Here is a 55592-nt window from a genome sequence, read left to right as displayed (position 1 = left end):
CGCCGGCGGTGTCGCCATCACGGTCTGGCGCACCCGCGTCGACCGGTTGCTGGTGGGGCGCAAGCTCTGGCCCTTCACCGGTGTGGCCGCCGTCCAGGGCACCATCGACTCGATCATCTCCTTCGGTTCCCGCGTGGGCGGGCTCACGCGCTACGACGCGCCGGCCGGCCATCTGGCCATTCCCGCGGTGCTCGTCGGTGCCGGCGGGGCGATCTCCGCAGTGCTCTGGCGGGGTATCCCGGACACCGGGCCGGTGGACCCCATCGATGTGGGCCTGCTGGTGGCCATCACCTTCGGCGTGCTGCTCGTGGTGCGTTCCCGCGTGCGCTTGACCGCCCTCATCGCGGTGGGCGTCGTGGGCTTCGCCGTGGCCATCTGGTTCTACACCCTCGGCGCGGCCGACGTGGCCCTGACGCAGCTGCTGGTGGAGATCCTCACCGTCGTGATTATCGTTCTGGTGATCCGCCGGATGCGACAGCAGTTCCAGCCCACTCCCGGCCGCCGCATCCCGTGGGCCGCACTGGCTGCCGTGGCCGCTGGGGTCAGCGCCACACTCGCCGCCCTGGTGTTCACCGGGCACCGGGAGCTCTCCGCCGCGGGGGAGTACTTCCTGGAGAACGTCTACCCCGATACCGGCGGCAGCAACGTGGTGAACACGATCCTCGTGGACTACCGCGCACTGGACACCCTCGGCGAAGTCGTGGTGTTGGTCATTGCTGCTGTGTCCATGGCCGCCCTGATCTCCGCCCGCCCGGCCGTGGGCACCGTCGACGGCGCGATCACCGAAGCCGGAGGCTCGGGCCTGCGCGCCCCGGCGGAGGGGGCACCGCTGACGGACTCGGTCCGCAACGCCGTCTTCCTGAAGGTGGTCGAGCGTGCGCTGGTGCCCCTGCTGCTCGTGGGCTCGGCCTGGGTGCTGCTGCGCGGGCACAACGATCCTGGTGGAGGCTTCATCGGCGCGTTGGTGGGCGTGGCGGCCTTCGCCCTGCTCTACCTGGCGGCGCCCTCGGATCTGCGCGCTGGTCAGCGGCTGGATCTGTCCTACCTGCGGATCGCCGGGGCCGGTATCGCCATCGGTGTGATCTCCGGCCTGCTCGGGCTCTTCGACGGCTCCTTCCTGCGTCCGCTGCACGCCGATGTCCTGGGCATTCACCTCACCAGTGCGCTGATCTTCGACGTTGGTGTGTATCTCGGCGTCGTCGGCGTGATCCTCGCGGCGCTTGTGCTACTGGGCACCCCGCAGCCAGAGCTGCGCAACCGTGAGATGCGCACCGGCGAGGCGCCCCCGGATGACCCGCCGGCAACCGGGACGACCGCGGCCCCTGGCGCGGCGGAGAATGCCCCCCAGGTGACCACCAAGGAGGGCGCGCGATGATCCTGGCCCTGACGATCGGCGTGCTCACCGCCGGAGCCGTGTACCTGCTTCTCCAGCGGGACTTCCTGCGGGTGATCCTCGGCTTCGTCCTGCTCTCGCACGCGGTGAACCTGCTGCTCTTCTCCTCTGGCGGCATCCTGCGCCGCGAGGAACCGCTCGGCGTGGCCACCGACCCCACCGTCACCGCCGACCCACTGCCCCAGGCTTTCGTGCTGACCGCGATCGTCATCGCCTTCGGCATCACGATCTACCTCGTGGTGCTGTCCGTGACCGGACGGGCCGGCAAGGACGGGCTGGTGGCCGATGACGACGACCACGACCCCAACGAGCGGGAGGGAGCGCCATGATCGGCATGCTGATTCCGATGCTGGTCGCGGTTCCGCTCATGGGAGCGGCCCTGACCGCCTTCGGCCGGGACGGCACGCGCTGGCCGGTGCGCAGCGCCATGGTCCTGCTCGGCCTGAACCTGGCCGCGTCGGCGTACCTGGTGTTCCTCACCCAGGACGGCGAGGTCTACGCGCACGGCCTCGGTGGCTGGATCCCCGGCATCGCCATCCCGCTCGTGGTGGACATGTTCTCTGCGCTGGTGCTCACGGTGGCCGCGATCCTGGCGCTGGTGTGCTCCTGGTACGCCTTGGCCAGCGGCACCGGGCGCGTGCGCCTCTACGGCCCGCTGGTGCTGGCGATGACCGCCGGCGTGAACGGCGCGCTGATGACCGGAGACCTCTTCAACCTCTTCGTCTTCGTTGAGGTCATGCTGCTGCCCTCCTACGGCTTGCTGGTCCTGGCCCGGCGCGGCCAGGGCTCGCTGCGCGCAGTCACCGGTTCACGGCTGTATGTGACCTTCAATCTCTTCGTCTCCACCGTGCTGCTGGCCGGGGTGGGCCTGGTCTACGGCGCGGCCGGCACAGTGAATCTCGCCGAGCTCGCCGGGATGGCCAGCGAGGACTCGGTCGTGGCCGCCGGGGTGGGGCTGGTGATCGCGGCACTGTCCATGAAGGCCGCTGTGGTCCCGGTGCACGGTTGGCTCGCCCGCGTCTACCCCTCGACTTCGCCGGCGGTCACCGCGCTGTTCTCCGGGCTGCACACCAAGGTCGCGATCTACGCGATCTACCGGATCTACTCCGTGGCCTTCGACGGTGACGAGAGCTATCTGTGGATCGGTCTGGTGCTGTTCAGCGCCACGATGGCGATCGGCGTGATCGGCGCGGTGGGGGAGAGCACCGCACGCTCGATCCTCACCTTCCACATGGTCAGCCAGATCGGCTACGTGCTGGTGGGAGTGGCCCTGTTCACCGGCGCCGGTCTGACCGCAGGCATCTTCTACCTGCTGCACAACATGATTGTGAAGGCCTCACTGTTCCTCTCCGCCGGGGCGGTCGAGGAGCATTACGGCACGGGCAGGCTCGATGCGCTCCGCGGGTTGGTGCGTCGAGAACCGCTGCTCGCGGTGGCCTTCACCATGGCTGCGCTCTCCTTGGCCGGGTTGCCGCCCTTCTCTGGCTTCCTCGCGAAGCTGACCCTACTGGTGGCCAGCTTCGAGGCCGGCCAGATCGCGGTGGCGGTGGTCGCGATCGCGGTCAGTCTGATCACCTTGATGTCGATGCTGAAGATCATCAATGCCGTCTTCTTCGCCCCGCCCAAGCACTTCGACAGCCCCGATGAGGCGCTCTCCGGCGCCGAGGGAGCCGAGCGCGCCGAGCGAGTGGCCGTCCTCGAGGCGCGCAAGACCCGGGTGCCGGTGAAGCTGGCGCTGCCCGCCATGGCCCTGGCCGTGATCAGCCTCATCCTCGGACTCGGCGGCGAACTGCTGCTGGGTCTGTCGGCCACGGCCGCAGAGGGACTGCTCGACACCAGTTCCTACGTGGAGGCGGTGATGGGTTCATGAGCGTGCTGACCCTTCCCTTCCGCGTCGCGTGGTTCGCGCTCTGGTTCACCGGGCAGGTGGTGCTCTCCGCCGGCGCCGTCGTCAAGGATGTGTTCACCCGGGGGCAGGCGGCGACGCCGCGCGTGGTGCGCCTGCCGCTGACCTCCGAGCACGATGCTCACACCACCCTGCTCGGGATGTTCATCACCCTGACCCCGGGCACCTTGACGCTCGGCGTGGTCGAGGACGCCGGGCCGAGTGGCCAGGCCATGCTGGTGCACTGCATGTACGACGACGATGCCGAGACGGCGCTGGCGAGTCTGCGGGACATGGAGCGCCGGGTTCTGACCGCTTTCAGCGTGAGAGGAGGCGCACGATGATCGGTCTCGACATCGCGATCGCCTGCTGTGCGGTGGCCTTCGTGCTGGCCACCTACCGCGTGGGCGCGGGCCCGACCCCCGCCGACCGCACCGTGGCCGCTGATCTGCTCACCTTCTCGGTGATCGCGCTGATGGCGCTCATCGGCACCCGCATGGCCAGCCAGGGAACCTTCGACCTGGTGCTGGTGGCCACGGTGGTGGCCTTCCTCGCGGCGGTCTCCCTGGCCCGCGCTCTGACGGGAGGCCGGCGCTGATGGTTCTCGACATCCTGGGTCAGGTCTTCGTCGTCACCGGTGGCGTGGTCTTCCTCGCTGCGGCGGTGGGCTTGATCCGTCTCGATGATCCTTACACCCGCGCCTCCTCGGTGGCCACGGCCGCGGGGCTGGGCGTGACGCTCGTGGTGGCGGGCAGCGTGCTCCTCGATCCCTCCGTGCCTGCGGCGATCAAGGCGGTCATCGCGATCGTGTTGCAGCTGGTGACGGCGGCCATCGGCGGTATCGCTCTGGGGCGCGGAGCGGTGCTCTCCGGGCACCCCTTCAACCGCCGGACAGACGTGGGCGAACTGACGGAGAACGAGCACCCCGAGCGGTAGGGCCGAGCCAGGCCCGGCGTCCGGTGCGGGTGGGGCTCCCGAGCCGGAGCCACGTGCGGGTGGGCGCCGTAGCCGCCAGGAGTGCGCGCACCTACGATGGGGTCATGGCTTCTCTCCCGCGCCTACTGACCCTGTCCGCGGCGGCTGCCGGCGGTGCCGTTCTCGCCACGCAAGCCCTCAAGGCGCACCGTGCCCAGCAGGTCCGTGAGGTCCGCTCCCATGAGGACAGGCGGCGTCCTCGCGTCCTGCTCGCCGGAGGCGGGTACATCGGCCTGTACGCCGCGCTGAATGTGCGCAAGCAGCTCGGCCGCGACGACGTCGAACTCGTGGTGGTCGACACCAACCCCTACATGACCTACCAGCCGTTCCTTCCGGAGGCTGCGGCCGGCTCGATCGAGCCACGCCACGTGGTGACCTCGCTGCGCCACGAACTGCGGAATACCACCGTGCTGACCGGCACCATCACGGGGATCAACCACGCCGATCGGACGGCCACGGTCGATTCCGGCAGCGGTGAGAGCTACGAGCTCAGCTACGACGAACTCGTCGTCGGTCTGGGCTCGGTGGCTCGGACGTTGCCCATCCCGGGGCTGGCCGAGTTCGGGATCGGTTTCAAGTACATCGAAGAGGCGATCGCGCTGCGTAACCAGGTGCTCGGCAAGCTCGCCGAGGCCGCATCCACCTGGGACGCGGAGCGCCGGCGCCGGATGCTCACCTTCGTCTTCGTCGGCGGTGGTTTCGCCGGCATCGAGGCGCTCGGAGAGGTTGAGGACATGGCGCGGGCCGCCACCAAGGATTACGACTCCATCAACCCCGAGGACCTGCGGTTCGTGCTGGTCGAAGGTATGCACCGCATCCTTCCCGAGGTGGGCGAGGAGCTCGGGGGATACGCCCTGGAGCAGCTGCGCGAGCGCGGCGTGGAGATCGACCTCGGCACCTTCCTCGAATCCTGCGTGGACGGGCACATCAAGCTCTCGGACGGCCAGGAGTTCGAATCGGACACCGTGGTGTGGACGGCGGGCGTGAAACCCAATCCCGTCCTGCAGGACACCGACCTGCCACTGGACGAACGCGGCCGGGTCCGCGCGAATGCCTTTCTCCAGGTGGTCGATGACGAAGGCACCGTGGTGCACAACGCCTGGGCCGCCGGTGACTGTGCCGCTGTGCCGGATTTGTCCGGCACCAAGACTCCGGACGGCATGTGTGCGCCGACGGCCCAGCACTCCGTGCGCCAGGGCCGCCACCTGGGCCGGAACCTGGTGCGCGTCATGCGCGGAGATAGCCCGCAGGAGTACGTGCATGCCAATGTGGGGACGGTCGCCTCGCTGGGCCTCTACAAGGGCGTGGCGCAGATCGCCGGGCAGAAGTTCCGCGGACCGGTCGCCTGGTTCATGCACCGCAGCTACCACGTGTTCGCCATGCCCACCATGGAGCGGCGCGTGCGCATCCTGACGGACTGGACCACGGCGGTGTTCTTCCGGCGTGAGCTCGTGCCGCTCGGGGCGCTGCAGAATCCGCGAGCCGCGTGGGAACGTGCCGCGGGCAGGCACACCTCGGATCGCGACCCGGCCACGGCGCTGACCAAGCCGGGCGGAGTGGCCGTGGGCGGCGATTCCGCGGAGTAGGCACCGCGTGGGACGTGGCTCGTGGGGCCGCGGCCTTGCGGAACATCTCCGTCCGTTCCCACGTTCTGAGTAGTAGTGGCTAGGGCTGCAAGGCCTGGACGCCTAGGATGACGACCAGTACGGAACCGGGATGATCCCGGCAGGCTGCGACCAGGAGGCACAGTGAGCAACCCCGTGTTCGAGAGGACGCCCGCGTTCTCGTCGAAGCAGACCACCCCGAACGGGTACCGGGCCATGCCTGGCTACACGCCGGGCCAGCAGGGCGGTCACGCCGCGGGCCGGCAGTACGGCACCCAGCAGTATGCCGGGCAGCAGTACGGCCAGCAGGCGGGCCAGGACCCCCGCATGGACCAGATCGAGCAGAGCTATTACGGCCCCACCGCCGCTCCGGCCGACACCGGCCGGATGACCTACGACGACGTCATCATGCGCACCGGCATGGTGCTCGGAGTCATCATCACCCTCGCGGCGATTCACTGGGTGGTCATCGGCCCCAACATGCTGCTGACCTTCGGCGGGCTCGCCGTCGGCTTTGTGCTCGGCTTGGTCAACGCCTTCAAGCGTGAGCCCTCGCCGGCGCTCATCATGGCGTACGCCGTTGCCCAGGGACTGTTCCTCGGCGGCATCTCCGCAGTCTTCGACACCATGTTCGGTGACGGCATCGTCACCCAGGCCGTGATCGGGACGATGGCGACCTTCGCCGTCTCCTTGCTGCTGTTCAAGTCCGGCGCCGTCCGCGTGACGCCCAAGTTCACGCGCTGGCTGCTGATCGCCGTGGCCGGCTATGCGGTCTTCTCCCTGATCAACTTCGGCCTGATCATGCTCGGCTTCTTCGACGATGCCGGCCAGGCCTTCGGGCTACGCACCTCGGTGGAGATCATGGGTATCCCGCTGGGCGTGCTGCTCGGCGTCTTCGCCATCGGCCTCGCCGCGTTGTGCCTGATCATGGACTTCGACGCCATCAAGCGCGGCGTCGACGGTGGCGCACCGTCTCGCTACGCCTGGTCCGCGGCCTTCGGGATCGCCGTGACCCTGGTCTGGCTCTACATCGAGTTCCTCCGCCTACTCGCGATCCTGCGCGGCAGCAACTGAGCCTCCGGCGCAGCAGCAACTAAGCCTTCAGCGCGTCCTCGCACGGGATTCGTCGTAGCAAACCGATGGCCCGGCACCCCCTCAGGGGTGCCGGGCCACCGGCGTTCATGCGTGGTACTGCTCGATCACACGACGCCGATGATCACTCCACGCCCACGATGTCGACGACGAAGACGAGGGTGGCGTTCGGGCCGATACCGGCCTGGGGTACGCCGCGCGGGCCGTAACCGAGCTCCGGGGGGATGGAGAGCAGCACGCGGGAGCCGATCTGCTTGCCCGGAAGGCCTTCGTCCCAGCCGCCGATGACCATGCCGACCCCGATGGGGAAGGAGATGGTCTGGCCGCGGTCCCAGGAGTTGTCGAAAACGCCACCGCCCCAGGACTGGCCCAGGTAGTTCACCACGATGGTCTGGCCGACCTCGACCGTGTCTCCGGTGCCCTGCTCAAGGACCTCGACCTGCAGGCCCTCCGGGGCGTTCGGGGTGGGGAAGGAGATCTCCGGCTTGTCGCCGAAGCTTCCGGTGGCTGTGGGGAGCTGGACGCTCATGGATTCCTCTCGGTTGCGAGTGCGGCGGCGAGCACACCGGACTGGACTGGTGCGCGAGACGTCGTCGCGTTGCGGTCACTCCACCCTAAGCGGGGCGCCGTGGCTGATGTGCACGGGAAGGACCCACGGCACACGTCAACGCGGTCAGTGACGGCGTGCAGCGGGTTTCTCAGCGGCGGTTGCGGGGGTGTTGTACGGAGCCGTCGCGGCGCTCCTCGAAGTCGAAGCCCTCGGGCATAGCGTCACGCCGGCGGGGCGCCGTTGGTGGACCAGGCCTGGTGGGTCAGGGGCATGGCCTCAGCGAAGTGCTCCTCCATCTGGCGGGCGACGTCGCGGATCTCGTAGAGGGCATCCTCCGCGGCCCGGAGGCCAAGGAAGTGCATGAGGTTTCGAGGGTTGGCCGTCGCCCAGAAGGTGGTCATGGTGTTCACCGGGAGGACATCGCGGGCGACCTCCTTGGCCACTCCGGCGGCCAGCAGGCGCTCATAGGCGGCATGCGAGGAGAGCGTGTTCTCACGAATGGTCTCGCGCACCAGCGTCACCTGCTCGGGCGAGCCGGGCCCGAAGGTGTAGGCGCCGACCTTCCCGCTCTGCAACAGGGGGCGGTCATCGGCGGGCAGGTAGTAGCGGTTCGGCAGGATCGTGTACCGCCCCGAGATCTCGTTGTACGAGAAGGTGCGGTGGCGCATGAACTCCCGGGCGACGAACAGCGGGGTCTCGACCACGAAGGTGAACTGACCGTGCTCGAAGGGTGAAGTGTGCCGGTTCCGCCAGAGGAAGCGGATCAGTCCGCCGACGCGGCCTTCTTCGCGTTCCTTGCTGTGCGCCTCGGCATCCTGCGAGACCCAGGCCGCACGAGCGACATCGAGGTCGGAGGCAGCGGCGCGGTAGACGGTGACCGTCGACTGATCGACGAAGGTCGGGGGCACGGGAGTGGCATCGGCAGGCACGGCCTGAGCGTATCGGTTGATGGCTCAAAAAACGGAGGAGAGTCAGCGCGGGTCGAGGTCTTGCACCTCACGGGATGCGGGCGCGTCGAGAATCACCCGCTCGCGCGGGGTGACGATGCCTGGTGGACGGGCGCCTCCGGGCATCGCCGTGTGCCCCGGAGGATGAGCCAGAGCGGACCAGGCGGGAGGCAGGGCCGACGTGGATGGAGCCTCGGGCGGTGAGGTGGCCCGGTCAGCGGCCCGGCTCGCCACGGGCGGCGGTGCAGGTATGGGCGGCGCACCAGGTGGAGGCTCGCCGCGGTGGCGGTACTCGTGACCGGTCCGCGTGGATGTCCAGGTGAGGGTGCCATCGGCTTCTCGCCGCGTGGTCCACAGCCCGCGGGTCTTGAGATGGTGATGGGTTCGGCACAGGGGCTGGAGGTTTGCCAGTCGGGTCTGGTGCTCTCCCGCCTGGTCCTTTCCGGGTTGGGCACGCTGCGTGTCGTACGGCTCGATGTGATCGAGGTCGGCATAGCAGGCCGGCATGCCACAGCCAGGGAAGGTGCAGTACTGCTCCTGGCTGGTCACCGCTCGCGTGAGCTGGGCTCCGGGCCGGTACGCGTGCGTGCTGGGAGCGGTGAGCTGACCGTTCGGGTCGAGTGTGAGGTAGCGGATCTGCGGCCCCGGGGTGTCACGGACGGCATGCGCGGAGGCTGCCTCGGCAAGGATCTCGCGCGCCAGCGGGGCGGGAATGGCCCCGTATCCGGCCAGCTCGGCGGGGGAGTCGTCGAGCCCGGCCACAGTCGCGGCGGAGACTGTGAGGTTGATGGCCATGTGGCGAGCGCGGCGTCGCACCGGGCCGGCGCGCCCACCTCGGGCAGACGCAGCCGTGGACCCGCCGCTCGCCGAGACGCCGCACCCGGCGTCATCCCCGAGCCTCTCGAAGGCGGAGACGAAGGCATCCGCGCGTAGCTGGTCGAGGCTGCGTGCCGTGGTGGGATCCGGCGAGCCGGAGGGCCGGCGGCCGGCTCGCTCGACCCTCGAGGTCGTACCCGCGAGCCGATCCAGCGTGCGCCGGACGGCGATCGCGTCGTCGGCACGGAGGTAGGCGGTCAGCCAGGCCATACCGTCGCCGGCTGCTTCAAGCGAGACGCAGCGGTCGGTGTAGGCCTCGCGCTGCCTCTCATGAGCCGTCTCCGGCGCGAACTCGATCACCAGCTTGGCGATGCGCCGCTTCAGTGCGGGCACGGTGAGCCGAGGCGCCCACGGCAGCAGGGTGTCCACGATGTGCAGGTGATCTCCGCGCCCGAGGCCTGGTGGGCGCTGCGTGAGTACCTCGGCCTTGCGGGCATCGATCCGCCCACTGCCGAGAGCGTCATGGACCATGGGGAACTCATCGAGAGCGTCGGCCAGATCGATTCTGGCCCGTGCGGCCCGAGGGGTGATCGCCAAGCGCGAGCCCACCTCGGCGGCCTCGGCCTGATCGGCCCGGGAGTCCTCGGTCACGTCCAGCGCGCTGCTCATAGCCGCGCGGTCGCGGCGCCTGCGGCCGAGCTCCTGCAAGTAAGCCGCCTGTTTCGCCTGCGCCCAGGAAGCCACGCGCTCGCAGGCAGCGACCGCCTCGAGCAAGGAGGCCTCATGGCAGCGTGATTCGTGCGCAGCCTCCAGGACATATCCCAGATCAGGCCCGCCAGGGACGTCGGCAAGCTCGTCTGCGAACATCGCGTCGAGCCGGTCCGCTGCCACGGCACGCGCCCACTCCACCGAACCGCGCACGCGCTCGGGCAGCAAGGTGGTCCGCAGCGATGCCGGCACGCTGGGCCCGGGCTGAGGACTCTCCTCGCCCGGACTGTGATCTGCCTGCCCCGCCATACTCCTACGGTACCCGAACAGGCGTTCGATATCAAGACTTTCCCGCATATTTCCGCGGGAAAGTCGGCAAGACCCTACCGTGCAGACTGGTCCGGCGCCACCATATCGACGACCCCCGACACTGCCCGCCGGCCTTGCGAACCCCCTAGGCTCGTAGGTATGAGCAAGCTCCCCTACTTCGATGATGCGGACCTCAAACGGGTACTCTGCGTGGCGGCTCATCCCGACGACCTCGAGTACGGCGCCTCAGCGGCCGTCGCCCGATGGGTCGCGCGCGGCGTCGACGTCTCGTACCTGTTGCTGACCGCCGGCGAGGCGGGGATGCGCAGCCAGCCGCCAGAGGAGGTCGCGCCCCTGCGCGCGGCGGAACAGCGAGCCGCCTGCGCCGCCGTCGGGGTCGCGGATCTCAGCATCCTCGACCTCCCCGACGGCCTGCTTGAGGCTGACCTGCAGACCCGCCGGCTCATTGCGAAGAGGATCCGGGAGTTCCGCCCCGACACCGTGGTGGTGCCCACCTGGCAGCTGGAGGTCGAATGGGGCCTCAATCATGCCGATCACCGCGCCACCGGGGTGGCCACGATCGACGCCATCCGGGACGCGGACAACCCCTGGCTCTTCCGCGACCTGCACGACTCCGGCCTCCACGCATGGGGGGTCAGCAGGCTCGTCGTCGTCGGCGGGCCGGCCGCGGAACTCATCGACGTCACCGGCGAGTCACTGGAGCGTGCGATCGCGTCCTTGGAGGCGCATGAGGGCTATCTGGCAGAACTGGGCGAGGGTCACCCGCTGCCGCGCGAGATGCTCGAGGAGATCACCGGCGGTGCCGCCCAGCTCGGTGACGACCGGGCGGTGACCCACGCCCTCGGCGTGACGGTTTACCCCATGTAGTCGACGGGGAGGGCCTCGCCGTCGAGCGGGCTGCTCGCCTCAGCTCCCGCCGCCCAGCACACGCGGCCCCCGACCTCGCCCCCAGTTCCGGCGGCGCCGCCCTCAGCGCCCGCCCGCAGCACATGCGACCCCACCCGCAGGCGGCGCCGGCACTAGCTCCGCTGGGCGGCCTCCATGATTTCCTGCTGGCTGGGCAGCTGGTCCTGGCGCACCAGGCCCACCGGGCAGGTCATGCCCTTGAAGCCGTGGTTGCAGTAGCCGCCGGGGTTCTTGTGCAGGTACTGCTGGTGGTAATCCTCGGCGTAGTAGAAGGTGCCGTCTCCGGCCTCCGTGAGGGGGATGATCTCGGTGACGATCTCGCCGTGACCGTGTTTCTGCAACACCGCCTGGAAGGCCTCCCGGGTGAGTAGCGCGGCCCGCTCCTGCTCGGCGGAGGTCCAGTAGATCCCGGATCGGTACTGGGTGCCCACGTCGTTGCCCTGGCGGTTCGCGGTGGTGGGGTCGTGGTTCTCCCAGAAGGCCTTCAGGAGGAGTTCGGCAGAGGTCTCGCTGGGGTCGTAAACCACCTGGACGGCTTCGGTGTGCCCGGTGCGACCGGTGCACGTCTCCTCGTAGGTGGGGAAGGCGGTGTACCCACCGAGGTAACCGGCAGCGGTCGAGATGACGCCGGGCTGCTGCCAGAAGATGCGCTCGGCACCCCAGAAGCACCCCATGGCCACAAAGAGCACCTCGGCATCCTCGGGCCACGGGCCCTGCAATGGCGCCGGGAGCACCTCGTGGTGCTGTGGCACCAGGAAAGGGCTCGCGCTCCGGCCCGGCAGCGCCTCCTCGGGCGTCACCGGCGTGGTCTTTCGGGTGGCACGATCGGTCGCCATCTCATCCTCCTCATCTGTGGTGCCTCGTGGCACCGTCTGCGTTGTCGTGGGGCACCAGCGTTGTGGGTGGGGCACCGGTTTCCCGGGCTGCGCCTCCGAGGCGAACCTCACCATCAGGCGACCACCGCGCCATGCACTCAGTCCTCGCACAAGCGATAACACTGCGCCTAGCTTGACACTTCCCCGCTGGTCAGGGCGCAGCACAAGGCGTGCACACCTTATGGTGGGCACGCCGGGCATGCTCCGGCGCCCTGGGGCGGCTCACTCGGCCTCGGGTCGGCAGAACGAACATGGAGATGCGCCGAGGATGAGCACCATCAGTAAGTTCCGGCATCGCTTCCGCCGCGCCGGCGATCTGCGGGACAGCCGGGTCGCCACCGAAGAGGTGGTGCACGCGCCCCGCAGTGGACGGAGCATGGAGAACGGCATCCCGCGCACGCTGGAGGTCGCCGGGGGCTGGTCGTGGCGCATGATCGTGATCGCCGCGGTGCTGGCGCTGATCGGTTACCTCATCATCACCTTCTCCACGATTGTCTCAGCCTTCCTGGTGGCCATGCTGCTGGGTGTCCTCCTAGAACCGATCGCTGGCTGGATGCGCCGCGTGCTGCGATTTCCCGCGGCGCTGGCCTCCATCGTTGCCGTGCTCGGCATGCTCGTGGTCGTGGTGGGGCTCCTGACCATCGCCGGGCAGTCCATCATCCAAGGCTTCGGCCAGCTGGCCGACAACTTCTTGGTGGCGGTCAACGACGTCATCGCCTGGATCGACGAATTGCCCATCAACGTCGACGAAGAGATGATGCAGGGCTGGATCGACGAGGGCCTCGATCAGATCCAGGAGAACGCCGCCGCCATCGGCCGCGGTGCGGCCGGAGCAGCAGCCTCTGGCTTCTCGCTCATCACCGGCACCGTGCTGGCGCTGTTCACCCTGTTCTTCCTGCTCAAGGACGGGCGTTCGATCTGGCACTGGTTCGTTCGCCTGGCGCCGGCGCCCGCGCGGGATCGGATCAACGAGGCAGGTATCCGCGGCTGGGTGACCCTCGGGAAGTACACCCGGACCCAGATCATCGTCGCCGCGGTGGACGCGCTCGGCATCGGCCTGGCCGCCGTGCTCCTCGGCGTGCCCTTGGTGCTGCCCATCATGATCCTGGTGTTCCTGCTCTCCTTCATCCCCATCCTCGGCGCGGTCCTCTCCGGGGCCGTCGCGATCGCCGTCGCACTGGTGGACCAGGGGCCGTTGATCGCCTTGATCATGGCCGGAGCCGTGCTGCTGGTGCAGCAGGCGGAATCGAACATCCTCCAGCCGTGGCTGCAGGGCAGTGCCCTGGCCGTGCACCCACTGGCCATCGTGCTCGCCGTGACCGCCGGTACCGGCATCGCAGGCCTGCTCGGGGCCATCTTCGCGGTGCCGGTGGTGGCCACCATCAACACGGTGATGCTGTATCTCTACGGCCGGGACAAGTACCCGAATCTCGCCAAGGCCGACGTCAGGCCCGGCGGACCGCCCGGTAGCTATGAACTCTCGCCGGCCGGCGCCGGGCCCGCGGACGAGCACCTCGCGGAAGACGCCCCCTCCGACACTGCGAGTGTGGGCGCCTCCCAGTCCGTCGGGGTGGCGGGCTCCGGCCAGGCCACCGTGGTGCAGGACATGCCGCGCCGTGACCTGTCCTGGGACACCCCCGAGGAAGGCTCCCCGTCGCCGGGCACGCAGTCCGGCAAGCCCAGCGGACCCGACGCTGATGCTGACCCCCCGGAGCCGGGACGCTGATGCCCTACGCCTTCGACCATGCCACCTTCGCGGCGGCAGCTCAGCAGATCGATGGTGTGGTCCACCAGACCCCCATGGTGCGCAGCCCGCACCTGAGCGAGATCGCGGGGGTGCCGGTGCTGCTCAAGGCCGAGAACCTGCAGACGACGGGATCGTTCAAGCTGCGTGGTGCCTTCACCCGGCTGAGCCGATTGAGCGATGAGGAGAAGCAGCAGGGTGTGGTGGCGGCCTCCGCAGGCAATCACGCCCAGGGCGTGGCGTTCTCCGCCCAGCGGCTCGGGATCCCTGCTCGCATCGTGATGCCCGAGGACGCCGCCCTGCCCAAGGTGGAAGCCACTCGCAGGTACGGAGCGGAGGTGGTGCTCTCCGGGCCCGACGTCGCCGCAGCCCTCACGGTGGCCATGGCGGACGCCGAGCGGAGTGGCCGGACCTTCATCCACCCGTACGACCACGAGGACGTCGTGGCCGGCCAGGGCACACTCGGGTTGGAGATCCTCGACCAGGTGCCTGACGTCGGCACGATCCTGGTGCCCACTGGCGGCGGCGGACTTCTCGCCGGGGTGGCTGCCGCGGTGCACAGCGTGCGGCCGGAGGTCGCGGTCGTGGGCGTGCAGGCCGAATCGGCCGCAGCCTGGCCGGAGTCCCTGGCGGTCGGGCACCCGGTGCAGCTGGAACGGCTGCAGACCATGGCCGACGGCATCGCCGTCGCCCTGCCCGGTGAGGTCCCCTTCGGTCTGATCCGTGATCACGTCGCCTCGGTCGACACGGTGAGCGAGGAGCTCATCTCCCACGCCATGCTGCTGCTGGCTGAGCGGGCCAAGCTGGTGGTGGAGCCCTCCGGCGCCGCCGGCGTGGCCGCTCTGCTCGAGGAGCCCGGCATCTTCGAGGGCCCAGTGGTGGCGATCCTCTCCGGTGGGAACGTCGACCCCCTGGTGTTGCTGCGCAGCATCCGCCACGGCATGAGGGCGGTCCGGCGCTACCTCAAGGCGCGGGTGATCGTCACCGACACCCCCGGTTCGCTGGCCGCGCTGCTGGTCGAGCTGGCCGCCACCGGGGCCAACGTCATCGACATCACCCACTCGCGCACGACCACCAACCTCGCCGTCGGCGAGGTCGCGGTGACGGTGGACCTGGAGACCAAGGGTCCCGAGCACTGCGCCGACGTCATCACCCACCTGCGTGACCGCGGATACTCCGCAGCTGAGCACTGAGTTGCCCGCAACGTCGTGCGCCCACCCGGATATCCGGGTGGGCGCACGAGCCGTCGGCCGAGATGATGTTGATCAGCCCTGGAAGGGTTCGACCTTCTCCACGGTGACCTCGATGGTGGAGCCGTTGGGAGCCTCGTAGGACGACTTCTCCCCGGCCTTCTTGCCCAGAACGGCCGCACCGAGCGGTGAGGACTCGGAATAGACGTCGATGTCCAGGTCCCGGGCGGCCTCGCGCGAGCCGAGCAGGAAGGTCAGGTTGCGCCCGGCGATGGTGGCGGTGACGACGGTGCCGGACTCCACCACCTCGGTCTGCTTGGGCGCCTGGCCGACCTCGGCATCGCGCAGCAGCTCGGTGAGCTGGATGATGCGTGCCTCTTGTTTGGCCTGTTCCTCACGGGCGGCGTGGTATCCGCCGTTCTCCTTGAGGTCGCCCTCCTGGCGTGCATCTTCGATCTTCTGGGCGATCTCGTGCCGGCCCTCGGTGGTGAGGTGGTCGAGCTCCGCCTGGAGGCGGTCGAAAGCCTCCTGGGTCAGCCAGGTCGTTGACGCGCTCACGATTCCTCCATATCGACATCGATGCCTCGGCCGCCGAGTGCGACCGAGGCAAGGGCATCTGTGGGTGCGAAACGACTATTTTACTCCGCGGCCACCACGATGCAATTCTCCACGGATCCCGTCGTGGCGTGCTCGTTGGTGGTGAGCTGTGTCTCGTGCGCGCTCCGGCGCTCCGCCACGGGGCCGATGGTGACCTCGCGGAATCCCACCTGGGTGTGGGCTTCGTTGAAGGCGACCACGCTGCACCGGGCGGTGACGCCAGGCCGCGTGGTCAGGGCGAAGCGCACGGTTACGGTGGCATCGTCGATGACCTCGTAGCTCAGATGCTCAGCGTGGACGGTGGGGTTGCGATCTCCGAGCTGGGGGCCCACGGCGAGGGTGACCAGGAGGCCAGCCAGCACGCCGGCCACGGCAAAGGCGCGTGGTGTCCGCCGCTCACGTCCATATCGGGCCGACATGATCGCGGGGTCGGGCGTGGTCATGGGACCATTGTCCCGCAATGGCGCGGACGAGGGGGACCTCGGACCGCGCCTCACGCTTGAGCTTGTGCAGAAGGGATCCACGTGAGCGATCTGCGGTTGATGGCAGTCCATGCCCACCCGGACGACGAGTCCAGCAAGGGTGCCGCCACCATGGCCCGCTATGCGGCGTCAGGGAACCCCGTGCGTGTAGTGACCTGCACCGGTGGGGAGCGGGGCGACATCCTCAACCCGCGCCTCGCCGAGGACCCGCACATCCTCGCGGACCTCCCTGATTACCGCCGCAAGGAGATGGCTGCGGCTGCGTCCGCGCTGGGCATCGAGCAGGTGTGGCTCGGTTTCGTCGACTCCGGTCTGCCCGAGGGGGACCCGCTGCCGCCGCTGCCGGAGGGCTGCTTCGCCCTGCAGCCCCTGGAGACCACCGTCGGTGCCCTGGTGCGCCAGATCCGCGAGTTCCGCCCGCATGTGATGACCTGCTACAACGAGCTCGGCGGGTACCCCCACCCGGATCACATCATGGTGCACAAGGTCTCCATGGCCGCCTATGAGGCGGCCGCGGACCCCGAGGCCTACCCGGAGGCCGGGGAACCATGGGCGGTGCAGAAGCTGTACTACGACGTCTCCTTCTCTGCCGACCGGATCCGGGCACTGCACGAGGCGATGGACTCCCGCGGGCTCGTCTCTCCCTTCGCCGAGTGGCTCGATGGCCGCCCTGGCCGCCCGGAGCGCGTTCCGACGGCGCGGATCAGCTGCGCGGACTACTTCCCGCAGCGCGACGACGCCCTGCGGGCTCACGCCACCCAGATCGATCCAGATGGCTTCTTCTTCATGGTCCCGCGTGACATCGAGGCTGAGGTGTGGCCCTACGAGGAGTTCGAGGTCGCCCGCTCGCGGATTCCGGCGGAGGCTGGAGAAGGGCTGGAGCAGGATCTGTTCGCGGGCGTCGTTCCCGAGGGCCTGGATGTCACTGCGCTGGTCGAGTACGGCTCGGGCCCTGAACGCCCGGCCGGTGAGGATTCCGCGTGAACGCCCTCAGTGTCCTCGCGGCCGATGGTGAGCCCAGCCCGTCGCCCACCGCGCCGGACACGGTGCCGATCGAGCTGTGGGAGGCGAGCCCGGGGATCTACGGGTTCCTCTTCTTCTTCGCCATGGCGTGCGCTCTGATCGTCCTGGTGCGCTCGATGCTGCGGCACTCGCGCACGGTGGAACAGAACTCCCAGCGGCGTGAGGAGGCCGAGGCGCGCGCTGTCCAGGAAACGCCCGAGGCCGGTACGCAGTCTGATGCCGTCACTCCGCCGGAGGCCGGCACGCAGTCGGGAGCCGAGGACGCTGCCGCACACGACGGCGACGGACCCGGCTCTTAGGCCAGACGGGCCACCGCCACTGCTACGGCGGCGAAGTGGCAGCCCCACCCCACCACGGTGCCGACGTGGAAGATCTCGTGGAAGCCGAACCAGTCCGGGGAGGGGTTGGGGCGCTTGATGGCGTACGCCGTGGCTCCGAGCGTGTAAGCGAGTCCGCCCGCGGCGACCAGCAGCACGACGGCTGGTCCACCCACGGTCCAGAAGTCGGGCAAGAACCAGACCGCCACCCAGCCGAGCAGGATGTACAGCGGGACGTAGACCCAGCGCGGCGCACCGAGCCAGAGCATTCGCGAGACGATCCCGATGGCGGCTCCGCCCCAGATGACGCTCAGCAGCAGGGTGGCTGTGTTGCCCTCGAGCAGGATGACCGCGAGCGGGGTGTAGGTGCCGGCGATGAGCAAGAAGATGTTGGAGTGGTCCATCCGGCGCAGCATGGCGAAGAGCTGCGGAGACCAGGTGCCGCGGTGGTAGATCGCGGACGTGCCGAAGAGCACCACGGCAGCGAGCACGAAGACTGCGACACCGATGCGTGCGTGCACCGTGGGGGTCAGCACCAGGAGCACCAGGCCGCTGATCAGCGCCAGGGGTGTGGTGACCAGGTGGATCCATCCGCGCAGCATCGGCTTGACGGCGGCAGCCACCGCCTCGGGGACGGAGTGCTCGTTCTCGGCGGCCTGTTCGGCCACGGCGTTGGCTTCGTCAGGAGACATTACTGCGGGGGAGTGGCGGCGTTCTGGCATGTCGGTCGGCATCGGGACCTTCCGGTGTTCGGACCAGCGGATGGCGCGCGACTGGCGTGGATGCTGGGCCCGTCGGCGCGGGGCCAGGGTCGGACCATGGCCAGCGGGGCGGTTACCTACGGTAGCGTAGGTTAGCGGATCGCCCTGGCGGGGGTAGCCTTCCCGTGACCATCGCCACCGACGAGCCGGAGGAAGAATGCGCCGTCCCGGCCTCCTCTACCGCCTCTATGAGCGCCGGCTCCTGGCGCGACTCGACCTGAGCCGCGTACCCCGGCACATCGGAGTGATGCTCGACGGCAACCGCCGGTGGGCCCGGTCGGTGGGCAAGCCGGCTGCGCACGGGCACCGGCGCGGGGCGGACAAGATCTTCGACCTGCTCAGCTGGTGCGAGGAAGTGGGCGTGGAGGTTGCCACTCTCTGGATGCTCTCGACTGACAACCTCCGCCGCGATCCCGACGAGGTCGCCGATCTGCTGGACATCATCGTCGAGGCGGTCGAAACCCTTGCCTCGGCCGGTAAGTGGCGGATCGCGGTCGTGGGGTCCTTCGATCTGCTGCCCGAGTCGCTGGCCGATCGCCTCCGTGATGCTGAGGCCTCGACTGCCGAGGTGACCGGCCTGCACGTGAACGTCGCCATCGGCTATGGCGGGCGTGACGAGATCGCCGATGCCGTGCGGTCCTTACTGCGCAGCGCTGCCGCCCAGGGGCGCAGCCTGGACGAGGTGGCCGACTCGCTCACTGTGGCCGACATCGCCGACCACCTCTACACGAAGGGCCAGCCCGATCCCGATCTGGTGATCCGCACCTCGGGAGAGCAACGGGTGGGCGGGTTCCTGCTCTGGCAATCGGTGCACAGCGAGTATTACTTCTGTGAGGCCTTCTGGCCGGATTTCCGGCGCACCGACTTCCTGCGCGCACTGCGCGACTACTCCCAGCGCGAACGCCGCATGGGCCGCTGAGCGAACGGCGTGGTGTGGGGGCTTTCATCCGGGGGAGGCCCCGGATGAATGTGAACAGTGGATGACATCTGCGCCCCGCAGCGCGTGTCACGGTGGTGATCGAGACCGCCAGGCGTAACTTCCCCTGTGACGGACGGCATACCCGCCGTCCTCCGGGAGGTTCAGCCCATGCAGCTCTCCGCTGCGGATGGGAGGGGCCGCCGGCCCCACCCCAGGTGGCTGGTGACCTCTCCCACCGGATACCGCGTCCCTACCGGCACGCGGGCTGAGAATCGGCGTGCTAGGCGCGCCGAGAGGAGACATCGTGAGCACTGATCCCGTCACCAGCGCCACCGCCCAGCTCGGCACAGCAGCGATCGAGCCGGACACCGCACCGCCCGCGGGAACCGATGTCGCCGCAGCGCTAGGCGTCGCCGAACCGACCGGTACTGCCCTGCGCACCTATGTGCTGGACACCTCGGTTCTGCTCTCCGACCCGCGCGCTCTCCTGCGCTTCGCGGAACACGACGTCGTCCTGCCGGTTGTGGTGGTCACGGAACTCGAAGCCAAGCGTCACCACAGCGAACTGGGGTACTTCGCCCGTTCGGCCCTGCGCCTGCTGGACGACCTGCGGGTCAAGCACGGCAAGCTCGACCAACCAGTGCCGGTGGGAGATGACGGCGGCACGGTGCGCGTGGAACTCAATCACTCCGATGACCAGGTCCTCCCCTCGGGCCTGCGTCTGGGCGACAACGACACCCGGATCCTGGCTGTGGCGGCGAACCTCGCCAGTGAGGGGCACTCCGTCACGGTGGTCTCCAAGGACCTGCCCATGCGCGTCAAGGCCTCCGCGGTGGGCTTGCACGCCGAGGAGTACCGCGCGCAGCAGGTGATCGACTCGGGATGGACCGGCATGGCACACGCCGAGCTCACCGACTCGGAGATGAGCCAGCTCTGGGAGGCCGGCGAGGTCATCGTGGCCGAGCTCGCCACCCCGGGCCGGCTGAGCGAGGCTCCCGTCAACACCGGCGTGGTGCTGCACGCTCCGGGCGGCTCTGCACTCGGCAAGATCGTCACCGGCAGCGCCACCCCGGAACCGGTGGTGCGGCTGGTGCGCGGCGACCGGGAGGTCTTCGGGGTGCGGGGGCGCAGCGCCGAACAGCGCCTGGCCATCGAGCACCTCACCAACCCCGAGATCGGCATCGTCTCTCTCGGCGGACGGGCGGGAACCGGGAAGTCAGCACTCGCGCTGTGCGCCGGGCTGGAGGCGGTGCTCGAGCGCCAGGAGCATCGCAAGGTCATCGTCTTCCGCCCGCTGTACGCGGTGGGCGGCCAGGAACTCGGCTACCTGCCCGGCGATCAGAACGAGAAGATGAATCCTTGGACCGACGCCGTCTACGACACCCTCGGGGCGCTGGTGGCCCCGGAGGTACTCGACGAGGTGCTGGCCCGCGGCATGCTCGAGGTGCTGCCCCTGACCCACATCCGCGGGCGTTCCCTGCACGACGCCTGGGTGATCGTGGACGAGGGCCAGTCCCTGGAGCGCAACGTGCTGCTCACCGTGCTCTCGCGTATCGGCCAGAACTCCAAGGTCATCATCACCCATGACATCGCCCAGCGCGACAACCTCCGCGTCGGCCGCCACGACGGGGTGGCCGCGGTGGTGGAGGCGCTCAAGGGCCGCGACCTCTTCGCGCACGTGACCCTCACCCGCTCGGAGCGATCGCGGGTGGCCGCGCTCGTCACCGAACTGCTGGAGGGGATCGACGTCAGCTGACCTCGCCGAGCTCCTCCACGAGGTGGGCCGTGCCGTCCGCGAGGGTGTACTCCACACCCACGATGCCGACACGGCCCGTCTCGATGGACTCGGACAGAGAGGTGGAGTAGTCCCGCAGCATCTGCACCGTGGTGCGCACATGGCGGCGACGCAGCACGTCCTCATCGGGGAGGGAGAGCTCACGGCTGCGCTGTGCCGGCTCGCCGGGAACTGCGCCGGCGACGTCCTCGCCCTCGGCGGGACCGAGGCGCGGCTCGGTCAGCAGCGAGGGGATGACGCGGTCGACCACGGAGCGGATGAACCCGGTGGGCATCTGCCCGCTGAGCAGTGCCTCCGCGGCCGCGCCCACGGCGCCACAGCGGTCGTGCCCGAGCACCACCACCAGCGGAGCGCCGAGCACCTCCACGCCGTACTCCACGGAGCCGATCACCGAGGCGTCGAGCACGTGGCCGGCGGTCCGCACCACGAACAGATCCCCCAGCCCCTGGTCGAAGATGATCTCGGCCGCCACACGGGAGTCCGAGCAGCCGAGCAGCACTGCCTGCGGATGCTGAGCCGCAGCGACCTCGGTGCGCCGGGCCGCGCCCTGGGAGGGGTGGAGCATCTCGTCGGCCACGAAGCGGGCGTTGCCTTCTTGCAGGCGCTGCCAGGCCTGAGCCGGGGTGGGCGAGATAGTGGCGGTGGAGTTGGTCATGATCCGTTCCATTCTGCGAGCTCGGCGCGGCTGGGCGGGTCGGCACCCGGGCGTGAGCAGGTGATGGCCGCGACCGCGGCAGCGTGGTCGAGGATTCTGCGCAACAGTGGCGCGTCGACGGCGTGGAGCGCGTCCCGGTGCTCGGCGCCGAGTAGCTGAGCGTCCCAGAGTCCGTCGATGAGGGCACCCATCAGGGAGTCGCCGGCGCCGACGGTGTCGGCCACCTGCACCGGACGCGGGGGAGCGGCGGCTTCGACCCCGGCGGAGGTGCGCGCCCAGGATCCCTGGGCCCCTCGGGTGACCACGACCATGGCCGGGCCGCTCTCGAGCCAGGTGGCGGCACTGCGCAGGGGATCAATGCCGGGGTAGAGCCACTCCAGGTCCTCATCGGACGCCTTCACGACATCCGAACGCCCCACCTGCGCCTCGACGGCGGCAAGGGCGGCTGCGTGATCGGTCATGATCTGGGGGCGGGCATTGGGGTCATACGTGATGGTCGACGTCGCACGCTGCGCCTCGACCATGGTCGCGACGGCGCCTGCCCCGGGCTCCAGCACCGACGCGATCGAACCGGTGTGGACGACCCGGGGTGGAGAGCCCGGGTGCTGGACCGGCAGGGACCAGTCGAGGTCGAAGACGTAGTCGGCGGCGCCGTCGCCGCCGATCCGCGCCAGGGCGGTCGAGGTGCGGGCGGCGTCCGTCGATCGCGCCGAGAGCCGCACACCTGAGTCACGGAGGTGCTCCCGGATGGCTTCTCCCCGGGCGTCTGTTCCGATCCACGTGACCAGTTCGGTCTCGCGCCCGAGGCGAGCCAGGCCCAGCGCCACATTGGCGGGCGAGCCACCCGGGTGCTCGACCGGTTCGGCGCCGGCGTGCTGGACGATGTCGATGAGTGCCTCACCGATTACCCAGGCGCTCACTCGCGGCCTCCTGTGTCTGAGCCTGCGCCCTCGCCCTGCGCGGCGCTCTCACTGGAGGCACGGGCGGCTTCCAGGCGTGCTTGGGCGGTGTCGAGCCACTGCTGGCAGCGCGTGGCGAGCGCTTCGCCGCGCTCCCACAGCGCCAAGGACTGCTCCAGGGGTGCTTGGCCGGTCTCCAGTCTGCGCACGACCTCGACCAGTTCGTCCCGGGCCTGCTCGTAGGAGAGGTTCTCCACGGGTGGGCCCACGGGGGCCTCTGCTGAGTGCTGCGGATTGCTCACGCCTCACATCCTCCCATCGTGCACGGGCGCACCCAGGTGCGCGGTGAGCCTGATCATCGTTGACCGCCGGTGGTCTCGCACGCTCATGGCGCCTGCTCCTCGAGCCATTCGTCGTCCTCGTGCATCCCGACCTCCACGGCGATCCTGCCGTGGGCGAGCAGAGCTTCGAGCTGGTCGCCCGGCTCCACATCGCCCGGGGAGCGCACTACGGTGCCCTCATGGGTGCGCAGGACCGCGTAACCCCGTTCGAGCGTGGCGGCCGGTGAGAGCGCTCGCAGTCGGCCGCGGTGCCCCTCCAGCTCACCATCAGCGCGCTGCAACGCCCAGGCCATGCACCGCCGCGCCGAGACCTGTGCTGCCGAGATCTGCTCGCGATGGCGATCCAGAAGGACCTGGGGGTCAGCCATGGCCGGCCGTGAGCGCAGCGCGGCGAGCCGTTCTGACTCTGCCCGCAGGCGCGCCTCGACGGCCTGGCGGATCCGGCCTCGAGCCTGGGTGAGGCCACGCGTCTCCTCGGCCAGATCCGGCACGATGCGCTTGCCGGCATCGGTGGGGGTGGAGGCGCGGAAGTCCGCGACCTCGTCCAGCAGCGGGCGATCCTGTTCGTGACCGATCGCCGAGACCACCGGGGTGGGTGCGGCCGCGACGGCTCGCAGCAGGCGCTCGTCGGAGAAGGGCAGGAGATGTTCGACGTTCCCGCCGCCGCGGGCGATGACGATCACATCCACCTCGGGGTCGGCGTCCAGCTCCTGGAGCGCTGCGGTGACCGCTGCGGCCGCACCAGCGCCTTGCACGGCAGCGTGCCGGATGGCGAAACGTACCCCGGGCCAGCGGCGCCGTGCGTTGTTGACAACGTCGTGCTCGGCGTCGCCGCCTTGGCCGGTGACCAGACCGACCAGCTGCGGCACGAAGGGCAATGGCTTCTTGCGTTGCTCGTCGAAGAGCCCTTCGGACCGCAGGATGCCCTTGAGATGCTCGATGCGCGCGAGCAGCTCGCCGATGCCCACCGCCCGGATCTCCCGCGCGTCGAGTTGGAAGGACCCGGATTTGGGCCAGAAGCCCGGCTTGGCGTGCAGTACCACCCGGTCGCCCGGCTTCGGCTCCAGGCCGGCAGACCTCAAGTACGTGGTGCGCACGGTGACCGGCAGCGACATCTCCGCCTCGACATCGCGCAGCGTCAAGAAAGCCAGACCGATCCGGGCCACTTCCTTGAACTGGATGACCTGCCCCTCCACCCAGACCGGATCCATCTTGGCGATGTAGCCCTGGATCTTGGGGGAGAGCTCACGGACCGGCCACGGATTCTCCGCAGTGGTCTCTCGGGCGAGCGTGGGAAGCTGCGCGCCCGTGGTCGCCGGAGCGGTGCGCGGAGCCTGGCCCGGTGGCTGGGCACTCATGCGTGGGCCTGAGCGTTCATGCCAGTCCCATGACCTCGCGGGCGCTGGGGTCGCAGTCGTTCAGCAGCGTGGCGCAGCGTTCTTGTTCCGGTTCCTCACCGATGGCGCCCGCCGCCTCACCGAGGGCGTGGATGGCCAGGAGAACCCCCTGATTGGGCAGGTGAGAGGCCGGGACGGGGCCAGTGCCGCGCCAACCGGACTTGCGTAGCGCGTCCAGGCCGCGGTGATAGCCCGTGCGCGCAAAAGCATAGGCCGCCACCGGATCGCCGGCGTCGAGGGACTGCCGCGCCAGATGCGCCCAGGGCAGGGAGGCCGCTGGCTGGGCCGCGGCGACCTCACGCGGATCAGCACCGGCCTCGAGGGCCTGACGGCTCGGCGTGTCGAGCTCGGCGGGCAGAAGGGTGGGGTCTGGCTCGAGGAGGTTACGCATGGGGCACATCGTCCCACGGGGTACCGACAGGCGGCTATGGAGCCACAGACGTGCCCGATGGGCCCGTTGCGGTGCCGTGCACGTGCCCGATGGGCGTGTGGTGGTGCGCGAGCCCTCACACTGCCTCCCGCGACCGGCATGTCCCACGTAGGCTGGAGTCGATGAGTACCCAGGCGCTGGGGACGCAGATCCCCGTTCGTGACTCCGACGGTCCCGTCTCTCTCGCGGGCGCCGGAGCCTTCCCTGCCGCCTTGCAATCAGTGCCGGCGCAGGACGGCAAACGGATCCTGCTCGCCGCCCCGCGCGGATACTGCGCCGGCGTCGACCGCGCAGTGGATGCCGTGGAGAAGGCGCTCGAGCTCTACGGCGCGCCGATCTACGTGCGCAAGGAGATCGTGCACAACAAGCTCGTGGTCGAGACGTTGACCGAACGGGGCGCGATCTTCGTCAACGAGGCCGACGAGGTGCCCGAGGGTGCTCGCGTGGTCTTCTCCGCGCACGGCGTCTCCCCGGCGGTGCATGCCCAGGCCGCGGCCCGCAATCTCAGCGCCATCGACGCCACCTGCCCGCTGGTGACCAAAGTGCACAAGGAAGCGGTGCGCTTCGCCCGCGAGGATTACGACATCCTGCTCATCGGGCACGACGACCACGAAGAGGTCGAGGGCACCTACGGCGAGGCGCCCGACCACATCCAGGTGGTCAACGGCCCGCACGAGGTGGACCAGGTGCAGGTGCGCGACCCCGAGCGGGTCATCTGGCTCTCCCAGACCACGCTCTCGGTGGACGAGACGATGCAGACCGTGCGCCTGCTGCGCGAACGGTTCCCGCACTTGCAGGACCCCCCGAGCGACGACATCTGCTACGCGACGCAGAACCGCCAGGTGGCCGTGAAGCAGATGGCGCCCGAGTGCGACGTGGTTGTGGTGGTGGGATCAGCGAACTCCTCGAACTCGGTGCGCCTGGTGGAGGTGGCACTGGAGGCCGGTGCGCGCGCCTCCTACCGCGTGGACACCGCCGGTGAGATCGACAACTCCTGGTTCGATGACGCCACCACCGTGGGCGTCACCTCCGGGGCCTCGGTGCCCGAGCTGCTGGTGCGCAACGTGGTCGAGCACTTGCAGTCGCTGGGCTACACCGGCCTGGACGAGGTGCGCACCGCTACCGAGGACATCGGGTTCTCCTTGCCGAAGAACCTGCGTTCCGACCTCAAGGCCGCGGGGCAGGACGTCGACCACGGCCATCGCCGCCGCGCCGCAGCCGACGCGCGCTAGGCTCCGCAGCCCGCGCCAGCCCGGCGCCGCCGAGCTTGGGACCGCCGAGCCCGGGACAGGCGCCGCCGCCTCAGCACTCGTCTTGTGCGGTTGTGGTCACTTTGCGCCGCTTTGACGGCTGATTCTGGCACCGATTGCGGCGCAAGCTGACCACAATCGGAAGATGGGAGAGCAGCGGATGGACGAAGTGTCGAGCCAGACCCGATCGCGAGAACTGGCTGTCGCAGGATACGAGTCGGTCGACGGCGATGCTGCGGTGGCGGCGACTGGGCGCTGGTGGACCGAGACGAGCGCGGAGTATCTCGTCGAGCATGGTGACTTCCTGGGCGCGGCCGACTTCTGCTGGTGCCCCGAGGGGCTGCGTGAATCCGAGGCCCGGCTGCTGGGACCGGCGGCGGAGCTGCGCGGCGAAGAGGTGCTCGAAGTGGGCGCCGGCGCCGCGCAGTGCTCCCGCTGGCTTGCCCAGCAGGGCGCGACCGTGCTGGCCACGGATATCTCGCCGGGGATGCTGGAGCGATCGGCCGAGCTCGACGCCGCGACGGGCATCAGCGTTCCGACAGTCTGCGCCGATGCGCGCGACCTCCCGCTTGACGACGCAAGCTTCGATCACGCCTTCACGGCCTTCGGCGCCATCCCCTTCGTGCCCGACGCGGCCACCGTTCACGCCGAGGTGGCCCGGGTGCTGCGCCCAGGCGGTCGGTGGGTCTTCGCGGTCACCCACCCGATTCGCTGGGCCTTCCCCGATGATCCGACCTCGCGTGGCCTGACTGCGATCCGCGCTTATTTCGACCGCACGCCCTATGTGGAACGTGATGAGGCCGGCGAGCCCCTCTACGCCGAGTTCCACCGCACGCTCGGGGACCATGTGCGTGAGGTGACCGGTTCAGGCTTCGTGATCGAGGATCTGGTGGAACCGGAGTGGCCGCAGGGCAACGTGCAGGTGTGGGGCGGCTGGGGTCCCGAGCGGGGCCGAATCCTGCCTGGTACCGCGATCTTCGTATGCCGCAAGGTGTGAGCCGGAACCATCCGGCGTCCCATCGACGGGTCACGCTCACGGGCCCGATTGCGCTGACTGCCGCCTATGTCATTCGATGACGCACGCGCGCGAGGCATCGGCTCCACCAGGCGGCAGTCAGCGTGACGGTAGCGACCTACAGCTGGGCGAGCTCCCGCTCGAGGTCGTCCAGGCCGAGGGCGCCCAGGGACAACGCCGCCATGTGCCAGGACTTCAGGTCGAGCTCCTCGCCGCGCGCGGCGTGAGCCTGGCGGGCGGCTTCGCGCCCGGCCAGCCAGGAGCGTTCACCGAGCTTGTAACTGATGGCCTGCCCCGGCCAGCCGAGGTAGCGCACGATCTCGGAGTCGATGAAGTCGTGCGGGCGGCCGGAGTGCGCCTTGAAGAAGTCACCGGCCAGTTGCGGCGTCCACTGCTGACCGGGAGCAAGCGGTGAATCGTCCGGGATCTCGAACTGCAGGTGCATGCCGATGTCGATCACCACGCGCACGGCGCGCATCATCTGGGCGTCGAGGTAGCCCATGCGTTCTTCGTCGTCGAGGTAGCCGAGCTCGTCCATGAGGCGCTCGGCGTACAGCGCCCAGCCCTCAGTGGCGCCGGAGGAGGAACCCAGGGTGGTCTGGTAGATCGAGAGCTGCGGCGCCACGTAGGCCCACTGCGCGAGCTGCAGGTGATGGCCCGGGACGCCCTCGTGGTACCAGGTGGAGACCAGGTCGTAGACGGGGAAGCTGGTGCGGCCCAGCGTGGGGAGCCAGGTGCGGCCCGGCCGGGAGAAGTCGACCGAGGGGCGGGTGTAGTACGGCGCAGCGGCCGAGCCGGCCGGGGCGATCATCGCCTCGACCTGCTTGATCGGCTCGGCGATGTCGAAGTGGGTGCCGTCGAGTTCCTCGATGGCGCCGTCCATCATGTCCTGCAGCCAGCGCTGCACCTCCTGCTCGCCCTCGACGCTGCGGCCGTTCTCGTCCAGCCAGCGCATGACCTCCACGGGGGTGGAGCCCGGCCGGATCTTCTCGGCCAGCTGCTGCATCTCGGCGTTCAGGCGCTGGTATTCGGCCCAGCCCCAGGCGTAGACCTCCTCGGGGTCGATCGCTGAGCCCATCACGCGGCGTGCGCCGAGCAGGTAGCGCTCGCGGCCCACCGCGTCGGGGGTGCCGTGCGCGGCGGGAAGGTAGGTCTCGCGCAGGTAGGTCTGCATCCCGGCCACGGCTGCGGCCGCGGCGTCGGCGGCGGCGTGCAGGTCCTCGCGGAGCTCTGGGGCGATCTCGGCGCCCCGGGTGACGAAGTCGTGGAACCAGGAGGTGGCGCCCGCTTCACCCGAACCGATCCACTCGCCGATCTGTCCGGCCACCGTCTCCACCTGCAGCGGGGCGGAGAGCAGCCCGCGACGGCGGCCTTCTTCAAGGGCCTCGGTCAGGGAGGCGTATGCCTGCGGAAACTGCGCCATGCGGCGGGCGATGACGCCCCAGTCCTCGGCGGTGGCCGCGGGCATCATCAGGAAGATCGAGCGAGCGCCGTGGATGGGGGAGGCGATGTTGCGCAGCGGGCGCAGGTGCTCGCCGGCGTCGGCGGCCTCGAGCTGGACGCCCAGGCGGTCGCGCAGCAAGGTGGCGCAGCGCTGTTCCAGGGCGTCGAACTCGCCCGAGGCGGCTTCGAGCTCGTCCAGCTCCTGGAGCACCGTGCGGGCGAGCTCGTTGCGCGCTTCGTGGCCGGCGGGGGAGAAGTCCGGCATGCGGTCATCGGCGGGGTTCAGGCCGAGACCGGTGGCCACCGAAGGATCGAGTGCGGCGAGTTCATGAACGTAGGCGTCGGCCAGTTGGCGAGGCGTAGAGCGATCAGTCATAGGTGCATCATGCATGAAACGCCGGGTGGTGTGCGACGTCAGCGGGGCGGTATGCGATGGATGGCGGCAGCCTGCCCAGAACTCTGATGCGCTCGGCCGAAGAAATACGTTGACCGTGTGCCTTGCGGTGGAGACAGTCCATGGCATGGGAATCCAGCTCGCACCACCGCATGAAGACCTCACGTTCATGGCTCCGCTCTCCGAGCGGCGGGCCGACGTCCTGTCCGCTTTTCTCGCCTCGGGTGATCACCTCTCCGCTGCTGACGAACGGAGCTACTCGGTGGTCGATGCGGGTTGCGGGTGGGGTGAGCTGCTACTGCGCACGCTCGAAGCGGACCCGGCTGCGCGCGGTCTCGGGCTTGACCTCGATGAGGGTGCGATCGCGCACGGGCGGACGCTGGCGCGTGCTCGCGGCCTGCACGATCGGGTGGATCTGCGGGTCGCGGATGTGCGGACGGAACTTCCGGCCGAGGCCGCACATGCGATCTGCGTGGGCGCGAGCCACATCTGGAGTCAGACCTCCAGTTCGCCGCAGCCGCTGGACTATCGTTCCGCGCTCCGGGCGCTTCGTCAGGTGCTGCCGCCTGGTGGCCGGCTCGTCTATGGCGAGGCGATCTGGTCGGCTCCGCCGACCGAGGCGGCGATGGCGGCGCTCTCCGGGATCGCCGAGGAGTTCCAGACCCTCGCGGCGGTCCTGGAGGTCGCGGCCGAGGAGGGCTTCAGTCCGGTCCACGTCTTCGAGGCCACGTTGGGCGAGTGGGACGAGTTCGAATCGGGTTTTGCCGCGTGCTACGCCCGCTGGCTCAGTGACCATCCCGCGACCCATCCTGACTCGCCGGAAGTTCGCGAGATGGCCGCCCGTCAACGTCGCGCGTACTTCGAGGGGTACCGCGGGGTAATGGGTATGGGGTACTTCGGTCTGATCGCGGTCTAGCCGGCGCGGCGCGCTTCGGTCGAACCCTCGACCGAGTGCGCGCTGCCGCCTGGCGCGCCGGGGCGGCCCGTGTCCTTGCCGTACTCGGCCTGCCCTGGCAGCTCGACAGCGGTGAACTCGCGAAGTTGGGCATCGTCGGAGGAGATCGGATCCACCTGGATGTCCTCGCGCGCCACGGATTCGAGGCCGCGGGCGGTCACCAGAAGCCGGTTCTCCATGGAGGCCACCGCTTTGTTGTAGTGCTGCACGCTGGAGCGCAGCGACCGCCCGAGGGAGCCCAGATGTCCGGCCACCGACCCGAGCCGGTCGTAGAGCGTCCGGCCCAGTGCCAGCAGTTCCTCCGCCTCGACGCTGATCCGCTCGGTGGACCAGACCGCGGCGACCGTGCGGAGCAGCGCCAGCAGCGAGGCGGGAGACGTCGGCGCCACCCCGAGTCGCATGGCCCGCTCCAGGAGGGTGGGATCCGCCTCCAAAGCTGCCGCAAGCAGGCCCTCCGACGGCAGGAACATGACGACCAGCTCAGGGGAGTGCGTGAGCTGCTCGTGGTAGCCGCGAGAGGCGAGGGCATCCACATGCGCGCGCAACGCCTTGGCGTGCTCGGCGAGCAGGCGCTCCCGCCGCTCGGCGTCCTCACCGGTAGCGCGGTCGCCGATGGCTGCGGCCTCCAGGTAGGCGTCCATGGGCACTTTGGCGTCGATGGCCAGATAGCGCTCGCCGGGAAGCTGGACAACGACGTCGGGCCGTCCGCGCCCGGCGCCCTGCGCGCCCGGTAGTGCTCGCTGCTCGGTGAAGTCGACGTGCCGCATCATCCCCGCGGCCTCAAGCACCCGGCGCAGTTCCACCTCGCCCCACTGGCCGCGGGCTGAGGTCGAGCGCAGAGCGGATTCCAGTTGCGTCGTCGCCGCCTGGAGCTCGGCTTCGGAGCGCCGGGCGTGGTGGAGCTGCTCGTTGAGTACCGCGAACTGCTGGGAACGTTCTTTCTCCAACTGGGCCACGTGTTCGCCCACCTGCCCCAGAGCGGCCTGGACGGGGGCGAGAGCCTGGAGGACGTCGTGATCCTGCCGTGCTCGGGCATGCAGCTGCTCGACCTCCTCGGCGAGTCGCTCTGCACGCGCCTCAGCGGCCGCAGTGGCAGCGCCCAGCCGGGCCAGGTCGGCACCGTTGCCACGGCGCGCCACCGCCAGGGCATAGCCCAGCGTCACCCCCACGGCCAGAGCGAGAACAACGAGCACAACGGTCGGCAAGTCCATGCAGGCACCCTCTCAGGTACCACTGACATCCTCGGGAGGCGCGACCTCCCTCCGGTCGCCTAGTGCTGGTGCCCGCTCTCGGGGCTGTCCCCGTGGCTCTCGCCGCTCTGGCTCGTCACGGTGGTGAGCAGGAAGACCGAATCCTCCAGGGCCTCGACCCCGTGGCGCACGTGGGTGAGCGCCACGATCTGCCCCTGCGTCACCTCCGAGTCGTCCTGACCCGTCACCCGCACCCGGCCGCGCAACAGATACATGCTGGCGGCCGGAGGCGAGTTGTGTTCGGCGAGCACGTGGCCGGCCTGGAGCGCAATGATCGTCTGGCGCAGCGGACCGTCGTGGATCAGCAGATGGGCAGAGCGGCCCTTCTCATGGGCCGCAGCTTCTTCAGAGGCGCTCCTGAGCGCCGACTCGACGTGGGGCACATCCCCTCCTTGAGTTCGGGGCGGGACGCCGCCGTCAGGCGCTGTCCTCGCCCTTCTCGTCCACTTCCTCCACCCAGGACGGCGGCTCGTCCCGGCCCTGCTCCTCGTCCCGCTCGGCGTCGTCAGGGGTCTCCTGCACGATGCCCTTCGCGTGATGCGTGGGGGCGTAGATGGCGTAGAGGCGCAGCGGCTCGTCACCGGTGTTCTCCACGTCGTGCCACGTTCCGGCGGGCACCTGGATGCTCCAGCCGTCCTCAACGTCCTGCTGGAAGGAGAGGTCGTCCTTGGTGGGGCCCATCTTGGCGCGACCCTTGCCGGCGTCGACGCGCAGGAACTGGTCGGTGCCGTAGTGCACTTCCAGGCCGATCGCCGCGCCCGGCTCGATCGACATCAGGGTCACCTGGAGGTGCTTACCGGTCCAGGCGACCGTGCGGTAGTTGGGGTTCTCCCGCGTGGCCGTCTCCAGGTCGAAGGCGTTCGGGTGTGGTCCGTTGTCGGCGATGTCCATACTCGGATTCTGACCCATGCCCCGGGCTTGCGCATTGGCAGCGCGGACTCAGACGTCTGCCTGATCGCGGCGGAAGCGGGTAAGGATCGTGGCAGTGTCACCGCCGGCGCGGAAGTACTGTCGATCGATGAGCCGGGCGAGTTCGTCCACGGAGTTCTCCAGCACAGTGCCGCTGTGCTGGAGGTCGCCCGAGTCGCATTCCTTGGCCGCCAGGGCGAGTTCGTGAGCGTAGGGGAGCGTGGCACCCAGGGAGGTGGCCCGATCGGAGTCGCGGAAGTAGTAGGTCTCGACGTATTGCGTGTAGTCCACCCGGATCCCGCTGAGGCCATCGGAGATGGCCCGTAGCAGTGAGGCCGCAGTCACCGGGCTCAGCTGCCCCAACTGCTCATGGGTCTTGGCAGTGCGAAGCGCATCGAGCTGCAAGGAGAGCGTCCGGCGCCGGGTGAGAGCGGGGTAGACCTGCAGCACCCAAGAGACGGCCGCTGTCAGGAGTGCGAAGCCGATCAGGCTCTCCAGTGGCGCGACCATCCTGATCGGAACACCCGCCGGGACGACGTCCCCGAAACCGAGAGTGGAGAGCACCACGGCGGAGATGTAGAGCGCATCGAGGAAGGCGGGGTCCGCAGGCGTCGTCCCCGGGTCGAACGAAAAGCCTCCAGGCAGGTGCGGCCAGTAGATCAGTGCCCAGCCCACGAGGACCAGCCCGGCCCAGCTGATGACGACGACCATCATGCCGACGGGGCCGCACGCCCGGCGCCCTGGCTCGCCCAACGGTTGGCAGAGCCTCCAGACCAGCCGCAGTAGCAGCTTGCTCAACCGGCCCTGGCCACTCGGGTGCCACATCGTGTGGACGACGTCTGCGAGGGCGAGGAGCACGAGGGCGATCCCGAGCGCTGTGCTCACCCAGTCCGAGGCGCCGTTCACGGTGCATCCGCCGTGAGAATCGGCTGGATCGGCGTGGACGGCATCCCCACATGGTGCGGGACATGCGCTTGAGGCGCCAACGAGCGGTACGTGGGATCGGTACGCCCCGTACACTCAGGCCACGTGGCCCTCACCATCGGAATCGTCGGACTGCCCAACGTCGGTAAGTCGACCCTCTTCAACGCCCTGACCCGCGCGACTGTTCTCGCTGAGAACTACCCCTTCGCGACCATCGAACCCAATGTGGGCGTGGTCCCGCTGCCCGACAGCCGGCTGGGGAAGCTCGCCGAGGTGTTCGGTTCGGAGAAGATCACCCCGGCCACCGTGTCGTTCGTGGACATCGCCGGGATCGTCAAGGGCGCCTCCGAAGGGGAGGGGCTGGGGAACCAGTTCCTGGCCAACATCCGCGAGGCCGAGGCGATCTGCCAGGTGACTCGCGCCTTCGCTGACCCCGACATCATCCATGTCAACGGCAAGGTCGCCCCGGCCGACGACATCGAGACCATCGCCACCGAGCTGGTGCTGGCCGATATGCAGACGCTCGAGAAGGCCATCCCGCGCCTGGAGAAGGAGGTGCGTGGCCGCAAGGCCGAGCCCGAGGTCCTCGAGACGGCCAAGGGCGCGCTCGCCGTGCTGGAGGAAGGCACGCTGCTCTCCAAGGGCGCCGCGGCGGCCGGGCTGGACCCCGAGATCCTGGCGAGCTTCCAGTTGATGACGTCCAAGCCCTTCATCTACGTGTTCAACACCGACGACGCCGGGCTGGCCGATGAGGCCATGCAGGCCGAGCTGCGCGAGCTGGTCGCACCCGCCGAGGCGATCTTCCTGGACGCGAAGTTCGAGTCGGAGCTGGTGGAGCTCGAGGAGGACGAGGCTGCGGAGATGCTCGCCGAGTCCGGCCAGGAGGTCTCCGGCCTCGATCAGCTCGCCACCGTCGGCTTCCGCACGCTGGGACTGCAGACCTACCTGACGGCGGGGCCGAAGGAGTCACGGGCGTGGACCATCCCGCAGGGCGCGACGGCGCCCCAGGCGGCCGGCGTGATCCACACCGACTTCGAGAAGGGCTTCATCAAGGCCGAGGTCATCTCCTTCGACGAGCTCTTGGAGCAGGGCTCCATCGCCGAAGCGCGCAGCAAGGGCAAGATGCGCATGGAGGGTAAGGACTACGTCATGGCTGACGGTGACGTGGTGGAGTTCCGGTTCAACGTGTGATGGGTTCAGTCGAGTTGCCCGTGTAGGTCGGTGAGGCCTTCGGAGGCTGACGTCAGTGTCACGGGCAAACGTGGTGGTCGCTCGTCCCCGTAAGGCCTCGGGCTGGCCCAGCCTGGCACCCCGGCCTCGGGCTCGCAGCCACGTCGATGTGAAGTCCCGCAGGGCGGCCCCTACGCCCGCCGCACGCTCGTTGCGACGCGTGGCCGGTGCGGGCTCGCCTGGGCGGGCGTGTCGGATCTGTACCTGCACTGACATGCTCGGGCACGGATCGAGGTGGCTCAGTCGACGCATCCGTCTCCAGGAAGTCACCGTCGGCCTTATGGCCGGACCGACTGACGTTATGGTCGAGCCTGATCCGGGTTGAAACCCGCTTCCTTGAGCTCGACGCGCCAAGCGCGAGCGGTATTCATGATCTCTCGAACGAGCGGTTCCTTTGCGTCCGAATAGGCCAGTAGTCGGCCCGTACGCGAGGCGTTATGTTTGGCTTCGTCGTAGGCCGACGCGGCCTCGGGATGGGCGCGGAGATAATCACGGAAAACGAGATTGTCACTCCACAGAGACGAGGACGCGTCGATGAAGTGGACGTTGGTGGCCGGTGCGGACCGGCGAATCAAGTAGCGACGGCCTTCCGAGATCTCTCCGAAATCGGTAAACCCTGCTTCTGTGAGCCTCTGTGCTGCCGCGTCACGATCGGCGCCGCCAACGTCCGCCATGAGATCAATGATTGGCTTGGCGGATAGGCCGGGGACGGCCGTGCTTCCGATATGTTGAACGGTGCGTGCTCGGGTGATGCGGCTGACTTCGTCGATGAGGCGGGTGGCCTGTAGCTCCCAGCATTCATCGTGGCGAACCACGCTCACAGGCTCGTCAATGGGAGGCTCTGCACTCACCTCGTCGATCGTAGGCTGCGATGGCGGCGGGAGACAATGCGTTGACTCGAACGATGCAAGTCGCCCGGTGCGTTAAGCGCTGGTGGCGCAATCGGCGCCGTGCCTACCATCATCTGGTGTTCGTCACCGAACTGGACGGCCATCCGGTCCGCCTCGACGCGCCGCACGACCTGTCCTTCATCGCCCGCTGGGGAGCGGTGTTCGCAGTCTTCGACGAACAGGACTCCGGAAACCTCTGCTTCGGCGTGGAAGGTGCGCAGGGGCGGCTGTTCCTCAAGTACGCCGGAGCTTCGACCATGCGATACGACGGCGCGGTCGAGGACGCCGTCGTCCGCCTGCGGCATGCCGGACAGGTCCACCGCGATCTCGCACACCCGAACCTGGTCACCCTGCGTGAGGCCGTCGATGTCGGATCCGGACACGTGCTGATCTTCGAGTGGACCGACGCGGTGCCGATCGGCCGGCAGTACGGGAGGTCCGACGTGGTCCGGTCCTTGGCCCCGGCTGCTCGCGCTGCCGCTGTGCAGCAGATCTATGACTTCCACGTGCACGTCGCCGATCGTGGCTGGACGCCGATCGACCTCTACGACGGCAGCGTCATGCTCGACCCGGACACCGGCCGCGTCACACTGTGCGACCTCGACCTCTACCAGCGAGCGCCCGTGGTCAACGAGATGGGGCGCATGTGGGGCTCGACGCGTTTCATGTCGCCGGAGGAGTACGAGTTCGGTGCGCAGATCGACGAGGTCACCACCGTGCATACGCTCGGAGCGCTCGCCCATACGTTCCTGGGCGACGACCGCACCCGGTCTCGCGCGGAGTGGGTGGGAACGTCCGGGCAGTTCGCCGTCGCAGCACGAGCCCTCGAAGCGGAGCGAGGCCGACGCTGGAAGTCAGTGGCAGCTCTCGCGCACGCCTGGCCGCACCCCTGGATCCGCGGTACGCCCGTCGTCCCTGCGGTTGAATGAGCCGCATGGTGCAAGCCCACGACTCACTCACGGCGGATGCCCCTCGTGCGATCCGGCGCCGGCCCATCGGAGGTGGCGGTTGATGATCAGGAGTGTGGTCTGGTGGGAAGTCGAGACGGATGCGCCCGAGCGGTTCCAGCAGTTCCATGCTGACCTCTCTGGGTGGACCTTCCGGCCGGCATTCGGGGGGACCGAGCTGCAGGCGGACTACTGGGTGATCCAGGCCGGCGGTTCCGACGTGGGCGGCCTCCAGCGAGGGGCGATCGCGCGCAGCTCCGGGACCCGGGTCTATCTGCATACCGATGACCTCGAGGCAGCCCTGGCGCGCGTGCGAGATCTGGCCGGTGAGGTCGAGCGAGAACGAGTCGAGCTCGACGGCACGCAGTGGTTTGCCCTGTTCCGCGATTCCGCAGGCGTCCAGTGGGGCCTCTGGACGGATCGGCCGTGATCGGAATAAGCGGTACCGCACTGGGCGGATAGTCTCCCGAAGTGATTGTCGTCGGGATCGATCTCGCTGCTGAGGCCAGGCGGACCAGCGTGGCGGTGCTACGCGACGATCCCGCCCCAGTGCTGGAGCACGTCCTTGTGGGAGCGACTGACGAGGATCTGGTGGCGGCGATCGAGACCGCCGGCCGAACCGGGGTGGATGTGCCGCTGGGCTGGCCGGCGCGCTTCGTCGACCTGGTGAGCGCACACGCCACCGCGTCACTGCCCGCCCCGGCCTCGACGGGTTCCGACTGGCGGCGCAGCCTGGCCATGCGGGTCACGGACAGAGATGTGCACCGCCGCACGGGACTGACGCCGCTGAGCGTCTCCACCGATCGGATCGCCTATCCGGCCTTGCGGTGGGCCGGTATCGAAGCACGTCTGCGGGAGCAGGGGACTGATGTCTCGCGCGATGGTTCGGGAGCGGTGATCGAGGTGTACCCAGCGGCCGCGCTGCGCTGCTGGTCCCTGCCCCACCGCGGCTACAAGGAGACGAAGAACGCCGGCGCGCGTCTCGGCTTGGTGACCGAGCTTGAGGCGAGGACTCCATGGCTCGACTGGAACGGCCACCGAGACCTCTGCGCTGCCGACGACAACGCTCTCGACGCCGTGATCGCTGCGCTCATCACTCGCGAGGCCTCCCTGGGCGCCTGCGAGCCGCCCCCCGAGGACCTCAGGGAGATCGCACGCCAGGAAGGGTGGATCTGGCTGCCGAGCGCACCCGGCCCGACGGCGCCCTCCGCCCCGTGCTGTTGAATGAGCCGCATGGCGAATCGCTACGTGATCATCGGTGCTGGCGCGATCGGCGGAGGCATCGGCGGACTGCTCGCGGCCCAGGGCACCCCAGTGGTGTTGGCTGCCCGAGGTGAGCATCTCGAACGGATGCGTGAGCACGGCTTGCGTATCCGCATGCCCGACGCCGACGTGACCGTCCCGGTGGTGGCGATCGCGGGGCCGGAGGAGATCGAGCTGACGCCCGATGATGTGCTGGTCCTGGCCACCAAGAGCCACCAGGCGGAGTCGGCGTTGGCCGCCTGGGCAGATGCCCCGGTCGGTGATGGCACGGCCGGCAGCGAGCTGCCCCTGCTCACGGCACTGAACGGCGTCAGCGCTGAACTCCGCGCCCTGCGCTGGTTCCGGCGGGTCTACGGGGTGTGCGTGTGGATGCCCGCCGTGATGCTGAACCCGGGGGAGGTGATCCTCCGCTGCGTCCCGCCCCGCGGTCTGCTGCACACCGCACGCGTGCCCGCCGAGCTGACCACCGAGGAGGACCGTGTGCTGCTGGCCGAGATCGCCCAGGACTGGGCCAGGGCGGAGCTGGAGGTGCCGCTGCCCGAGGACGTGATGCCGTGGAAGTACCGCAAGCTGCTGGGCAATCTCGGCAACGCCGTCCAGGCGCTGCTCAGTAGCCCCGATGCGGGCATCGTCTCCGCGGTGCGGGCCGAGGCCGAGCAGATCTACGCGGCCGCGGGAGTTACGCTGAACTCCGAGGCCGACGAGAAGCGATTCCGTTCCACCCTCCAGACGCGACCCGTGCCCGGCGCGCCGGAGACACTCGGCGGCTCGACCTGGCAGTCCATCGCCCGGGGAAACGGAACCACCGAGGTCGACTTCCTGAACGGTGAGATCGCCGCCATGGCGCACCGCATAGGCAGGACGGCGCCGATCAACTCGGCCCTGGCCCGGCTGACCCGGCAGGCCGGCCGTGAGGGACTCTCACCCGGGGCGATCACGCCCGAGGAACTGGCGGCATCCCTTGGCGTGGAACGGGCGTAACGGCGGCCGCTACGGTCAACAGATCCGGCGGACCTCCTGCGGCCAACCGCAGGCCTCAGCGACCTTGCCCGCCCACAGCTTCGCGGCGTCGTCGTCCTCGACATCCACGACGGTCAGACCGCCGAGATCCACCTCGTGCCTCCGATAGGGACCGTCAGCGATGGTGAGCGTGCCGCTCGTGGCATCCGCGCTGAACGCACGGTCGAGATTCTCGTCGACGCCACCCGCGAAGACGTAGACACCAGCACGCCTCATGTCCTCCACCACGTCGTTAACCAGCCGGCCGCGCTCGGCGAACCACTCCGCATCGTGCTCGCCCACCCATTGCTGGTGGAAGTAAATGAGGTACTGCGGCATGCTCGCTCCTCACGTGAGTGAATGGACGTCGTCGTCCGCGTCGCCTCAGCGAAGGGTAGCGCTGACCGACATTGGACTGGCAGCGAATCGGTGCGGGCGCGAGGCTGGTCTCGTGACCGCCGACGAGACCAGCGCCATGCACCGCGCCGAGGAGATCTCCGCCCGATTCACCGATGCCTGGAACAGCGCGGACGCGGCGGCGCTGGCGGAGCTGTTCGCCGAGGATGCCGACTTCGTCAACGTGGTCGGACTGTGGTGGGAGGACCGCGAGCGGATCCGCCAGGCCCACGACTACGGCTTCCGCAAGATCTTCGGGAACTCGGCCATGACGCTGGAGCGCACCAAGCTGCGCCGGCTGGGGGAGTCGGCCGCCATCGTGCACGCCGAGTGGTCCCTGACGGGCCAGACCGCGCCGGGCGAGAAGCAGGCGCGGCCGCGGTGCGGAGTCTTCACGTTCGTGATGGAGCAGGGCGACTCCGGGTGGCTGGCGGTCGCCGCGCACAACACCGATCGTGTGCCGGGCTCGGAGACCCTGATCGCTGAGGATGACGGCCTGTCCCCGACCAGCTACCAGAACAGCTGAGCGCTCCAGCTGAGCGCCGTCGTCGGAGTCGACGTTCCCCACGCGGAGCACCTCTCCTCTGGGAGAACGCTCAGACGCGAGCCGCCCAGGCCAAGAACTCCTCCGCCGCGATCACCGGCTTCTCCCACCGTGCGGCGTTCTTCGCCTTGCCCGATTGGGACCCGGCCTCGGCGACCACCAGCACATCGGTCCGCGTTTTCGTGAGCGTGGGAACAGCGACGAGTCCGCTCGACTCGGCCATCCGGTGCAGCTGGTCCTTGTCGAGCGGCCCGTGCGTGGCCGAGACGACCGAGCCCGAGAAGCACACCCGCGCCCCGGGCACCAGCACCGTCTCGGCATCCACGGGGCCACCCACCGCGAACCCCTCTGGCAGCATGCGCACGCCATAGTGCTGCTCCACGGTGCGCAGTCGATCGACCACGTGCTGATCGGGGGAGAACACCCGCTCCCAGGTGGTGGCGAGCAGCTGGGCCAGGACATCGGCCGGGTCGTCCTCAGGACTGAGGTTCCCGCCCACGACGAAACCTGTGGGCGCGGTGGTGCCGGTGGCGCCAGTGGTGCGGGCGAGGAGGTAACCGTGACCGTGGACGAGCTGCCGGAACGCCGTACCCGTGTCCGGCAGTGCCGCGCCGGAGCGGCGTATCCGTTGCGCGGCGTCACGAATCGCGCGGGCCCGCTCCAGTGCCGTCGGCGCCTTCAGGCGCGCGGCTTCATCCGTGCTGAGCAGGCCGGCGGGCACGTCGAGACCCAGTGGCATGGGTTCCACGATCCCGTTGCGCTTGAGCTCGAAGTCGATCTGTGCGAGCTGCCGGTCCACGTTCACGCCCACCGGGACGCGCCCGGCGAGCAGTGAACTCAGCGCCGGCCAAGCTTCGGCGAGCAGAGGCGCGAGCTGCACGTCCCGCGTGGTGAGCCCGTAGTCGTCGCTGGCGTTGTAGAGGTCGCAGGTGGGGTTGACGACGGTGGTGGCCTCATCGCCGTCGTCGGTCACCACCGCGATCTCCACGGGGCGCGGCCGCCAGCGGTCCCCATCGGTGCCCACGGTGAGCACCGACAGATAGGCCTCGCCCAAGGTCTCCATCGAGGCGGCACCGCTGGAGAGATACCGGCGCACCCGCACATCCGACTTCAGATCCCGGGGGAGCACATCACGTTTGAGCACCAGGCCCTTGAGGCTGGTGCAGCGCGACAGCGCCACGTACAACTGCCCGTTCGCGAAGGTTCCGCCCGTGAGGTCCACGACCACACGATCGAGAGTCTGGCCCTGCGACTTATGGATCGTGATGGCCCACGCCAGCTTCATCGGCAGCTGCGTGAACGTGCCGATGACCTCGTGCACGAGCGATCCGCCGCTCACGCTCGGCCGGGTGATGTCCCAGGTGTGCTGACGCACCTGCTCGGTGCGGCCGTCGCGCAGAAGCACCGTGACCACAGGACCGTCGTCGTCGGCCCCGATCGCGGTGATCTTGCCGAGAGTCCCATTGACCCATCGGTCACCCGGATCGTTGTTCAGCAGCATCACTTGCGCGCCGACGGCGAGCGAGAGCCGGTCCTCCGTCGGGCGTTCGAAGCCGTCGGTGTCCCCGGAGGAGGTGGCGGCAAAGACCTGCACCGGACCCGGGAGACGCTCCAGCATCTGCCGATTGCGGGCGCCGACGATCCGGTTCGTGGTCGCGAGCGTCAACCAGAACTCGTCCAGATCCGGCTCGAAATCGGGGTTGGTGCGCCGGTTCAGCTCCGCACGCGCTTCGCCGAGCAGTTCCCCCTCCCGGACCGCGTTCAGCAGATGCACGAGCCGGTCCTCGCCGAGCTGACGGAACACGGTGGTCAGCTCGACCACGGGGAAGGTCGCCGGGTCGAAGGAGCGCGCGGAGAAGAAGAACGGGGTGCCGAAGCGCTGCTCGATCCACTCCGCTTCACGATCGGTGACCACCGGAGGCAACTGGTAGAGATCGCCGACGAGTACCAGCTGCACGCCACCGAACGGCGTGCCCGGCCTCGGACCGAAGCGTTCGAGCGCTGCGGTGAGCGCATCGAAGAGGTCGGCCCGCACCATCGAGGCCTCATCGATGATGAGGGTGTCGAGCTCCTTGAGGGCCGCCGCGAAACGCCCCGGGTAGTAGCGGCCATCACGCACCGTCTCCTCGGTCACGCCGAGAGGGAAGGAGAACAGTCGGTGGATGGTGTACCCGTCGACATTCAGTGCGGCGATCCCCGTCGGCGCGACGGTGAGCGTGCGCCGGTGTGAGTTCTCTACGTAGTGCCGGATCAGCGTGGATTTACCGGTTCCCGCCTTGCCGGTGAGGAACAGATGATGACCGGCATGGAGGTGATCGAGTGCGGAGCGGAACTCCTCCGTGATGGTGAGGCCGGCCTGTCGGGGCTCGAGTGGCTGTGGCTGAGCCTGGGGCGGCTCAGAGGCGGGGGCCCGCGTTGGCTCAGAGGCGCCGGGGGCCTGCGTGGTTGGAGCCCCGGGAGCTGGCATGGCCGGGGCACCAGGCCACAACGCCCGAGTCGCCGTCAGGGGCGCGTCGTAGCCGGTCTGCGCGTCCAGTGCGAGGTAGCGCTCGAGGAGTCCCACGGTGGAGTACGCGTCGCCGAGTGCCGAATGTGCCTGCGGATTCACGATGCCGAAGGCAGCGCAGCAGTCGCCGAGCTTCCGCCGCCGCAGGTGGGGGAGATACAGGGTGCTGCCCTGCAGCGTGCAATAGCTGGTGAACTGGGGCATCGGCATCGACGCCCGAGCAAACTCTGCCCGCAAGAAGCCGACATCGAACTCGGCGTTGTGCGCGACGACCACCACGCCGTGCAGGGCCTGTCCGATGGTCAGCGCGAGGTCCGCGAAGCGCGGAGCCTGGGCGACGTCGGCGTCGGTCAGACCGTGCACGTGGGTTGCGCCCACGGGCTTCTCGGGATGGAACCGTGTGACCCAATGGTCGATCGGCCGGCCGTGCTCGTCGGCGCGGACCATGGCGAACTCGATGATGCGCTCATCAGCTGGGTGGAGCCCGGTGGTCTCGACATCGATCACCGCGAACCGAGGACGGCCTGGTGCGCCGGCCCTGTGCTGCCGGCCTGGCGGCTCAGCCCTCTTCGTCTGGCCGGTGAGTCGATCGAACAGTCCCAACGAAGGCTCCGTCCCGGGCAGCAGTAGATGGTCGTTCCATCATCCCAAAGGAGGGGGACAATTCGGGACAGCGAGCACCACCCCGACGAGGAATCCGTGTTGATCAGAGACCAGCACCACCTACGCTGACTCCGATGACCGCACACCTCGTGGCCCATGGCCTGGCCGGCGGGTACGGCCACCGCACCCTCTTCGACTCCCTCGACCTGACCGTCGCCCCCGGCGACGTCGTCGGGGTGGTCGGCGCCAACGGTGCCGGGAAGTCCACGCTGCTCCGGCTGCTCGCCGGCGTCGACGAACCGCAGGGCGGCACCATCCAGCTCTCACCGCCCGATGCCTTCGTGGGCTGGTTGCCTCAGGAGCACGAACGCGTAGCCGGGGAGAGCGTGGCCGAGTACATCGCGCGCCGCACCGGCTGCGCCCAGGCGACCAGGGACATGGACGCCGCCGCCGAGGCCCTCGGCGAGCCGTCGCCGGCCAGCTCCGGAGCCGATCCGGCGGACATTTACTCCGCGGCGCTGGACCGCTGGCTGGCCAGCGGCGCCGCCGACCTTGAGGAGCGCCTTCCGGTCGCGCTCGCCGAACTCGGCCTCGAACTGGGCACGGCCCGCCCGGAGGACGCCCTGATGACCTCGCTCTCCGGAGGGCAGGCCGCTCGGGTGGGGCTCGCCGCGCTGCTGCTGTCCCGCTTCGACATCGTGCTGCTCGATGAACCCACGAACGACCTCGACCTCGATGGTCTCGAGCGCCTGGAAACCATCGTGCGTGGCCTGCGCGGGGGAGTGGTGCTCATCAGTCACGACCGTGAGTTCCTCGCCCGCTGTGTCACGCGAGTGCTGGAGCTCGACCTGGCACAGGGCTCCAACCGGGTGTACGGCGGCGGCTACGACTCCTACCTGGAGGAGCGGGAGACGCTCCGACGCCACCAGCGGGAGAAGTACGAGGAGTTCGCCGGCAAGAAAGCCGACCTCGTCTCGCGGGCCCGCACCCAGCGCGAATGGTCCAGCCAGGGCGTGCGGAACGCGATGAAGAAGGCGCCGGACAACGACAAGATCCGGCGCAAGGCCGCCAGCGAGTCCAGCGAGAAGCAGGCCCAGAAGGTCCGCCAGATGGAGAGCCGAATCGCCCGTCTGGACGAGGTGGAGGAACCGCGCAAGGAGTGGCAGCTCGAGTTCACCATTGGCTCCGCACCGCGCTCCGGCTCGGTGGTCTCCACGCTCAGCTCAGCGGTGTTCCGCCAGGGGACCTTCACGCTCGGGCCCGTGTCCCTCCAGGTCAACGCGGGCGAGCGGATCGGTATCACCGGCCCCAACGGTGCCGGGAAGTCGACGCTGCTGCGCGGCCTGCTCGGCCACCAGCGCCCGGACGAAGGCACAGCGAGCCTCGGGGCGAGCGTGCATGTCGGAGAGATCGACCAGGCACGCTCCCTGTTGGCCGGATCCGAGCTCCTCGCGGCGGCCTTCGAGGATCTCGTACCGGACCTCGCCTCGGCCGAGGTGCGCACCCTGCTGGCCAAGTTCGGCCTCAAGGCCGATCACGTCACCCGCCCCGTCGATGACCTCTCTCCCGGAGAGCGCACCCGTGCGGCCCTGGCGCTGTTGCAGGCGCGCGGCAGCAACCTGCTCGTGCTCGACGAGCCCACGAACCACCTCGATCTGCCGGCCATCGAACAGCTCGAGCAGGCGCTGCAGTCCTATGACGGGACACTGCTGCTGGTCACCCACGACCGGCGGATGCTCGCCGCCGTCCAGACCGACCGTCACTGGCGGGTCGAGGCCGGCCAGGTCAGCGAGCTGTAGCCGACACCACGGCGAAGCGGGACTCGCCAGTCCTGGTGCGCACTCGCCAGTGCTCTCGTGACTTCTCCAGCTGCCGACGGCGCGCGGAGCTCGCGCGAGTGACCTCTCCCAGGAGTCGGCGATAGAGTCCCGGTCGTGGCACGCAGGGAGAAGGAGTCGTTCGCGATGGCCAGTGAGGCGCCGGCGTGGCCTTCGATACGGTCAGTGACGCCGGAGGAGCTGGACGGCGCGGCACGCACGCTGGCCGCTGCCTTCGAGGAGTATCCCTGGACCCGCTGGTCCATACCTGAGGACTCCTATCGCGACCGACTGGAACAGCTGCAACGCCTGTACTTGGGTCACGCACTCGAGCACGGCGTGATCCTGGTGGAAGACGACCTCCACGGGGTGCTTGCACTGCTCCCGCCGCAGGCTCCTGAACCGTCGTCTTCCCTCCAGGAGCAGATTGCGGCACGGCACGGATCGAGGCTGGAAGCGCTGGCAGGCGCGGTCACCCCGCCACCTCCGGAGGCGGCGTGGAATCTCGCAACCCTCGGTGTGCATCCCGAGTGGCAGGGACGAGGCCTTGGCCGCGCCCTGGTCGAGGCGGCACTCGAGCACGTGAGCCGAGTCGACGGTGCCGCGGTGGCGCTGGAGACCTCGGATGAGCGGAACGTCCGGCTCTATGAAGGCGCGGGATTCCGGGTGACCTCGACATCCACCCTCGAGGGCGGGCCCGTGGTGGTCTCGATGCTGCGGTCCAGCTCAGGCCGCTCCGGCTAGCGCCTCACCCGGCTCGTACGAGCGCGAGGAAATGCTCGACCGTGTCATTGACGCGGTAGGCGAGGTCTTCGTGCCCATCCACAGCGGCGAGCAGGGCCGCACCTTCGACGGTCGTGAGCGCCAGTCTGGCGAGGGTTCGAGGAGCCGGCCCGCCACGTCGACCGCCGACCGTGGCGTCCCGTTCCGCCGCTTCGGCGAGTGACTCGAGGCGTGCCGCCAGAGCCGCCTGGACCGCTGGCCGGTTTCGTTCGGTGGCGGAAAGGAAAAAGCGGTAATAGGCGGTCATGTCGGCGTTCAGTGAGGACACGTGCGCCAGGCCGTCCGTCAAGGACATCGCGACCGCGCGGACTGCCACCTCGAACCCCTGATGTTCATGCTCCATCGGCTCACCCGGTGCGACGACGTCGAGAAAGTAGTGATCGATGGCGGCATCGAACAGCTCAGCCTTGGTGGCGAAGTGGTGGTACACGGCGCCCTTGGACATGCCACTCGCCTGGACGATGTCAGACATGCTCGTGGCCTCGAACCCGTGCGCGAGAAACAGCAGGAACGACTGTTCAAGGATGTGTGCCCGTGCGGTGCGATGCGTCGGCGTCATGATCACTCTCCGCTTGCCTGGCTAGCGGGGTCGCGCGCGAGGCGATGGTGTGTGACTGCGAACGCCAAGACGACCTTCACGATGAACATGGCGGCCGTCGCGACCAGGAATGGCGGTGCGATCGAGGGCAACCACAGGGTTACGCCCACGACGCCCACCGTCAGGAGGAGGCCACCGGCGGCGACTTGCAGCTGCCGCCCGTGCAGCAGGTTGACGACAGTCGCCGAGAGCAAGGCGAAGACCGTGACCACGATCAGCGGAACCACGGCGACGTCCAGCAGGAGGCCAGTCGCCACCAGATGCCAGTGAACGAGGATGAAGACCCAGCGACTGGTCGGGCGTTCCGCGTAGTACGTGTCGGTGCCCGAGGTGAAGTTGGCGACGCAGCCTGCGGCGATGTCCACGATCAGAAGAACGGCCAGGAGTGCCCGCCACAGCGGGGCCGCCGCGAGGACATCTGCCCCCGCAATGGCAATCATGGCAGCGATTCCGACACCTGCGATGGACACCAGAACGATCTCGGCTCGGGTCTGAGTCCGGCCTAGCACGTCGTGCATTGCTCTGGGAACAGGTACGCGTCGACTCATGCTCTGACCGTACATGACAAACCGACCGGCCGGTCGGTCCGGCTGCCTCGCTGCCCCTCAGGGCAGCCACACCACCGGGTCGAGGTAGTAGGGGTCCTCGCTGGGGCCGTCACTGCTGAGGACGTCGTCGGCGTAGTAGGCGGCTGCGACCACGTCGGTGCCGGGAAGGGCGAGTGCGACGGTGCAGCTCTCCTCGACGTCGCCCACACCGGCGCCCGTGACGAGGAAGTTCCCGGTGCAGTCCTCGGTGGCCGCCGGCACGCTGAAGATACCGGCCGTCAGGTACCCGTCGTCCTGGACACCGGTCACGGCGCCCCCCACGATCCCGCCGATCCCGGCACCGTAGAGCGCCACCACCTCGACCGTGCCGCGCACGTAGGACACGCTGCCACCGAGGTACTCCTCCGCGTTGTCGAGGTCGTCGATCAGGCTGTCGTCGCCAGGTTCGATGCCGGTGACGGTGTAGCGCACCACGGCCCAGGCTTCCTCCTCGTCGAGGATCCCCACCCTCTGGCGGACCGTGATGGTCTCTCCGAGAGCCACCTGTGCGCCCGGCCCGGTCAGTTCGGGCGGCGGGTCCGGGTTGGCGGGGTCCTCCTGCGGCTCCTCCTCGCCAGGCTCCTGGCCCTGCGCGGCCGGAGCCTCGCTCGGGTTCGGCGGCTTCGTGGCGGTTGCCGTGGGCTCGGCATCCGTTGGCTCGGACTCGGCGGTGGCAGGCGTGGGGGAGGTGGCGTCCTCAGGGTCGCTACCGGCGTCGGGCACGCAGGCCGTGAGCGCGGTCAGCCCGAGTGCCACTGTCGTGAGGCTCAGGCTGCCTCGAGCACGCGGGAGAGTGGCAAGGGTAAGGGCGCGGCTCATGGGCTCGGGGGTCGTCACGAAGAGGATCGTAGAGCCGCGGCGGGACGTGGTCCTACTGCTGTCAGCAAGGCCTGCCGCGAACGGGCGGGGCGGTGATGCCGTTCCGCCGGATGGGAATACGTCCCCGACGTCATCTGTTGAGCATTCCCCGCGCCACTTCTCGCCTTGGAGGCCACCTGTGCCCACATCCGCCGCAAGTCCGCAGGATCAGCTGCCGCCCGTACCGGGGGCGCCACCGCTCCCGGCATTGAGTGAGCAGGCACGCCGCCTCATTGCAGTGGGCCTCGTCTCCGACTCTGGTGAGGTGACCCCGGGCCGCCTGCGGGAGGCCGCGCGTCGATTGGAGGAGCAGGTTCCGGAGGGGGCGCTGCTCGTGGTGTCGGAGGCCGTCCTGCCGCCCAGCGTCCTCGTCCCGCACCTCCGCGCTCCTGCCCTGGGCCGCGACCGTGGCGAGCGGGAGGGCTTCGTCGTGGTCGACATGCCGGACGTGGATGACTTCGCCCCCACGGCGGCGGTCCAGCTCCCAGAAGCGGTCGTGTACGCGGTCACCGCGCCGGACCGCGGCGACCACCTGCGCAATGACTCGCCCGCCGAAGCCGACGCGGAGCTGGCCAGCCGAGGTCGGTCGCCGCTCACCCTCGCCGAAGGCGTCCATTGGGCACTGCAGACCCCCGGTGTGCTCGCGCGCAATGCGTGCTACATGACGATCGGTTCACGCCTGCGCAAGGGCGCGGGCTTCGATGCGCGCACGCCGGCACTGTGGATCTCCAACGGGACGGGACGGGACGGGCGGGAGCGCCGGGGGGCTCCGAAGGCCGGCTGGTGCTGGTGGAACAACCGTCACACGTGGCTGGGATTCGCCTCGGCAGAATCCCGGATCGGTTGAGGCAGGGCCGCTCACCTATGTCCTGCGGACCAGCGCACGCACAGACACCGCGACCCCGACGAGGCACCAGGCCACCAGGATGAGCAGGTCGCGGAGGCTGGCATCAAAGGTTGCCGAGTCCAGTCCTGCGCGCAGGAGATCGGCTCCCGGGCGGGCAGGCAGGACATCGTGCACGGACTGGAACCATGCGGGCAGCTGGTTCGCCGGGAAGGTGATCGGGGAGAACAGCAGAACGAAGAAGACCAGCACCTGGCTGACCAGCTGGGCCAGCATCGGCTGCAGGCTGACGGCGATCGCATAGCCCACTGCCGTCGCCATGAGCGTGACGAGCAGTGCCGCGGCGATCAGCACCGGCCAGTCGAAGGAGTAGGCGAGGTCGTAGCGCAGCCGCGCCACCAGCACTCCGACGGCCACGCTGGGCAGGGCGATCAGCAGCCACACGGTCATGTCCGCAGCCAGCAGGAGGGGCCGGGCCAGGGGCAGGGACCGCATGTAGGTGAACGTCCCGTCGATGCGGGCGCGCGCCACCCCCTGCGGCACGATGACCAGACCGATCGTCAGCAACAGGACGGTCGGCGCTCCGGTGGAGAGGAAGAGCGCTGTCGCCGGGTCGATGTCCGGGATGAGGAAGCCGAAACCGATGATGATCCCGGCCGCCAGGAGCGCCTGAACGACGATGACGAGTGGCAGCTGCGCCCCGATCTGGGCCACGTTCCACCGCAGCAGCGTGCGGTACGTCGTCCAGAGGCTGACCTGGACCGGTGCGGGACGGGCATCGGACGTGGTGAGCGTGTCAGACACGGGCGTGTTCCTCTCGGGAAGCAGAGTCATCGGATGAGGTGAGGGCGAGGTAGGCATCCTCGAGAGTGGCCGGCGCCAGGGCGTAACTGTCGATCTGCGCGGCATCGCGTAGGCCGGATGCCCAGGCGACGGCGGAAGCGGCCTGCTCGGCGGGAACGGTGATCAGGAGACGTCGTCCCACGCGCAGCTGGCGCAGCGGCTTCACGGTCACCGAGGTCAGGTCCGGTTCGCCGCCCTCGGCCGGCAGGTGCAACTCCATGCGGAGGTCGGTGTCCCGGGTACCTCGCAGCTCTGCGGGAGAGCCGGCGCCGACGACCTGGCCGCGATCGAGGACCACGAGCTGGTCGACGATGCGTTCCGCCTCGGTGACGTTGTGGGTGACGAGCAGGACTCCGGCGCCGGCGTCGGCGCGTCGGCGCAACGCCGTCCAGAGCAGCCGTCGTCGTGACGCATCGATGTCGTTGGTCGGCTCATCGAGGATGAGGAGCGGCGGAGAGGCGGCCACGGTCATGGCGAAGGCGGTCAGTCTCCGGATGCCGCCGGACAGGCCGCGGCCCTCCGGTTGGGCGCGTCGATCAAGCCATGGCCCGATATCCAGCTCCTCGGCCAGTTCTGCGGCCGTGGCGCGCGCTCGACGGCTGGACAGGCCCCGGATGCGTCCGGCGAGTTCGATCGCGGTGCGCGGGGTGAGGCCGTCCATAGGGGCTTGGGCTTGGGACTGCAGCGCCACGTAGCGGCGAGCGAGGGCCGGCTTGGCGACGGCGTCGATGCCGCAGACGTGGATGCTCCCAGCATCCGGACGGAGGAGTCCGACGACCTGGGAGGCCAGCGTCGTCTTGCCCGCGCCGTTGTGGCCGAGCAGGCCGACCACTTCTCCGGCCCGGACCTGCAGAGAGATGGCGTCGTTGGCGACCACTGTCCCGAACCGTCGGGTCAGTCCAGCGACGGCGAGCACGTTCTCGGCCATGAATCTCCTTCAAGTACCGTGGGTATTGGAATACTAACGGTATTCCGATACCCTCAGTATGTCAACGTCACGCGCACCGTAGGATCGCGTCATGACGTCCCTGCCTGACCCGTTGTCGCGCCGTGATCGGCAGCGACAGACTCGAGAGGCGCTGTGTTTCGCCGCCCGAGCCGTCTTCACCCGTGACGGCTACCACGGAGCGCGGCTGGACGTGATCGCGCGCGAGGCCGGTTTCTCCAAGGGGGCCGTCTACTCGAACTTCTCGGGCAAGGCAGCCCTGTTCCTCGCAGTCGTCGACCTCAACCTGGAGACGGCTCTTGCCGAGGGAGGGTGGGATGTCTTCGAGCGGGCGGCCTCGTCAGAGACCGTGGGCGAGGCCACCACCGAGGCGATGAGGGGGTTTGCCCTGGCCACGCTGGAGTTCATCGCGGTGGCCGCGCGCGACGAGCATCTCTCCGCGGAGATGGCGCGGCGGATGCAGGTCCTCACCGACGGCTACACCGCCATCGCGCAGGAGCACCTGGCGCCGGAGGAGCACTTCTCCGGCGAGGAGCTCGGCGCGCTGCTCAGCGCCCTCGACCAGGGCGCCGCACTGCTCACCCTTGCCGGCGGCGCCGAGATCGACCAGCGCACGCTCCAAGCCGGGATGCAACGCCTGCTCGACCCTACGGGGACCCGGGCGGAGGTGGGGGATCTCGGCGCGCGGCCGGGAGCGAGTGCCCTGCATCATGAGGTCATCCAGCGGCGAGTGGCTCAGGCGCTGCGGGGGCAGTCGTAGCTCCGCCTGGTATCTTTCCCCTGACCACGGGGCGAGGCCGGCGAGTCGATGGTCCAACCGGATGCCGGGCACGTCTGGCATGATCAAGCACTTGCCGTCGCTCGTGCTCCGGCACGCACACCGGGCCGGGTCAGCTCCGCGACGGTGGTGGCTGTTGGCACGACACTCGATTCTGGTGGTACGGCCGCAGTGGCAGGCCGACGTCCTGCACTTCGCTCAGCGGGGCGCTTCGAGATGATCCGGTGCCTGTTCCGGGCCTGTGGCCCCGGGCCGGAGCTCGGCGTCGTGAGGTGCCGGGCGTGTGGTGCACGCCTGTGCGGCACGAGTGGGCGTGAGAACGCTCGACCGGCGTCGTCACGCGGGAACAAAGAAGGGTAAGAGATGGCACGAGGAGACCAGCGTCGGACAGGTCGCGCTCGCACGGGCGCCGGATCGGGCGCGAACGGTCGAACCCGGTCGGGCTCCGGCGCTCGGCGCCGCCGCCCCGCCCGCCCTGCCGACGAGGAGATCACTGCAGTGCTCGCCCGGCTGGCGAGCGAGCTCGACAGCGTGGTGCGCCGGCCTCCCACGCGCCCGGCGCTGCGCACCAAGTTCCAGGTCGTGGGTCTCCTCGTGCGGGAGCAGCGGGCACAGGTCAAGGCCGACGCCACGCTGAGTGAGGCGCGGCGGACGCAGGAACTCAAGCGACTCGACGGTGTGGCGACGATGCTGGCCAAGATCGCCGCCCGGGATACGTCCTTGCTTGCGCTGGTCGACGAGAACGCCAAGCTGTCCGAGGCCGCGCGCACCCTGAAGGCGACCGTGATGCGCGCCGGCGGAATCGAGCCGCCCCCTGAGCCCGAGCCCTCGGCCCCCACGGCGCCGAGCGCCGGCGAACCGGCCGCCACCAAACGCGTGGTGCCGCAGTCCGTGATCTCCCGGCAGATGGCGAACCCGTTCCTGGCCCCGGATCACCAGGCCGCAGCCGAGCGCACGGCGACGCGCGCCCGCCGCCTCGCCGGCTGGGAGCTGCTCGAACCGTTGTTCCGCTCCTTCGAGAAGGCCGCCACCGGAGCACCCGCCTGCATGGACCTGCCCGAGGCGACCTCCTACTCCGCCCGCTCGGTGCCGGTGCCTCCAGGCGTGGACCTGATGCCCCATCAGTCCCGGGTGGTGGCCGCCGCGGCCGAAGGGCACCGCACCTTCCTGCTGGCGGACGAGCCCGGACTCGGCAAGACCGCCCAGGCGCTGCTGGCCGCGCAGGCGGCTGATGCCTTCCCGCTGCTCGTCGTGGTGCCCAACGTGGTCAAGACGAACTGGGCGCACGAGGTCACGATGTGGGTGCCGCAGCGCCGGGCCACCGTGGTCCACGGCGACGGTGACGACATCGATGGGTTTGCGGATGTCGTGATCGTGAACTACGAGCTCCTCGACCGGCACGTCGGCTGGCTGGCCGAGCTCGGCTTCCGCGGCATGGTGGTCGATGAGGCGCACTTCATCAAGAACAAGCGCTCCCAGCGATCCCAACACGTGCTCACCGTCGCGGACAGCATCCGCATCCGGGCTGGCCGGCCCCTGATGATGGCGTTGACCGGCACACCGCTGATCAACGACATCGAAGATTTCCGCGCCATCTGGCAGTTGCTCGGCTGGATCGATGACGACAAGCCGCTCGGGGCGCTGATGGCTGCCCTCGAGGCCAGTGAGCTCACCCCAGCAGACCCGGGCTTCTCTGCCGCTGCACGTGCCAGCGTCATCGACATGGGGATCGTCCGCCGACGCAAGGTCGACGTGATCGCCGACATCCCGGCGCGCCGCGTGGCGGACCTGCCCGTCGAGATCGACAACGCTGCCGGCCGCTCGATCCGTGCGGCCGAAGAGGTGCTCACCCGCCGGATGGTGCAGCGTTACCACGCGGCGCTCGAGGCGCGAACCGGCGACGACGTCGAGGGAATCGATCACGCGCTCGCCCGCCGCGTGGCGGCCGCCGAGCTCAAGGACTCGAGCTCCAAGACCAAGGGCGAGAACGTCTTCACGATGGTGCGGCGGATCGGCCAGGCCAAAGCGGGCCTGGCCGCCCAGTACGCGGCGCAGCTCGCCCGCAACGTCGGCAAGGTCGTGTTCTTCGCCAAGCACGTCGACGTCATGGACCAGGCGGAGCAGCTCTTCGCCGACCAGGGGATCGGTTTCGCCTCCATCCGCGGTGACCAGACGCCGAAGGCGCGCGAGAAGGCCATCACCGCCTTCACCGAGGATCCCGAGGTCGCCGTCGCCGTGTGCTCGCTGACCGCCGCCGGGGTGGGCCTGAACCTGCAGGTGGCCTCGAACCTGGTGCTGGCCGAGCTGTCGTGGACCGACGCCGAGCAGACCCAGGCGATCGACCGGATCCACCGGATCGGTCAGTCCGAACCGGTCACGGCGTGGCGGATCATCGCCGCACAGACCATGGACGCCACGATCGCCGCACTGATCGACAGCAAGTCGGGCCTGGCAGCCCGTGCCCTGGACGGCGCAGCCGAGGAGGATCTCCCCTCGTCCACCGACATTCAGCTCGAAGCCCTGGTCGCCTTGCTCACAGCAGCGCTCAAGAACGAGGACGCCGACTGACCCGCCAGTGGCGAGGCGATCAGCCCACTTCTACGCTCGAGAGATGCAGGTCATCGCCACGTACTCCACCAAGGGTGGTTCCGGTAAGACATCGACCGCGGTCAACCTGGCCTGGGAGGCCAGCAAGTCCGGCCCGGTTCTCCTCTGGGACCTGGACGCGCAGGGCGCCAGCACCTACCTCACGGGCGTGAAGCCCAAGCTCAAGGGCGGGGTGTCCAAGCTGGTCACCGGCGGCAAGAGCATCTCCGATGTGGTGCGTTCGGCTGACTTCTCTCGCCCCGAGGGGCAGCACCGGATCGACGTTCTCCCGGCTGATGACTCCTACCGCGAGCTCGAACTCCTGCTCGATGCGGCCAAAGGGTCGAAGCGACGGGTGGAGAAAGTCCTCAAGGACGCCTCGGGCACGTACGAGACCGTCATCCTGGACTGCCCGCCCGGGGCTTCCCTGGTGGCGGAGAACGCGGTGCGAGCCGCCGACGTGATCGTGAGCCCCTTGCCGCCTTCGCCGTTGTCCCTCCGCACCCTGGGGCAGGTGCGCGAGCTCGTGGCCGATTCGGCCAAGCCGGCGCCGATCCTGGCCTTCCTCTCCCTGGTGGACCGGCGCAAGCTCAGCCATCGCCGCGCTGCCGAAGAGCTGCCCGCCGAGCACCCGGAGATCCTCGACGTCGTCATCCCGGCCAGCGTGGTGGTGGAGCACATGGGTGACGAGCGTGCCCCGGTGGCGGCTTTCGCGGCGCGGCACCCGGTCGCGCAGGCGTACGCCAGCCTGTGGACGGCGATCACCGAGCAGCTGCGATAGCTCCAGCGATCTCCTCCCGCCGTCGGATCGATCTCCCGCCCGAGGCGGAGTCGCGCTCGCGTGATGCTCGGTAGCGTCCAGGGCGATGAACACATCGAAAGAGACGGAACCTGTGGGCACGGCGCCGCACGCATCTCGACCGGAGACAGCGGGGACCGCGATGCCCGCCAGGCTGCGCTGGCTGCCCGTCGTTGCCCCTGTGCTCGGCATGCTCACGATGGCGGTGTTGTTGGTGCATGGCTTCGCGATCAGTGACGAACTGCCGGTACCGAGCGTGGTGGTGACGATCATGCCCGCCTTCGTGCTGGCTCTGATGGTGGGGAACCCGCCCCGGGAGCATCCACGCCGGTGGGTCCTGCAAGCGAGCCCGCCGGCCGCGATGGGGCTGGTCGTTGCCACCACACTCTTCGGGCTCACCCTGGTGGACAGCCCCGCGTGGTGGATCGGCGGTGCTGTGGTCAGCACGGTCCCCTTTCTCGTCGTTGCCCTCGCGTCACCTACGCCGAAGACCTGAGCAGGTGCCGGCGATGCGTCCCACGGGTAGCGTCGGACCGTGCCAGCACGCCCCAGGGATGAGCAGATCACCACCGTGTCCGTGGTGATTCCCTGCAAGGACGACAGCGCGATGCTCGCCCGGTGCCTGGCGGCGCTCGCGGAGCAGACCCGCCCGGCCGAGGAGATCGTCGTCGTCGACAACAACTCCACCGACGATTCCGCCGAGACCGCGCGGTCATGGGGCGCCGCTGTGGTCAGTTGCGCGGAGCCCGGGATCCCAGCCGCCAGCACCCGCGGTTACGATGCCGCGCAGGGTGAACTGATCCTGCGTCTCGACGCCGATTGCCTCCCCCCGCCCACGTGGATCGCCGAGGTGATCGCCGCCTTCGAGCGGTACCCGGAAGCGGGCGCGGTGACCGGGCCGGCGCGCTTCCACGACGGTCCGGTGCTGCTGCGCCGGCCGCTGGCTGCCCTCTACCTGGCCGCCTACGCGATGACCGCGGTGCCGGCCCTGGGGCACCGGCCGCTCTTCGGCTCGAACTTCGCGATGCGCCGGGAGGCCTGGGAGGTCGTGCGCGACTCGGTGCACCGCCTAGATCCCGAGTTGCACGACGACCTCGACCTGTCCTTTCACGTGGGGAGGCGGTATCGCATCCGGCGGCTGCGCGCTGCGCCGATGACCATGTCGGTCCGGCCTTTCGTCAGCGCGAGCTCCTTTGCCCGCAGGAGCTGGCGGGGTGTGCACACCATCACCGCGCACTGGCCCGAGGACTTCCCGCCGTATCGCTGGAGCAGTATTCTCCGTGCACGGGCAGGCGCACGCTAGCCGCTGCGGCGGCACGAGGCGGCGAGCACCGGCAGGCCCCGCCGGGCCACGGCGACCCCCGGGAGTCACTGACGAGCCGAAGGAGGCCGGGGACGCGATGGGAACTCTGACCTACACCGCGACCATGTCGCTGGATGGATTCGTGGCGGACGCCGCCGGCGACTTCGCGTGGGCGGAGCCGAGCGCGGAGATCTTCGCCAGGCACCTGGACCAGATGGCGGCGGAGTCCGCCGAGGTGCTGGGCCGCAAGACTCACGAACTGATGCGGTACTGGAACCAGGAACCGCGCGATGAGTGGTCAGACGATGAACGCGAGTTCGCCCGGCGGTGGCAGGGGATCGACAAGATCGTTGTCTCAGGCACACTGACCGGCGGGGACCTCGATGCCGCGCGCGAACGACTGGTTCCCTCCCTCGGCCTGGCTGAGCTGCACCGAGTCGTCGAGGAAGCCTCCGGCCAGGTGGGGATCTTCGGGCCGACCACGGCTGCTGAAGCCATCCGGCACGGCATGGTCGAGGACTTTCACCTCTTCGTCGTCCCCACCGTGGTCGGGGCCGGACTGCGGGCCTTTCCCGCCGATGCGGCGCTCACCCTGAAGCTCACCGAGCAGCGCGCCTTCACCAACGGCACGGTGTACCTGCACTACCGGCGCAGCTAATCGGAGCTTGGCCGGAACACGGACGGCCCAGCTCCGTCAGGAG

Annotated in this window: 58 protein-coding genes (1 of these 58 running past the window's edge); 33 read left to right on the top strand and 25 right to left on the bottom strand. The window is 69.2% G+C overall.

Annotated features, from left to right (window positions below):
• From EDD31_RS02860 to EDD31_RS02825, 8 genes are all read left to right on the top strand, one after another.
• Window positions 1-1375: the 3' portion of a DUF4040 family protein gene (locus tag EDD31_RS02860; protein ID WP_123302824.1), read on the top strand. 1511 nt of this gene lie to the left of the window's left edge; the window shows 1375 of its 2886 coding nt (coding positions 1512-2886); the start codon falls outside the window, past its left edge; the stop codon is at window positions 1373-1375.
• Window positions 1372-1722, top strand: coding sequence for a sodium:proton antiporter (locus EDD31_RS02855; protein ID WP_123302823.1), 351 nt, complete (start codon window positions 1372-1374; stop codon window positions 1720-1722). The genes EDD31_RS02860 and EDD31_RS02855 overlap by 4 nt, the downstream gene beginning before the upstream one ends.
• Window positions 1719-3263, top strand: a complete 1545-nt coding sequence (locus EDD31_RS02850) for a monovalent cation/H+ antiporter subunit D family protein (RefSeq protein ID WP_123302822.1) — start codon at window positions 1719-1721, stop codon at window positions 3261-3263. The genes EDD31_RS02855 and EDD31_RS02850 overlap by 4 nt, the downstream gene beginning before the upstream one ends.
• Window positions 3260-3622: a Na+/H+ antiporter subunit E gene (locus tag EDD31_RS02845; protein WP_123302821.1), complete on the top strand. Its 363-nt coding sequence runs from the start codon at window positions 3260-3262 to the stop codon at window positions 3620-3622. The genes EDD31_RS02850 and EDD31_RS02845 overlap by 4 nt, the downstream gene beginning before the upstream one ends.
• Window positions 3619-3876, top strand: coding sequence for an MrpF/PhaF family protein (locus EDD31_RS02840; protein WP_123302820.1), 258 nt, complete (start codon window positions 3619-3621; stop codon window positions 3874-3876). The genes EDD31_RS02845 and EDD31_RS02840 overlap by 4 nt, the downstream gene beginning before the upstream one ends.
• Window positions 3876-4214 (top strand): cation:proton antiporter, encoded by a 339-nt coding sequence (locus EDD31_RS02835; RefSeq protein WP_211336038.1) that lies wholly within the window; start codon window positions 3876-3878, stop codon window positions 4212-4214. Before EDD31_RS02840 ends, EDD31_RS02835 begins: the two co-directional genes overlap by 1 nt.
• 104 nt (window positions 4215-4318) lie before the next feature.
• Window positions 4319-5839, top strand: a complete 1521-nt coding sequence (locus tag EDD31_RS02830; RefSeq protein ID WP_123302818.1) for an NAD(P)/FAD-dependent oxidoreductase — start codon at window positions 4319-4321, stop codon at window positions 5837-5839.
• 162 nt (window positions 5840-6001) lie between these two features.
• Complete coding sequence (locus EDD31_RS02825) at window positions 6002-6931, top strand: Bax inhibitor-1/YccA family protein (RefSeq protein ID WP_123302817.1); 930 nt, start codon at window positions 6002-6004, stop codon at window positions 6929-6931.
• Between the two features lie 142 nt (window positions 6932-7073).
• On the opposite strand, the gene EDD31_RS02820 is transcribed toward EDD31_RS02825, so the two are convergent.
• From EDD31_RS02820 to EDD31_RS02810, 3 genes are all read right to left on the bottom strand, one after another.
• Entirely contained in the window at window positions 7074-7478 is a 405-nt protein-coding gene (locus EDD31_RS02820; protein WP_123302816.1) for an FKBP-type peptidyl-prolyl cis-trans isomerase, read from the bottom strand.
• Between the two features lie 242 nt (window positions 7479-7720).
• Entirely contained in the window at window positions 7721-8428 is a 708-nt protein-coding gene (gene thyX / locus EDD31_RS02815; protein ID WP_123302815.1) for an FAD-dependent thymidylate synthase, read from the bottom strand.
• A gap of 42 nt (window positions 8429-8470) precedes the next feature.
• Window positions 8471-10279, bottom strand: coding sequence for an HNH endonuclease signature motif containing protein (locus EDD31_RS02810; RefSeq protein ID WP_170163164.1), 1809 nt, complete (start codon window positions 10277-10279; stop codon window positions 8471-8473).
• A 159-nt stretch (window positions 10280-10438) separates the two neighbouring features.
• Between EDD31_RS02810 and EDD31_RS02805 the strand changes: the two genes are divergently transcribed.
• Complete coding sequence (locus tag EDD31_RS02805) at window positions 10439-11167, top strand: PIG-L deacetylase family protein (protein WP_123305046.1); 729 nt, start codon at window positions 10439-10441, stop codon at window positions 11165-11167.
• Window positions 11168-11319: 152 nt separating this feature from the next.
• Here EDD31_RS02805 and msrA read toward each other — a convergent pair whose 3' ends face one another.
• Window positions 11320-12042 carry a peptide-methionine (S)-S-oxide reductase MsrA gene (gene msrA / locus EDD31_RS02800; protein ID WP_123302813.1) on the bottom strand — a complete coding sequence of 241 codons (723 nt, stop codon included), beginning with the start codon at window positions 12040-12042 and terminating at the stop codon, window positions 11320-11322.
• 307 nt (window positions 12043-12349) lie between these two features.
• Between msrA and EDD31_RS02795 the strand changes: the two genes are divergently transcribed.
• Together EDD31_RS02795 and ilvA are read left to right on the top strand one after the other, a co-directional pair.
• Entirely contained in the window at window positions 12350-13807 is a 1458-nt protein-coding gene (locus tag EDD31_RS02795; RefSeq protein ID WP_170163163.1) for an AI-2E family transporter, read from the top strand.
• Entirely contained in the window at window positions 13807-15018 is a 1212-nt protein-coding gene (gene ilvA, locus EDD31_RS02790) for a threonine ammonia-lyase (RefSeq protein ID WP_123302811.1), read from the top strand. Before EDD31_RS02795 ends, ilvA begins: the two co-directional genes overlap by 1 nt.
• Window positions 15019-15090: 72 nt before the next feature.
• Here ilvA and greA read toward each other — a convergent pair whose 3' ends face one another.
• Together greA and EDD31_RS02780 are read right to left on the bottom strand one after the other, a co-directional pair.
• The gene (greA, locus tag EDD31_RS02785; RefSeq protein WP_123302810.1) at window positions 15091-15573 is read right to left on the bottom strand and encodes a transcription elongation factor GreA; all 483 of its coding nucleotides are present in this window, start codon (window positions 15571-15573) and stop codon (window positions 15091-15093) included.
• An 80-nt stretch (window positions 15574-15653) separates the two neighbouring features.
• Window positions 15654-16055, bottom strand: a complete 402-nt coding sequence (locus tag EDD31_RS02780) for a DUF4307 domain-containing protein (protein WP_170163162.1) — start codon at window positions 16053-16055, stop codon at window positions 15654-15656.
• A gap of 99 nt (window positions 16056-16154) precedes the next feature.
• Here EDD31_RS02780 and mca point away from each other — a divergent pair, with 99 nt between their 5' ends.
• Window positions 16155-17078 carry a mycothiol conjugate amidase Mca gene (gene mca / locus EDD31_RS02775; protein WP_123305042.1) on the top strand — a complete coding sequence of 308 codons (924 nt, stop codon included), beginning with the start codon at window positions 16155-16157 and terminating at the stop codon, window positions 17076-17078.
• The gene (locus tag EDD31_RS02770) at window positions 17075-17416 is read left to right on the top strand and encodes a hypothetical protein (RefSeq protein WP_123302809.1); all 342 of its coding nucleotides are present in this window, start codon (window positions 17075-17077) and stop codon (window positions 17414-17416) included. Before mca ends, EDD31_RS02770 begins: the two co-directional genes overlap by 4 nt.
• On the opposite strand, the gene trhA is transcribed toward EDD31_RS02770, so the two are convergent.
• Complete coding sequence (gene trhA, locus EDD31_RS02765; protein ID WP_425453683.1) at window positions 17413-18168, bottom strand: PAQR family membrane homeostasis protein TrhA; 756 nt, start codon at window positions 18166-18168, stop codon at window positions 17413-17415. The two genes, EDD31_RS02770 and trhA, sit on opposite strands and share 4 nt — an antisense overlap.
• 184 nt (window positions 18169-18352) lie before the next feature.
• On the opposite strand from trhA, the gene EDD31_RS02760 reads away from it, so the two are divergent.
• Window positions 18353-19114: an isoprenyl transferase gene (locus EDD31_RS02760; RefSeq protein ID WP_123302808.1), complete on the top strand. Its 762-nt coding sequence runs from the start codon at window positions 18353-18355 to the stop codon at window positions 19112-19114.
• Between the two features lie 433 nt (window positions 19115-19547).
• Entirely contained in the window at window positions 19548-20870 is a 1323-nt protein-coding gene (gene phoH2 / locus EDD31_RS02755; protein ID WP_245991267.1) for an RNA 5'-3' helicase PhoH2, read from the top strand.
• On the opposite strand, the gene EDD31_RS02750 is transcribed toward phoH2, so the two are convergent.
• The 5 genes from EDD31_RS02750 to EDD31_RS02730 all read right to left on the bottom strand — a co-directional run bounded on the left by EDD31_RS02750 (window position 20863) and on the right by EDD31_RS02730 (window position 24601).
• Window positions 20863-21564 (bottom strand): carbonic anhydrase, encoded by a 702-nt coding sequence (locus EDD31_RS02750; RefSeq protein WP_123302806.1) that lies wholly within the window; start codon window positions 21562-21564, stop codon window positions 20863-20865. The genes phoH2 and EDD31_RS02750 overlap by 8 nt on opposite strands.
• Window positions 21561-22484 (bottom strand): carbohydrate kinase family protein, encoded by a 924-nt coding sequence (locus tag EDD31_RS02745; protein ID WP_123302805.1) that lies wholly within the window; start codon window positions 22482-22484, stop codon window positions 21561-21563. Before EDD31_RS02745 ends, EDD31_RS02750 begins: the two co-directional genes overlap by 4 nt.
• Complete coding sequence (locus EDD31_RS02740) at window positions 22481-22765, bottom strand: exodeoxyribonuclease VII small subunit (protein ID WP_123302804.1); 285 nt, start codon at window positions 22763-22765, stop codon at window positions 22481-22483. Before EDD31_RS02740 ends, EDD31_RS02745 begins: the two co-directional genes overlap by 4 nt.
• Before the next feature lie 83 nt (window positions 22766-22848).
• Window positions 22849-24162 carry an exodeoxyribonuclease VII large subunit gene (gene xseA, locus EDD31_RS02735; protein ID WP_123302803.1) on the bottom strand — a complete coding sequence of 438 codons (1314 nt, stop codon included), beginning with the start codon at window positions 24160-24162 and terminating at the stop codon, window positions 22849-22851.
• Window positions 24163-24178: 16 nt separating this feature from the next.
• Window positions 24179-24601 carry a DUF3151 domain-containing protein gene (locus EDD31_RS02730; RefSeq protein WP_123302802.1) on the bottom strand — a complete coding sequence of 141 codons (423 nt, stop codon included), beginning with the start codon at window positions 24599-24601 and terminating at the stop codon, window positions 24179-24181.
• Window positions 24602-24753: 152 nt separating this feature from the next.
• Between EDD31_RS02730 and EDD31_RS02725 the strand changes: the two genes are divergently transcribed.
• On the top strand, window positions 24754-25863 hold the full coding sequence (locus EDD31_RS02725; protein ID WP_123302801.1) for a 4-hydroxy-3-methylbut-2-enyl diphosphate reductase: 1110 nt from the start codon (window positions 24754-24756) through the stop codon (window positions 25861-25863).
• Window positions 25864-26026: 163 nt separating this feature from the next.
• The gene (locus EDD31_RS02720; RefSeq protein ID WP_245990797.1) at window positions 26027-26878 is read left to right on the top strand and encodes a class I SAM-dependent methyltransferase; all 852 of its coding nucleotides are present in this window, start codon (window positions 26027-26029) and stop codon (window positions 26876-26878) included.
• Between the two features lie 136 nt (window positions 26879-27014).
• On the opposite strand, the gene EDD31_RS02715 is transcribed toward EDD31_RS02720, so the two are convergent.
• Complete coding sequence (locus tag EDD31_RS02715; RefSeq protein ID WP_123302799.1) at window positions 27015-28715, bottom strand: DUF885 domain-containing protein; 1701 nt, start codon at window positions 28713-28715, stop codon at window positions 27015-27017.
• Between the two features lie 145 nt (window positions 28716-28860).
• On the opposite strand from EDD31_RS02715, the gene EDD31_RS02710 reads away from it, so the two are divergent.
• Entirely contained in the window at window positions 28861-29649 is a 789-nt protein-coding gene (locus EDD31_RS02710) for an SAM-dependent methyltransferase (protein WP_170163161.1), read from the top strand.
• Here the strand turns inward: EDD31_RS02710 and EDD31_RS02705 are convergent.
• The 4 genes from EDD31_RS02705 to EDD31_RS02690 are packed head-to-tail and all read right to left on the bottom strand — an operon-like array spanning window position 29646 to window position 32753.
• Window positions 29646-30899, bottom strand: coding sequence for a DNA recombination protein RmuC (locus tag EDD31_RS02705; protein WP_123302797.1), 1254 nt, complete (start codon window positions 30897-30899; stop codon window positions 29646-29648). The genes EDD31_RS02710 and EDD31_RS02705 overlap by 4 nt on opposite strands.
• A gap of 59 nt (window positions 30900-30958) precedes the next feature.
• Window positions 30959-31321: a cupin domain-containing protein gene (locus EDD31_RS02700; RefSeq protein ID WP_123302796.1), complete on the bottom strand. Its 363-nt coding sequence runs from the start codon at window positions 31319-31321 to the stop codon at window positions 30959-30961.
• Between the two features lie 34 nt (window positions 31322-31355).
• Entirely contained in the window at window positions 31356-31829 is a 474-nt protein-coding gene (locus tag EDD31_RS02695) for a cupin domain-containing protein (RefSeq protein ID WP_123305039.1), read from the bottom strand.
• A 48-nt stretch (window positions 31830-31877) separates the two neighbouring features.
• Entirely contained in the window at window positions 31878-32753 is an 876-nt protein-coding gene (locus EDD31_RS02690) for a potassium channel family protein (RefSeq protein WP_123302795.1), read from the bottom strand.
• Between the two features lie 123 nt (window positions 32754-32876).
• Between EDD31_RS02690 and ychF the strand changes: the two genes are divergently transcribed.
• The gene (gene ychF, locus EDD31_RS02685; protein WP_123302794.1) at window positions 32877-33962 is read left to right on the top strand and encodes a redox-regulated ATPase YchF; all 1086 of its coding nucleotides are present in this window, start codon (window positions 32877-32879) and stop codon (window positions 33960-33962) included.
• A 338-nt stretch (window positions 33963-34300) separates the two neighbouring features.
• Here ychF and EDD31_RS02680 read toward each other — a convergent pair whose 3' ends face one another.
• Window positions 34301-34852, bottom strand: a complete 552-nt coding sequence (locus tag EDD31_RS02680) for a GrpB family protein (RefSeq protein ID WP_170163160.1) — start codon at window positions 34850-34852, stop codon at window positions 34301-34303.
• Between the two features lie 116 nt (window positions 34853-34968).
• On the opposite strand from EDD31_RS02680, the gene EDD31_RS02675 reads away from it, so the two are divergent.
• The 4 genes from EDD31_RS02675 to EDD31_RS02660 all read left to right on the top strand — a co-directional run bounded on the left by EDD31_RS02675 (window position 34969) and on the right by EDD31_RS02660 (window position 38082).
• Window positions 34969-35820 (top strand): protein kinase family protein, encoded by an 852-nt coding sequence (locus EDD31_RS02675; RefSeq protein ID WP_123302792.1) that lies wholly within the window; start codon window positions 34969-34971, stop codon window positions 35818-35820.
• Window positions 35821-35902: 82 nt separating this feature from the next.
• Window positions 35903-36268: a VOC family protein gene (locus EDD31_RS02670; RefSeq protein ID WP_148058848.1), complete on the top strand. Its 366-nt coding sequence runs from the start codon at window positions 35903-35905 to the stop codon at window positions 36266-36268.
• Between the two features lie 41 nt (window positions 36269-36309).
• Window positions 36310-37062: a DUF429 domain-containing protein gene (locus EDD31_RS02665; RefSeq protein ID WP_123302790.1), complete on the top strand. Its 753-nt coding sequence runs from the start codon at window positions 36310-36312 to the stop codon at window positions 37060-37062.
• Between the two features lie 9 nt (window positions 37063-37071).
• Window positions 37072-38082, top strand: coding sequence for a ketopantoate reductase family protein (locus EDD31_RS02660; RefSeq protein WP_123302789.1), 1011 nt, complete (start codon window positions 37072-37074; stop codon window positions 38080-38082).
• Between the two features lie 15 nt (window positions 38083-38097).
• Here EDD31_RS02660 and EDD31_RS02655 read toward each other — a convergent pair whose 3' ends face one another.
• A complete protein-coding gene (locus tag EDD31_RS02655; RefSeq protein ID WP_123302788.1) occupies window positions 38098-38439 on the bottom strand; it encodes a YciI family protein in 342 nt (113 codons plus the stop codon).
• Window positions 38440-38551: 112 nt separating this feature from the next.
• On the opposite strand from EDD31_RS02655, the gene EDD31_RS02650 reads away from it, so the two are divergent.
• A complete protein-coding gene (locus EDD31_RS02650; RefSeq protein ID WP_245990795.1) occupies window positions 38552-39022 on the top strand; it encodes an SgcJ/EcaC family oxidoreductase in 471 nt (156 codons plus the stop codon).
• Between the two features lie 70 nt (window positions 39023-39092).
• Here the strand turns inward: EDD31_RS02650 and EDD31_RS15045 are convergent, their stop codons facing one another.
• Window positions 39093-42053, bottom strand: coding sequence for an exonuclease domain-containing protein (locus EDD31_RS15045; RefSeq protein ID WP_123302787.1), 2961 nt, complete (start codon window positions 42051-42053; stop codon window positions 39093-39095).
• 230 nt (window positions 42054-42283) lie between these two features.
• Between EDD31_RS15045 and EDD31_RS02640 the strand changes: the two genes are divergently transcribed.
• On the top strand, window positions 42284-43948 hold the full coding sequence (locus tag EDD31_RS02640) for an ABC-F family ATP-binding cassette domain-containing protein (protein WP_123302786.1): 1665 nt from the start codon (window positions 42284-42286) through the stop codon (window positions 43946-43948).
• Window positions 43949-44083: 135 nt separating this feature from the next.
• Entirely contained in the window at window positions 44084-44710 is a 627-nt protein-coding gene (locus EDD31_RS02635) for a GNAT family N-acetyltransferase (protein WP_245990792.1), read from the top strand.
• A gap of 4 nt (window positions 44711-44714) precedes the next feature.
• Here the strand turns inward: EDD31_RS02635 and EDD31_RS02630 are convergent, their stop codons facing one another.
• From EDD31_RS02630 to EDD31_RS02620, 3 genes are all read right to left on the bottom strand, one after another.
• Window positions 44715-45308, bottom strand: coding sequence for a TetR/AcrR family transcriptional regulator (locus tag EDD31_RS02630; protein ID WP_123302784.1), 594 nt, complete (start codon window positions 45306-45308; stop codon window positions 44715-44717).
• Window positions 45309-45310: 2 nt separating this feature from the next.
• Window positions 45311-45787, bottom strand: a complete 477-nt coding sequence (locus EDD31_RS02625; protein ID WP_148058847.1) for a hypothetical protein — start codon at window positions 45785-45787, stop codon at window positions 45311-45313.
• 165 nt (window positions 45788-45952) lie between these two features.
• The gene (locus EDD31_RS02620; RefSeq protein ID WP_148058846.1) at window positions 45953-46771 is read right to left on the bottom strand and encodes a hypothetical protein; all 819 of its coding nucleotides are present in this window, start codon (window positions 46769-46771) and stop codon (window positions 45953-45955) included.
• Window positions 46772-46931: 160 nt separating this feature from the next.
• Between EDD31_RS02620 and EDD31_RS02615 the strand changes: the two genes are divergently transcribed.
• On the top strand, window positions 46932-47639 hold the full coding sequence (locus EDD31_RS02615) for a DUF5701 family protein (RefSeq protein ID WP_245990788.1): 708 nt from the start codon (window positions 46932-46934) through the stop codon (window positions 47637-47639).
• Between the two features lie 15 nt (window positions 47640-47654).
• Here EDD31_RS02615 and EDD31_RS02610 read toward each other — a convergent pair whose 3' ends face one another.
• Together EDD31_RS02610 and EDD31_RS02605 are read right to left on the bottom strand one after the other, a co-directional pair.
• Window positions 47655-48440 (bottom strand): ABC transporter permease, encoded by a 786-nt coding sequence (locus tag EDD31_RS02610; protein ID WP_245990785.1) that lies wholly within the window; start codon window positions 48438-48440, stop codon window positions 47655-47657.
• Window positions 48433-49407: an ABC transporter ATP-binding protein gene (locus EDD31_RS02605; protein WP_123302780.1), complete on the bottom strand. Its 975-nt coding sequence runs from the start codon at window positions 49405-49407 to the stop codon at window positions 48433-48435. The genes EDD31_RS02610 and EDD31_RS02605 overlap by 8 nt, the downstream gene beginning before the upstream one ends.
• Before the next feature lie 91 nt (window positions 49408-49498).
• On the opposite strand from EDD31_RS02605, the gene EDD31_RS02600 reads away from it, so the two are divergent.
• The 6 genes from EDD31_RS02600 (at window position 49499) to EDD31_RS02575 (ending at window position 55549) form a co-directional block, all read left to right on the top strand.
• Window positions 49499-50185, top strand: coding sequence for a TetR/AcrR family transcriptional regulator (locus EDD31_RS02600; protein WP_123302779.1), 687 nt, complete (start codon window positions 49499-49501; stop codon window positions 50183-50185).
• Window positions 50186-50566: 381 nt separating this feature from the next.
• The gene (locus EDD31_RS02595) at window positions 50567-52771 is read left to right on the top strand and encodes a DEAD/DEAH box helicase (protein ID WP_123302778.1); all 2205 of its coding nucleotides are present in this window, start codon (window positions 50567-50569) and stop codon (window positions 52769-52771) included.
• A 43-nt stretch (window positions 52772-52814) separates the two neighbouring features.
• Complete coding sequence (locus tag EDD31_RS02590; RefSeq protein WP_123302777.1) at window positions 52815-53570, top strand: ParA family protein; 756 nt, start codon at window positions 52815-52817, stop codon at window positions 53568-53570.
• An 85-nt stretch (window positions 53571-53655) separates the two neighbouring features.
• Entirely contained in the window at window positions 53656-54084 is a 429-nt protein-coding gene (locus tag EDD31_RS02585) for a hypothetical protein (protein ID WP_148058845.1), read from the top strand.
• Between the two features lie 39 nt (window positions 54085-54123).
• Complete coding sequence (locus EDD31_RS02580) at window positions 54124-54891, top strand: glycosyltransferase family 2 protein (RefSeq protein ID WP_245990784.1); 768 nt, start codon at window positions 54124-54126, stop codon at window positions 54889-54891.
• 97 nt (window positions 54892-54988) lie between these two features.
• Window positions 54989-55549 carry a dihydrofolate reductase family protein gene (locus EDD31_RS02575; protein WP_123302775.1) on the top strand — a complete coding sequence of 187 codons (561 nt, stop codon included), beginning with the start codon at window positions 54989-54991 and terminating at the stop codon, window positions 55547-55549.
• Window positions 55550-55592 lie beyond the last annotated feature (43 nt).

The organism is Bogoriella caseilytica (assembly GCF_003752405.1).
Lineage (GTDB): Bacteria > Actinomycetota > Actinomycetes > Actinomycetales > Actinomycetaceae > Allobogoriella > Allobogoriella caseilytica.
The sequence above is the reverse complement of the archived record's forward strand: the minus strand, read 5'-3'. Positions and strand labels throughout refer to the sequence as shown.

Coding starts and splice junctions, on each gene's coding strand:
- EDD31_RS02855 (WP_123302823.1), top strand. CDS start 1,372: ATGATCCTGGCCCTGACGATCGGCGTGCTCACCGCCGGAGCCGTGTAC.
- EDD31_RS02850 (WP_123302822.1), top strand. CDS start 1,719: ATGATCGGCATGCTGATTCCGATGCTGGTCGCGGTTCCGCTCATGGGA.
- EDD31_RS02845 (WP_123302821.1), top strand. CDS start 3,260: ATGAGCGTGCTGACCCTTCCCTTCCGCGTCGCGTGGTTCGCGCTCTGG.
- EDD31_RS02840 (WP_123302820.1), top strand. CDS start 3,619: ATGATCGGTCTCGACATCGCGATCGCCTGCTGTGCGGTGGCCTTCGTG.
- EDD31_RS02835 (WP_211336038.1), top strand. CDS start 3,876: ATGGTTCTCGACATCCTGGGTCAGGTCTTCGTCGTCACCGGTGGCGTG.
- EDD31_RS02830 (WP_123302818.1), top strand. CDS start 4,319: ATGGCTTCTCTCCCGCGCCTACTGACCCTGTCCGCGGCGGCTGCCGGC.
- EDD31_RS02820 (WP_123302816.1), bottom strand. CDS start 7,478: ATGAGCGTCCAGCTCCCCACAGCCACCGGAAGCTTCGGCGACAAGCCG.
- EDD31_RS02810 (WP_170163164.1), bottom strand. CDS start 10,279: ATGGCGGGGCAGGCAGATCACAGTCCGGGCGAGGAGAGTCCTCAGCCC.
- EDD31_RS02805 (WP_123305046.1), top strand. CDS start 10,439: ATGAGCAAGCTCCCCTACTTCGATGATGCGGACCTCAAACGGGTACTC.
- msrA (WP_123302813.1), bottom strand. CDS start 12,042: ATGGCGACCGATCGTGCCACCCGAAAGACCACGCCGGTGACGCCCGAG.
- EDD31_RS02795 (WP_170163163.1), top strand. CDS start 12,350: ATGAGCACCATCAGTAAGTTCCGGCATCGCTTCCGCCGCGCCGGCGAT.
- ilvA (WP_123302811.1), top strand. CDS start 13,807: ATGCCCTACGCCTTCGACCATGCCACCTTCGCGGCGGCAGCTCAGCAG.
- EDD31_RS02780 (WP_170163162.1), bottom strand. CDS start 16,055: ATGACCACGCCCGACCCCGCGATCATGTCGGCCCGATATGGACGTGAG.
- mca (WP_123305042.1), top strand. CDS start 16,155: ATGGCAGTCCATGCCCACCCGGACGACGAGTCCAGCAAGGGTGCCGCC.
- trhA (WP_425453683.1), bottom strand. CDS start 18,168: ATGCCGACCGACATGCCAGAACGCCGCCACTCCCCCGCAGTAATGTCT.
- EDD31_RS02760 (WP_123302808.1), top strand. CDS start 18,353: ATGCGCCGTCCCGGCCTCCTCTACCGCCTCTATGAGCGCCGGCTCCTG.
- EDD31_RS02750 (WP_123302806.1), bottom strand. CDS start 21,564: ATGACCAACTCCACCGCCACTATCTCGCCCACCCCGGCTCAGGCCTGG.
- xseA (WP_123302803.1), bottom strand. CDS start 24,162: ATGAGTGCCCAGCCACCGGGCCAGGCTCCGCGCACCGCTCCGGCGACC.
- EDD31_RS02730 (WP_123302802.1), bottom strand. CDS start 24,601: ATGTGCCCCATGCGTAACCTCCTCGAGCCAGACCCCACCCTTCTGCCC.
- EDD31_RS02725 (WP_123302801.1), top strand. CDS start 24,754: ATGAGTACCCAGGCGCTGGGGACGCAGATCCCCGTTCGTGACTCCGAC.
- EDD31_RS02720 (WP_245990797.1), top strand. CDS start 26,027: ATGGGAGAGCAGCGGATGGACGAAGTGTCGAGCCAGACCCGATCGCGA.
- EDD31_RS02715 (WP_123302799.1), bottom strand. CDS start 28,715: ATGACTGATCGCTCTACGCCTCGCCAACTGGCCGACGCCTACGTTCAT.
- EDD31_RS02710 (WP_170163161.1), top strand. CDS start 28,861: ATGGGAATCCAGCTCGCACCACCGCATGAAGACCTCACGTTCATGGCT.
- EDD31_RS02705 (WP_123302797.1), bottom strand. CDS start 30,899: ATGGACTTGCCGACCGTTGTGCTCGTTGTTCTCGCTCTGGCCGTGGGG.
- EDD31_RS02695 (WP_123305039.1), bottom strand. CDS start 31,829: ATGGACATCGCCGACAACGGACCACACCCGAACGCCTTCGACCTGGAG.
- EDD31_RS02670 (WP_148058848.1), top strand. CDS start 35,903: ATGATCAGGAGTGTGGTCTGGTGGGAAGTCGAGACGGATGCGCCCGAG.
- EDD31_RS02660 (WP_123302789.1), top strand. CDS start 37,072: ATGGCGAATCGCTACGTGATCATCGGTGCTGGCGCGATCGGCGGAGGC.
- EDD31_RS02655 (WP_123302788.1), bottom strand. CDS start 38,439: ATGCCGCAGTACCTCATTTACTTCCACCAGCAATGGGTGGGCGAGCAC.
- EDD31_RS02640 (WP_123302786.1), top strand. CDS start 42,284: ATGACCGCACACCTCGTGGCCCATGGCCTGGCCGGCGGGTACGGCCAC.
- EDD31_RS02630 (WP_123302784.1), bottom strand. CDS start 45,308: ATGACGCCGACGCATCGCACCGCACGGGCACACATCCTTGAACAGTCG.
- EDD31_RS02625 (WP_148058847.1), bottom strand. CDS start 45,787: ATGATTGCCATTGCGGGGGCAGATGTCCTCGCGGCGGCCCCGCTGTGG.
- EDD31_RS02605 (WP_123302780.1), bottom strand. CDS start 49,407: ATGGCCGAGAACGTGCTCGCCGTCGCTGGACTGACCCGACGGTTCGGG.
- EDD31_RS02600 (WP_123302779.1), top strand. CDS start 49,499: ATGACGTCCCTGCCTGACCCGTTGTCGCGCCGTGATCGGCAGCGACAG.
- EDD31_RS02595 (WP_123302778.1), top strand. CDS start 50,567: ATGGCACGAGGAGACCAGCGTCGGACAGGTCGCGCTCGCACGGGCGCC.
- EDD31_RS02590 (WP_123302777.1), top strand. CDS start 52,815: ATGCAGGTCATCGCCACGTACTCCACCAAGGGTGGTTCCGGTAAGACA.
- EDD31_RS02585 (WP_148058845.1), top strand. CDS start 53,656: ATGAACACATCGAAAGAGACGGAACCTGTGGGCACGGCGCCGCACGCA.
- EDD31_RS02575 (WP_123302775.1), top strand. CDS start 54,989: ATGGGAACTCTGACCTACACCGCGACCATGTCGCTGGATGGATTCGTG.